Source organism: Pseudoalteromonas sp. SR45-1, assembly GCF_014163655.1.
GTDB classification, from domain to species: Bacteria; Pseudomonadota; Gammaproteobacteria; order Enterobacterales; family Alteromonadaceae; genus Pseudoalteromonas; species Pseudoalteromonas distincta.
In genome coordinates this window covers 115,344-173,014 of the sequence record NZ_JACJDR010000006.1, presented here as the reverse complement: position 1 = coordinate 173,014, position 57,671 = coordinate 115,344, and the positions used below count along the sequence as shown (strand labels likewise).

Here is a 57,671-nt window from a genome sequence, read left to right as displayed (position 1 = left end):
TCGTTTAAAAAAGGCGATAAAACTGTTGAGCGTACCCTGCAAAGTGATAAAACATACACCGCACTTGATGGCGGCACCGTTACTTTAAAAGGCCGTAGCATGATGTTTGTAAGAAACGTTGGCCATTTAATGACGAACCCTGCTATTACCGATGTGTTTAATCAACCGGTGTTTGAAGGCATTATGGATGCGATGTTTACAGCCACTGCTGCCCTGCACGACCTAAATAAAAAAACAGGTATCAAAAATTCAAGCGCGCAAAGTATTAATATAGTAAAACCCAAAATGCATGGCCCAGAAGAGGTGGCATTTACTAACACTTTATTTAGCTTAGTAGAGGAAGCGCTAAGCTTACCTAAAAACACGCTTAAAATGGGTATTATGGATGAAGAACGCCGTACTTCTGTAAATCTTAAAGCGTGTATTTATGCAGCTAAAGAGCGTGTTGTATTTATAAATACTGGATTTTTAGACCGTACTGGCGATGAAATTCATACCTCTATGCAAGCGGGCGTTGTGCTTCCAAAAGCACAGATTAAACAGCAACCATGGATACAAGCTTATGAGGATCGCAACGTCGATATTGGCCTTGCTTGTGGCTTAAGTCATAAAGCACAAATAGGTAAAGGCATGTGGCCAATGCCAGATAAAATGGTATTAATGATGGAGCAAAAACAAGCTCACCCTAAATCAGGCGCTAATACAGCATGGGTGCCCTCCCCTACAGCCGCTACCCTGCATGCAATGCATTATCACGATATAAACGTATTTACCGAGCAGCAAAGTATAGCTAAACGTACTATTGCGAGTCTTAATGACCTGCTTACACCGCCGCTAATGGCAGACCCTAAAACGCTTTCAAAAGAAGATATTCAAAGTGAGCTAGAAAATAACGCACAAGGTATTTTAGGTTACGTTGTACGTTGGATTGATCAAGGCGTAGGTTGCTCAAAAGTACCTGACATTAACCATATTGGGCTAATGGAAGACAGAGCCACACTGCGTATTTCAAGCCAGCATATGGCTAATTGGTTGCTAAATGGCGTGTGCTCACAAGCGCAAATAAAATCAACAATGGCTAAAATGGCAAAAGTGGTTGATAGACAAAACGAGCATGACACTGCGTATACACCCATGGCAACAAGCGAAGAAACCCTTAATAACAGCATTGCCTATCAAGCCGCTACGGCATTAGTTTTAGAGGGCGTAACGCAACCTAGTGGGTACACTGAACCACTACTACATAGCTACCGTATAAAATATAAAGCACAAAAATCGAATACGCTTTAACTGCTTAATCAAAGTTAAAATTAAGTACTAAACCAGCTTTAAAGCTGGTTTTTTATCGCCTAAAATTAGAATAACAGCACTTTTAAGGCATTTTAAAAATATATATTCAAATAAGCATAATACACATGAATATCTAACATTTATTTAAACGTAAAAAAGCGTGTTTTGCATACACAAAACACGCTTTTTAAAGCTTTTAACCGTTTGCGTTTAATTTTTTACAATGGCATTGTGATAAATATTTTGTACATCGTCACAATCTTCAAGCATATTTATAAACTTATCAAAGTTAGCAATAACTTCTTCGTCTTCAATTTCAATATTAACTTGAGGGATAAACGTAATTTCGTCTACTTCAAAGTTAATGCCTTCAAATGCGTCTTCAAGGGCAGTTTTAGCTTTAAAGTATTCTGTTGGCGGTGCAAATACTGATATTTTACCATCCTCGGCTTCAACATCGCTTACATCAACATCAGCCATCATTAATGCCTCTAATACGACTTCATCGTCATCGCCTGCAAAGCCAAGTACCGCATAATGATCAAACATATGCGCTACACAGCCAGGAGTACCAATTTTTGAGTCTGTTTTAGTAAATGGTAAACGTACATCTTTGATAGTACGGTTCGGATTGTCAGTTAAACAGTCAACAATAACCATGCAGTTACCAGGGCCATAGCCTTCATAACGGGCAACAGAGTAATCTTCTCCTGCGCCACCGGCTGCTTTTTCAATTGCTTTTTCGATAACGTGTGCGGGTACTTGGTCTTTTTTAGCTTTTTCGATTAGACGGCGAAGTGTTTGGTTTACTTCGGGATCGGGATCACCACTTTTTGCTGCAACGTAAATCTCTTTGCCGTACTTTGAGTTTACTTTTGTTTTTGCATTGGCTGTTTTGATCATAGAACTTTGACGAACTACAAATGCTCTGCCCATTTTGTGCCCCTAATGAATACGTTACGTTTTGCGGTATTTTACCAATTCAAAACGTATTGGGCTAGCTCCGCAATGGGCAAAACTTGATTAATAAAAACTTTTATAACTACATACTCATTTCAGAATAAATCAAATGGCATGCTATTTAACATAACTCTATTTTTTCAGAATAACTCTCAACTAATGTCACTAAGTCAGCAAAGTCATGTAAAACGTAATCGGCCTGATCGGCGTAAGCTGGCGTTACCTCTGGAGCGTATAAACATGCACGCATATTTGCATTGTGCGCAGCTTGAATGTCGTAAAGGTAATCGCCTACATAAAGTAAATTTCTGGCGTTAATGTTCCAAAGTGTAGCAATGGCATTTAAAGCGCTGGGATCTGGCTTTGCTGGGGCATCGCTTCGCGTTAAAACTGTGCTGATAGGGAGTGGATTATTTTGTAATTTCATTGCCGCTGCTTTATCAAAATTGCGAGTAACAATTGCCATCGGTATATTTTTAGACTTTAAAGCATTAATAGCTTCACTCACCCCAGGTAAAATACTGGCATGTTGTGCGTCTATTAATTCGTGTTGGTGAACTATATTCATTGCCTCTTCACGCATATACGGTGAGGGCAACTGAGCAATGTAATCAAGTAAGTCTTGCTCGCAAGGGCAACCTATTTGGGCTTTAATTAATGTAAAATCTAGTTCGGATGAAACTAATGTTCCATCTAAATCAAAAATTACTCCAAAAATAGCCTCAACCTGAGTAGTCATATCATTCCCTGAATTTAGTTATTACTAAATAAAATTTAAACATAAAATTCTCTACTGCTTATGCCCAAGCCAGTTATAGCTAAAGGGATAAATGAAACTAACTATATTTAAATTATTTATTTGCACTGCTATCAATCTATTGATAATACAGTAAATATAATTGGTAGTTGTAGCATGCGCAAAAAATGGTAAATATACAAATTGAACTACCAATTTTTACGTAAATTTACATATACCAGATCAAAAATGAACGCAGTTTAAACGTATGAAGAAAACGCGCACATTAACTGCAGTGCGCGTTGGTTGGGGAAGTTTTAACTGTTAATTTTGCTCAAAGCGGGCTTCGAGCCAAGTATCATCTTGTGCAAAGTTTAAAGTTTTAATCTTACCTTTGCCCTCAACGTTTACCATATTTACCTGAGATGGCCATAAATCACGAAGCGCGCCATTGCTCATTTTAATTCCTTCAATGTTTTCAGGAATTGGTGCTTCTTGGTAAACCCAAAAAAACTTACCATCAACTTGTGCTCCCACAAAGTTAAGTGGTAAAGGTTCACCACTTAATGTTTGTAGAGCAACATGCGATTCAACATATTTAGCAAAACGTTGCTGATCGGCTTTATTGCTAATAATATCGATTTTGCCTTCAAATAATGTTCCTACGGCATGTTCGGTATCATGTAAATAAAAGCGGTGCATTAACTCAACATTATGCGTTCGTTTATTAAAAAGCACGGTTGTAATTGACGATTTTAGTTGATGCGCCATACTCGGCGCAGCAACTAAAAGGCAAACAATAATAAGCAAAAAGCGCATTATTGCGGCTCCTCACCGTTATCTTTTTCGTCTTTCTTCTCATCAGTTTTAAGCTCAGTTTTAATATCTTGCATGATATCGCGACTTACTTTAGCTTTACTCTTTTCCTTTTTAAACACTTCAATACGTGAAGGAATAATACGACGAGGGTAGTTATTATTTTCAATATCTACATCCGCTGTTTCCCAATTAGGATCTACAGTAACTGATACAAGCGGTTTGTTTTTATCGGTAACAATTAGCTTTTGAACATTTTTATAATTACGACGCCAAATTTCAGCAGGAATATAACGCTCTTCAGTCGTGCCATCTTCATATGTTAGCTCAAGTAATATAGGCATTACCAAACCACCAAGGTTTGAAAATTCCATAACGTAGTAGTTTTTATCTTCTTCTAAAGCACGTTCAAGCGTTTTACGCTCCCACGGCTCTAAGCCTTTTAAAAACTTATTGTACGAGTTACGTTCTTTATTGGTTACAGTAAAGCGGTCGTTTTCGTCATAAAAATCGGTAACATCAGGGTTTTGCTCAACCCATGTTTTTTTATCTTCGGCGCGGTTACGCTCAACAAATAATGACGTAGGCTTGTCTGCTTCAATATCACGTAAACGGCTGTAATCAATATCAGGGTTTTTAGTGTCTAAACGTAGTTGATACACTTTATCTAAAGAGATATCAACATGGTCTGTGGTGTAAAACCAGCCACGCCAAAACCAATCTAAATCAACACCAGAGGCTTCTTCCATTGTACGGAAAAAATCAGCTGGAGTAGGGCGCTTGTATTTCCAGCGCTGAGCATACTCTTTAAATGCAAAGTCGAATAAGTCACGGCCTAAAATTACTTCACGTAAAATATTAAGGGCTGCGGCAGGTTTAGTATAAGCATTAGGGCCTAAACGTAATACGCTGTCTGACTGAGTCATAATTGGTACTTGGACTTCTGACTTCATGTAGCTCACTATATCGCGAGGCTCAACACCCCAAGGAATAGTAGGATCCCATTCACGACCAGCAACACCATCTAAAAAGCTGTTTAAGCCTTCATCCATCCACGTCCATTGGCGCTCATCTGAGTTAACAATCATTGGAAAGTAAATATGACCCACTTCATGAATAACTACGCCAAGTAAAAAGCGCTTTTCAGCTTGAGAATAAGTACGTGTACCATCATCTTGTAACTTAGTACGCGGGCCGTTAAAGGTAATCATTGGGTATTCCATACCGCCAACAGGGCCATTTACCGATTGCGCAGTTGGGTATGGGTAGTCAAAAGAATACTTAGAGTACACTTCCATTGTGTGTACTACCGCTTCAGTTGAGTACTTTTTCCATAAGTCACCACCTTCTTTAGGGAAGAACGACATTGCCATAACTAAAGGCTGAACGTCACCACCTTGTTGATAACCTTTTGCATCCCACATAAACTTACGAGACGACGCCCAAGCAAAGTCACGAACATTCTGTGCTTTAAAGTGCCACGTTTTAGTTTTGTCGGTGCCTTCTTTTTCGTTTTCTAGCGCTTCTTCTGCGTTAACAATAAACACAGGACGCTTAGATGTTTCAGCTTGCTTTAAACGTTTGCGCTGAGTACTTGTAAGTACTTTGCTCGCGTTATCAAGCTTACCTGTTGCCGATACAATGTGATCCGCAGGAACAGTAATCTCAACATCGTAATCACCAAACTCAAGCGTAAACTCACCAGAGCCTAAAAATGGCTTGTTTGTCCATGCCTCGTAATCGGTATAAGCCGCTAAGCGAGGGAACCACTGAGCAATTAAGAATATGTCGTTGCCATCTTCTTCAAAGTGCTCGTAACCAGAACGTGCACCTACAGCATCTTCTTCAACAATGTTGAAGGCAAAGTTCATGCTAAATTCTACTTCTTTACCTGGTTTTAATGGCTCGTTTAAATCAATGCGCATTAAAGTATCAACTACAGTTACGCGTAGCTCTTTACCATCGTCATCTTTTACGCCACTGATAGTATAACCCAGTTCGTTGTCGCTCATAAATTGCTGACGGCGTAAGTCACCTAAACTTAATTTAGCAGGCTTTTGAGCTGGTAGGCTTTCTAAAGTGCTTTTAAACGTTTTAGTTGTTTCGGCAATTGAATCGCTTTTAAAAATATTTTGATCTAACTGTAACCATAAATATTTAAGTGTATGCGGAGAGTTATTTTTATATTCAATGCTTTGGCTACCGGTAATACGGTGCTTTTTTTCATCTAGCTTTACATCAATATCGTAGTTTACACGTTGCTGCCAGTATCTTTCACCTGGTTCGCCAGCGGCACTACGATAAACGTTGGGTGTAGGAAGCGCTTCGTCTAATTGACGAAATTTATCAACAAAAGAACCTTTTGTTTGCTCAACCGAAGACGCCATAACCGCACTAGATATTGCCAAAGGCAATACAAAAGCACTTAGCGTAAGACCTATTTTTTTCATTGTTAGTCCTAATATAATTTTGTGAGCATACTTTGACAAATATACCAGTTAGCTTCAATAAATTAGCGACCAAGTACCGTATTTTTAGGGTGATGTTCACTTAGTTTATTAGATTGAAAAGTACAATTATTTTGTAACAAAATACGAATAAATAAAAACTGTAAAGGGGCTTTACAAAAGTGGGTTTTAATAATGGTTTTGAGCTGTTAAATACAAGTTTTAGAGCTTGAAAAAAGCACATTAATTTTACCTACTTTGCTAAAAAAGTATTGCTTTAACATTATCAGGTAAACCAATAATCCTATGTATAAGTGTCTCAAATTTCCAACAAGTAAAATGAGCTAAAAGCCCACTCTACTGAACAAAAATACAGTGAAAACAGCTGAATTATTGGCTCAAATATTGCCGAACTTCCTTAATGTTCGCTATTTTTACGATAAATGATAAATAGTGCAATTTTAGGTTGATCTTTAGTGCAGTTTATATTTAAAATCGCCAACCTTTTTATTTGAGGCAAATAAATTCGTCACATTTATCCTCAAATTAATATCGATTACTAGCAAGAAATGCGGTGGGCTTATGGATTTTTACATCCTAAAAAAACAACAAGAACTAATTGCGATTCCAGCAAGTGAGAATAACTGTAAGCAGTATCTCGATTCGGGTTATTTTTATATCGATAAAGTAGCAGCGTGCAACGAAACTAATGCATTAAAGGCGCTACACGCAAAACAAACTAAAACGTTAAAAATTCCATTATTAATGGCACTTTTAGCATTACCGGTTGTTTTTTCAGCTTGGTACAGTTTAACCTAAGGTAATACACGGCTTAGGCTTGCATCTTTAACTGCCTTGGGTATATTGGCGCTCTTACGGTTTAATTAAGAGCGCGACATGAAAGTCCTCCACACCTCAGATTGGCACCTTGGCCAACAATTCTACGAACACGACCGCCGTGTTGAGCATCAAGCCTTTTTTACATGGTTATTAGCCACTCTTGTTGAACAACAAATAGACTTACTTTTAGTTGCTGGCGATATTTATCATACCGCGACTCCAAGCGCTAGCGCCGAAAATCAGCTTTACCAATTTATTAAAGACGCCAAAAAGGCATCCCCACAATTACACGTAGTAATTATTGCGGGTAACCACGACTCTGCAAATCGTATTTTGGCAGCTCAGCCATTACTAGCGCAATTTGATACGCACGTAGTAGGGCGCTTTGATGTCGCAACACCCGATGAAACTGTTATTACCATAAATACCAATGATAAACGCGCTGTAATCGTCACTATGCCATTTTTACGTGCAAGCGATGTAAGTTTACTTAGCCAAACCGAAAGCGGCCCTAGTTATGCTCAAGGCGTTGCAAAAGCTTATGAACTTGCATTAGAGCAAGCTACTAATATAAACGAGCAAAACTCACCATTAATAATTATGGGGCATTTACACGCAAAAGGCGGGGATATCTCAAGTGATTCTGAGCGTAACTTAGTAATAGGTGGTGAGGAGTCTATTTCAGCCAATGTATTTGGTAAACAAGCCAACTATGTTGCCCTTGGGCACTTACACAAAGCGCAACAAGTCGCTAAAAGCGATATTATTCGCTACAGCGGCACACCTATACCTATGTCGTTTTCAGAACGTAACTACACGCACCAAGTAAATGTTGTTGAGTTTATTATTGATGAAAAACAACATATTAGTACAACTGTAAACCCCCTTTACATTCCGCGCTCTGCCGATGTAATTGTTTTACCAAAAGGGGAGTGTGTGCCATTAAGCGAACTATGCGAGCAAATTAAAGCGCTCGACACTGCACAAAATACAATAGCGCCTTATTTACGTGTAAAGCTTAAATCAAGCGATACCGACACCACCTTCAGAGAACAAATAGAACAAGCACTTGAAGGCAAGCATATTAAATTTTGTGGTATTGAACGTGTACGTGAGCAATCGACTCAAAATGACGACAACACCGTATTTGAAGATTTAAGCGAAGTTGAAATGCTCAACCCGCTTAACTTATTAGAACAAGCATTTGCAAACGATAAAGATATGGCAGGGCAAAGCGTACCCGATGAGCTAAAAGCACTTTTAAGTGATGTGATAAACGAGCTCACGGAGCAAGAACAACTATGAAAATAACCGCAGTTCGTATTCATAATTTAGCCTCAATAGTTGACGCTGAAATAGACTTTACTAAAGCCCCATTAAAAGATGCAGGCTTATTTGCGATAACAGGCGATACAGGCGCTGGTAAAAGTACCTTTTTAGATGCGATTTGTTTAGCGCTTTATACTAAAACAGCGAGGCTACGCGGCGATAAAGGTAACTTAATTGAATTTAACGGCGACAGCATTAAGCTAAATGATGCGCGAAACTTACTACGCAGAGGTACGTGGGAAGGCTACGCCGAGGTCGACTTTTTAGGGCAAGATAAACAGCTTTATCGTGCGCGTTATACAATTGCACGGACCCATAAAAAAGTAACTGGCAAACTTAAAGTAGCAGAGCACACATTAGTAACCCTGCCAGACGAAACCCTTATAGCTGACAAAAGCCACACAATAAAAGAAGTTGAGAGCAAAATAGGGCTTAACTTTGAGCAGTTCTCCCGTGCCGTACTTTTAGCGCAACATGAGTTTGCTGCATTTTTAAAAGCCACTGGCGATGAGCGAGCGCAACTTTTGGAGTGCTTAACAGGCACCGATAAATTTAGCCGTATTGGCGTGCGTATTTTTGAGCGCCATAAAGAGCAAGTGGCAAAGCTTGAAGCGCTTAAAGCAGGCCTTGAAAGCTATACCTTATTAACACCAGAAGAACTCGAGTTACAACAAACCAAGTTAACCGATTTAAAAGCGCAAACCGAACACACTAAAAAAGAGCTGACCAAAACCGAAAAAGCACTTAACTGGTATCAGCAAGCTACAGTGCTTGAGCAAAATTTACTGCAGGCACAGCAAACCCAGCAACAAGCAAGCTCAGCGCTTGAAAGTATCGTTGTTCAAAGCGAGCAAGCAAAACAAGCTAAACAAACGCTTGAAATAAAAGATAACCGCAGCCGTTTTACTCAATTAACCGATCAAAATACGGCGTTAGATCAGCAAATAGCATCGCTTAAAAGTGTTGATCATTTAGCGGTAATTAACGAGCGTAACACCGCGCTTGCTAAGCATACTGAGCTACTTAATAACGCCAATGAGCAAAAACAAAATGCAGCGCCCGTTATAGCAAAAGCGAGAGAGCTCGACAGCAGCATTGCTTTGCAAACTCAAGCTGTAAAAGGCGCAGAGTCGCAAATAACCAAAGAGCAAACTCAACTTGATGAGCTCAATCAGCAGCTTAAACAAAGCAATAACGAGCTTGAACTCGCTAATACCGACTCAACTAAAAGCCTGCAATGGCTTAATGAGCATGCACAGCTGCATGCTTTAGCAAAAGACTGGAGCTACTATCAGCAAAGCTTTAATACCTACTTAAATGCACAGCAGCAATTGACCGCAAACCTTACGCAAAGCCAAACTCTTAATAGCGAGCTTGCAAGTCAGAGCGAGCGTTTAAATACACAAAATAACAAAGTGCAGCAGTGCGAGGTGGCACTTAGTGGTGAGCAATCAACTTTACAGGCATTAAATACTCAGCTTAATGAGTTTAATGCAGAGCACTGCGACGCGCAGCTAAAAAGTATTGATTACTTGAAAGAGCAGCGAGAGCGCTATAAGCAATTTAACGCAGAGCTAAAACAAAGCACTCAACGCCAGCAAGTCCTTAATCAGCAGTTAAATGAAAGCCAGCAAGCCCATGCTTTACTTAATCAGCATTTAATAACTAGCGAGCAAGCGCTTAAAAGCAGCGAGTACGCACTTAACCAAGCGCGCTTAAGAGCTAGCGAAAACGTAGAGCATTTACGCACTGAGCTTCGCCCTAATGAGCCTTGTTTAGTGTGCGGCGCCACTGAGCACCCGTATGCGGTAAACCAAAATCAGCAATTAAATAACTTAATTACCGATTTTGAAAACGCTTTTAATGCCGCTAAAAAGCAATTTGACCATGCACAAAGTGAGCTGCATAAGCATCAAACTCAACATGCTGTATTAACTGCTGAACACGGACAACTTGAGCAAGTAATTCAAACGGCAAAAACCAAACAGCTCGACATTAGAAATACCATGCTAGGCGCACGTAGTGAGCTTAACGACTTAACGCCTGATCAGCTTGAAGTAACTTATAAGCAACTAACGCAGCAAAAAGCGCAATACTTTGAGCAACAAAAACGTCAACGTACACTGCAAACTAAAGTAAATGAGCTACAAGCAGCACTTAAAGCAGAGCAGCAAGTACAGCAGCAACTGAGTAATAAACACCTTGAGCTTACACACCAGCAAAACCAGTTAACGAGTAAGCATAGCGAACTAAGCGCGCAAATTAACGAGCTGGGTACAACGCTTAATAGCCAATTTGAAAACAGTGATTTTTGGCAGCAACTACAAGCCAATACGCTTGAACTTACCGAGCTGAGCGAGCAGGTTTCGCAGTATCAGCAAACTCAAACGCAACTTGAGCAAAGCCAAAAACGTCAAGACACAGCTAATGAGCAAATAAAGCAGCTCACACCGCTTGTTAGTAAAAGCGAGCAATCGTTAAAAGCACTTAATGAAGAGCTTGTTAAAGCTAAAAATTTACTAAGCACTGTGCAAAGTGAGCGCTTAGCTTTATTTAATAACGAGCAAATAAGCGCAGACGACTACCAAGCAAAACTTACAAGTGCGCAAGAGCAAATGCAATCGCAGGTTCAAGCGAGTCATAAAGCCTATGACGACGCTATAAAACAACGAGATGAGCACGCTATAACGCTTAAAAATGTGGAGCAACGCTTACTTGAAAACAGCCAAGAACTAGCAACACTTGAGGCACGTTATAACCAGTGGTTTACTGACTTTAAAGCGCAATACAGCGATGTAACGCACGAACAGGTCAAAATTTTACTAACGCTAAGTAGCGATACTATTAAAGCACATTTAAATCAGCACGAGCAGTTAACTCAAGCGTTAACAGATGCAAATGCCGCATTAAAACAGCAGCAACTTACGCTTGAAAAACACAACAGTAGCGATAAGCCAACACAAAGTGCAGAGGCTTTAAGTACGCAATTAAGCAGCTTAAATGAGCAACAAACGCAGCTGCAAAATTCATTACTAGCAACTAATACCGCTATTGAGCAACACAACCAAAACGCAAAGGCGCTTGAAGGCAAACAAGCTGAGTTAACTACGCTTAAAACACAGGTAGAGCAGTGGCACTTGCTTAATAAAGTATTGGGCGATGCAACGGGTAAAACCATGCGTAACTTAGCACAAACACAAACGTTAAAAATATTACTGCACTATGCCAACAGCCATTTAAAAACACTCAACAAACGCTACGAATTAACCGCAATAGCGCAAACGCTCGACATTGCAATTATCGACCGCGACATGGCCGACGAGCAACGCTCTGTTAATACGCTCTCGGGCGGTGAGTCATTTTTAGTATCGCTAGCGCTTGCACTTGGTTTAGCATCGCTTTCGTCTAACAAAGTACAAATCAATTCTTTGTTTATTGACGAAGGGTTTGGTACGTTAGACAGCGAAACCCTAAGCATTGCAATGGACGCTTTGGATTCTTTGCAAGCACAAGGCAGAAAAGTAGGCGTTATATCGCACGTAACACAAATGAGCGAGCGTGTAGCCACTCAAGTGCATGTAGCCAAAAAGCCAGGTGGATATTCCACAGTTGAAGTTTTATAAGCAACATTACTGAAAACAAGGAGATACAATGCCAACGTTTACAGGCGAGCAAGCAACACAATACGATAGCCGCATAACCCGTTTAGTGCCTGGTTATGAATTATTACATCAGCTCACTAATGCGCAACTACAAGCAACGCTAAGCGACAATGCGCATATTTTGGTAGTAGGGGCAGGCACAGGCAAAGAAGTACTTGCACTAGCTGCACTAAACCCTACATGGCAATTTACTGCGCAAGATACATCAGCCGATATGCTTGCTATCGCACAGCAGCAATTTGATGAACAAGGCATAACAAGCCGCGTAGATATACATAATGGCCCCGTTGATAAGTTATCGGTTAAAGCCGATGCCGTTTTATGTTTATTAGTAATGCATTTTTTAGAAGATAACGGCGATAAAAAAGAGTTATTAAAAGCAATTAAAGGAAGCCTTAAAAAAGACGCCAACCTTTATATTGCAGATTTAATGCGCCCCGAAACTTCATTTGAGCGCGAAGCTCAGCTTACAACGTGCGCGCAATTGGGTTTAACCGAAACAGGTAAAACACAAACAGGGCACGACTTAGAAAATGAGTTTTACCCGCTTGATAGAATGCGCTTTAGCGAATTGCTAAATGAGTGCAAATTTGGCATTCCGAAGCTGTATTTTAAAGCCCTAGGTTTTAGCGGATATGTAATAAAATAGTTTTAAATTTAAGTAATATAGCCACATAAACACCGAGTAAGCTTACTCGGTGTTTTATTTTATACATACATTTACAACTTCTCACAGCTGCATACAAAGCACATACATATTTTTTATGTTTTAAGATTTACTATTTCTATATCAACATAAGCAAATAGAGAATCAACATGAAAAAATCGTTAATTGCTGTTTTACTCCTCTCGGGTTGCGCATCACAAGGTGTTGACCGTAACGATCAAAATCAAATAATTAAACGCTATTACGCCTCGGTAGAATCTATGCAACGTGTCACACTCTCATCAGAAGTGGGTACAGGCATAGCCGCAGGAGCTGGTTTTGGGTTTGTAGATAGCTTAGATGGCAATACAGAAGAAATGATAGGTGGGGCAATAATCGGCGGGTTAGTTGGAGGGTTATTTACCGCATTGTTTGAAGGCGGCAACGATGCATATCAGTATAATCTATACGCTGCCAGCGAAGGTGAATTTACCGTAATTCAAAAACAAAAACTCGATCAAAACACTCAATGCGTAGTAGTAAATGCCAGTAAAAAAATTAAGCTTGAGCCAGTAGATAAACAATACTGCGAAAATAGTCCAAATGTGTACAAAAAAGCTGATGTTGCTCTATAGCAATATCAGCTTTTGTATTGTTGTAGGTCGGTTAAGCGAAGCGCCACCCGACGATCTAATATCCACATCACTCAAATCGTTGTTGTGCCAGCAATCCTAACCAATCTCACAAAGCGCTTTCATCGCGGCTTGTGCTTTGTCTGTTTGTACAAAAATATGGTCGTGATAAAACGCAGCTACCACATTAGCGCTAATGCCATGCTCAGTTAGCTTTGCAGATACCGCAGCTGTTAGCCCAACGGCCTCTAAGCTTGAATGTACGTTAAGGGTAATTAAATTATATTTACCCTCGTAAGTAATACCTGCTTTGTCAGCAGTTTCAGCTTTTAAAATAAGGGTTAGCCCTTCTTCTTCAACATAAGTAGCAAGTGGCTCTAAATGAGCATAATCGGCAAGTGAGCCTGCTAAGCAACAAAAAATATACTCGCCTTGCTTAAGCGCTGGCTGCATTGATTTTAATAATTCGTTTAACTCTAAAATTCCGGCCATGGTCGTTCCTTACAATGTGTTATTTTTTTAGCTGCGCGACTAGCTCGCTTAACCTCGCAATTTTTATATTACTTAATTGCCTGTAATCAAAATATGGGCACACAATAATGTTGTTAGTTGTGTCTATTGCAAACTCGTCGTCAAGCCAATCAAATTGTGCATGCAACTTACCTTGTTGTAATAAGCTTTTAGCGTGCGTACGCCCAGCAATTATATGTAGCTGGTTTTTATTGCTAGTAGCTTTATCTGGGCAAGTAATAGTAGTGTCAGGCGCGCTAAATAGCAGGGCGGTTTTACTGTTTTTTTGCAGTAAAAATTCATCGCGATATTGTTGCCAAGTAGGGGCTTGTTTGGCAAATGAATAATGCTCACTTGGCAGGGCAAATAGCACTTTTGCATACACGTTAAACACTTTGCGCCAACCATTACCACAGTGCTGGTTTATGGTATTTATTTGCTCATTTATAACCGGTTCTAGGCATTCAAGTGTTTCAAAAAACGGCATGGGCGGCGCTTTTGCTACGTATACCGCAACGCTAAATTGCGTATCACCTAAGCCAACTAATTGGGTGTTCAAGTTAGTTAGCCTTGTTTTGCGCTAAAATACGGTCGAGGTTATTTGCAAAGTTTTGGCGATCGGTTTGGCTAAGTGGCGGCGGCCCACCACTCATTTCTACGCCGCTTGAGCGCATGGTATCCATAAAGTCGCGCACGTTAAGTATTGAGCGGATATTCTCGGTGGTATAAAGCTCGCCACGTGGGTTGAGTGCTTGCCCGCCGTTATCAATTACTTCACTTGCTAGCGGAATATCGCCCGTAATAACTAAATCGCCTTTTTCAACACGTTTTACTATTTCGTCGTCGGCTACATCAAACCCCGACGATACTTGAACGCGGCTTATGTATTTTGACGGCGGAATACGCATTGCGTGATTAGCCACTAAAATAGTCTCGATTTTCATACGCTCTGCAGCTCTAAAAAGTATTTCTTTTATAACAACAGGACACGCGTCTGCATCTACCCAAATTTTCATGCTATGGTCATTTTTATTGCTTTAGAATTAATACGATCCTATAGCAAATTTTTTTAATCGGCTAGCAAACTTTATATCCATCTATATTTAGATAATACGTACGATTTATGTAATTAAAAAAGGAGCTTACATGAAGGCTATTAAATACGGTTTACTTATTACAGGGTTATTTTTTCTTAGTGCCTGCACCAGCCCTCCTGAGGGAATAACACCCGTTAAAAACTTTGATATACAAAAATATAAAGGCAAATGGTTTGAAATAGCGCGTCTTAATCACTCATTCGAAGAAGGGATGGAGCAAGTTACCGCGACTTATTCAATTAACGACGACGGCACAGTAAAGGTCCTTAACAAAGGGTATTTAACGGATGATAAAAAATGGGATGACGCCGAAGGCTTAGCCAAGTTTGTTGAGGGCACCGACACAGGGCATTTTAAAGTCTCGTTTTTTGGTCCATTTTATGGCGCTTACGTGATTTTTGAACTTGACCAACCCGATTATCAATATGCATTTATAACCAGTTACAACAAAGATTACTTGTGGTTTTTGTCGCGTACACCAACGGTTAACAAAGAGCTTAAAGAACATTTTTTAACTAAAGCTAAAGAGTTGGGCTTTGCTACCGATGAAATAATTTGGGTAAACCAAGAGACTATGTAAAGGGGGTTTACAGTTAGTTATATACGTTTTTAAAGTAGTAATAAAAGAGTCACCTAACCGTAAAGTAACTTAAATATATTATGGTTATATTGTGTGTACTTGCCGTGAGACAGCAAGTATTGGAAACACTGAATATCCCCTATTGTTGGCAAGCTATATAGCTTGCCATTTTTTTTGCCTAATCTATGGGAAAGTAACGGATCACGTTTTTACTAACTAAGGCTAGTTTAATGCTAAAAACAACCCACTTAGTACAACTAACACGCTATTTAAAACACCAAACCACTTCACGTAGCCTACTAAAAAATTATAAAAAACCATTATAATTAAGACACTTAGGCTCATAAATCCGCAAAATAGTAATGCACCATATCCATCTTGAGTAACTATACAAAGCACCAAGCTTAGTAAAATACTGATCCAAGCAGCTAATAGCAGCTTTTTACGTTGGGATTCTGTAGGGCGTTTTTTAAATACATCTTTAAAATGATTATACTTAGCCAGCGCAAAACAGTTAAAACTGAGCAGGCATAGGCTAAACCCAAGTAAATCAATCATGGTTTTTGCCTTTTAAGGTTATTAGATTGACTAGGGCTGATTATTTTTGAGTTGTTTTTAGCAGTACGTAATTTTTCGGTTTGTATAAAAAACAATATACTAAATAACAAAAACAGTGCATCAAAAGTAAATAAAGCCCACTGTTCGTGCATCAAATAGCTAACTAGATTACCGTTAGTTGTAAGTGCATTAATAACCGGTACGCTTAAACATGTAACAGCATTTATAGCTGCCATAACTCGCCATTGCAGTGTGTCGCGCTTTATAAGTGCTAAAAGAGCAACCGCTAGCCATGTTAAAAAGAACGCGAGTATTTCTTTATCGGCGCGCTCTGCGGTAGTCGGGCTAAGTAGTCTGTTAGCAATAAAAAATGCACACGTTGCCAGTGGAAGTCCCATAATAGTGGCTAGGTTTAACCCCTCAACTAGTTTTAAACCAAACGAAGGTTTAACGTTATTTTTAGTTCGCTCGCGAATTCGCTTAGCCCACATAATACAGCCAGAGCCAATCATTACACAGCCTGCAATACCGCCTAATACGTATAACCAACGCAGTAACCACGTAGCTAAACGCCCTGTATGCATTGAATTAAGTGATTCGTAAAGCGCTTTGCTGCTAGTTAGCTCGTCATCAGTTTTAGCGACCATTTGCCCTGTAGCACCACTAAATATTAAGCGTGGTGCTTGGTCACGTAGTGTTTTACCTGCGCTTACCAATACGGTAATTGTTGAAGCTGCCATATTTGGTTGGTTAACTTGTACGCGAGTAATATCTGCATGAGGCCACTTAGTATAAACCTGATCTAAAATGCGTTGTATTGGCACCATTGGCAATTCGCCTTGGGCTTTATCGGTCATGGTATTGCGAGGTGTTACATCGTTAAAAAAGCCACGCATGCCGTCATCATAAGACGTTTGCGCAGGGTAGGGAAACAACATAAATATAAGTGTAATTATACCCGTGTAAGTAATCATTAAATGAAAAGGAAGGGCAAGCACAGAGCTTAAGTTATGGGCATCTAACCATGTACGGCTACCTTTGTTACGCCTAAAGCTAAACATATCTTTAAAAATACGCTTATGAATAACCACCCCCGATATAATGGCAATCAGCATAAAAAAGCTAGCAAAGCACACAATCCAGCGTGCGGTTATTGCATCCATGTAATGTAAATCATAGTGCAGCCGATAAAAAAAGTTACCGCCTTTAGTATCTATAAAGGGCTCAAGCTCTTGCATGGTATTAGGGTTTAGCTGTGTGTTTTCAAACCGGCTGCGGCGCTGGCCTGGCTCTTTTGGTTTTGCATAACCATAAATTAAATAAGGAATGCGTGGCTCGGGTAATGTAATACGCCAGCTTGATGAGTGAGCTCCATGGTTAGCTAAGTAATCAAATCCGGTAATTATTTGTTGTTTTTGCGCTTCTATACGCTGTGTTTGGGCTTGCACATTATGTATGGCTGGTTGATTCCACAACGTTATTTCGTCTCTAAAAAAGCTAAGAGTCCCTGCAAAAAATATTAAATATAATAACCAACAAACGAGTAACCCTACCCAAGTGTGCAACCAAGTCATCGATCTGAAAAAGCTGTCTTTCATACCCAACCCTTCAGTAATGCAAGCAATCCAATGAACGCTCCCGTACTTAGTAAAATACTGATCCACACTGTTTTTAATGATTTAACACTAAAGGCATAAATAAATACAACGGCATAAATTAAAATGCTGATTGAAACACTAAACAGCACAGCGTCTTGTTTAGCTATTGGCAACACAAAGCTTAATAACGCAGTGCTTGCAGAGGTAAAAGCATAGCCACCAATTATGGCAATAAAAAAACGTAAAAATACCAAAACTCGATAACTGCTTACACTTTTTACTATAAGCGCAATCACGTTAACCTTATCGAATGGCGCACTGTGCAAAGGTGCCTGCATAGTTAATTAATCCCTTTATTTAAAGCTGAGGATAAAACAAAGGCGCTATTATATATGTTACAAATACAAAAGATAGTTATTCTCATTTGTGATATTTAATTTTTAAGTAAGTTATACGTACTTGGTTACTTAGTAAAATACTGATCTGATATTATTTAATGATATTGCACAGGCTCTATGTAAAGCTTAAGGTTAATAAACTGAGTAAAAATAAAGAGTGAATAACGATGAGCGATCACGAAAAACTAAACTACGTTGAGTTTCCTGCATGCGACTTACCCGCAACTAAGGTCTTTTTTAGTCGTGTATTTAATTGGCAGTTTACTGACTACGGCCCAGAATACACGGCGTTTAGTGGCCAAGGGCTTGATGGTGGCTTTTTTAATGCGCCGCTTAAATCGCTAACTCAAAACGGTGCTGCGCTATTGGTTTTTTATAGTAACGACATTCACGCTACGTATAAAAAAGTACAACTCCATGGTGGCAAAATATTAAAACCTATTTTTGAATTTCCGGGTGGTTGCCGGTTTCATTTTGCAGAGCCGAGCGGCAATGAATTTGCTGTATGGGCAGAGCAACACTAGGTTTTACAAGGCTTGTAGCGCGAATGAGCTTAAAGATCACGATTTTACTAACTAACGCTCGTTTTAATTAAAATAAACCGATTTTTTACCAACTCATTTATCCTAAATGGCCATTTAGGATAAATATTAAGCATTTAAGGCCAAATAAGCATGAATAGTCACCAATTAATAGAGCAAGTTAGTAAATGCGTGATCTGTGAACCTCATTTACCTTTAGGGGCTCGCCCTGTTATACAATTTAACCAAAACGCACGTATTTTAATTGCAGGGCAAGCACCTGGAATCAAAGTTCACGAAACAGGTGTGCCGTTTAACGATGCAAGCGGAAACCGCCTGCGAGAATGGCTTGGGCTAACACGTGATGAATTTTACGACGCTAATAATATAGCCATTTTACCTATGGGCTTTTGCTACCCGGGTAGGGGGAAGTCGGGTGATTTACCACCGAGAAAAGAATGTGCGCCTGCCTGGCGCGAGCAATTATTGGCTGCACTACCAAATATTGAGCTGACAATAGTGCTTGGTAAATACGCGCAGGCGTATCATTTACCAGAGACTAAAAAAATGCCACTTACGGAGTTAGTAAAATCGTGGCGTGAGTATTGGCCAAATTATTTAGTGCTTCCACATCCGAGTCCGCGTAATAATATATGGCTTAAAAAGAACCCATGGTTTGAACAAGATGTACTTCCAGAACTAGATAAGCACGTGGCTGCTATTTTAAATAAGTAATACTTCTAGTTATTGTAAAGGGGCGTTACAGTTAACTTAAAAATTAACACTCTAATTAAAAACAATAACAAACGAGGCTGTCTAATTTGAATGCATCTATATTAACCGAAGTAATACTTCCGCTCGCTCTTGCACTTATTATGTTTGGTATGGGTCTTGGGCTCACAACAACCGATTTTACTCGTCTATTTAAAAACCCGCTTGGCATTGTCATGGGTTTAATAGGCCAACTTGTAGCAATGCCTTTATTAGCATTAGGGCTGTGTTATTTACTAAACCTACCAACGCCTATCGCTATTGGTTTAATGATATTAGCTGCCTGCCCAGGTGGTACTATGTCAAATGTAGTAAGCCAGCTTGCTAAAGCTAATTTAGCGCTTTCGGTAAGTTTAACAGCTGCCTCTACCGCAATTAGTATAATAACCACACCGTTTATTATTGGCTTTGCTATGAGTCAGTTTGCCCCAGCAGACGATGCTACTTTTTCTATTTTAACTACTTCATTAGGGCTATTTTTTATTACCTTAGTGCCAGTTGCTATAGGCATTTGGTTGCGTCACTTTAAAAGTGATTTTGCCATTAAAGCAGAGCCGTTTTTTAGACGCTTCTCGTTGTTTTTTATGCTTATGATGATTGCCGCACTAGTAATAAAAGAGCGCGATTTATTAGTTAGCTCATTTAACAACGTATTTTGGGCGTGCATAGCGCTTAATATTGGTTCAATGGTTGTTGGTTGGCTAATTGCTAAGTGTTCAAAATTAAATTTAACTGATTCGCTGACGCTTTCAATTGAGGTTGGAATTCAAAATGCATCGTTAGCTATTTTAATCGCTATTAGCTTTTTAAATAAACCAGAATACGCAGTTACCGGTGGCGTGTATGGCCTTGCCATGTTTATAGGACCACTGCTATTAATTGGCGGGTTAAAGCTTAAAAATAAACGTACCGCTAGGGCTGTTAACTAGGACTTTTAATTAGGGCATGTTGACCAAGTTACTTTAATTTATGGCTGCGGATAACGTAGCCTTAAACTCAAGTCTAAAAATACCACCAGTTAAATGTATGCTCTGCACTCATCGCGACAACAAGTTGTAAGCTTATAAAACACTCTCAAGCTTGAATATTGCGCCAGGCGCTGAGCTTGCTCGCGCAAGGAGCGAAGCTTCTAATAACTAAGGCGCATTTTAGGATGGGATAAGAGTATAAGTAATACGGTGAAAAACAGCGCCTCAAATATGAGGCGCTACTTTAAAATGTATTAGTTCAGACAAGATCTGACACATCAACTTGCAAAAGTGAGAGTTACCCGTTTTGATAAAAGGTGTCGAATCTTTAAATCAAAACATATAAGAGGTAACTCTCATGCTACATACTAACAATCCAATTATTAAACACAAAGCGGGTTTACTTAATCTTGCAGAAGAACTTGGCAACGTATCAAGAGCCTGCAAAGTGATGGGAGTATCCCGTGATACATTTTATCGTTATCAAGAATTAATCGAAGACGGTGGACTTGATGCGTTAATTGATAAAAGTCGTAGGGCGCCAAACTTAAAAAATAGAGTTGATGAAGCAACTGAACAAGCCGTTATTAAATACGCTGTCGATTATCCAGCTCACGGCCAACACCGAACGAGTAATGAACTCAGAAAACAAGGCGTATTCGTTTCTGGTAGCGGTGTTCGTTCAATATGGCTACGTCATGACCTAGAGAACTTTAAAAAGCGTCTCAAGGCGCTAGAAAATAAAGTGGCTAACGAAGGTATTATTCTCACCGACGCTCAAGTAGCTGCGCTTGAAAAGAAAAAACATGATGACGAAGCGTGTGGTGAAATTGAAACGGCTCACCCAGGTTATCTAGGCTCTCAAGATACATTTTACATCGGTAATCTCAAAGGCGTTGGGCGTATCTACCAACAAACCTTCGTTGATACATACAGCAAAGTAGCGTTCGCTAAGCTCTACACCACGAAAACGCCAATTACTGCGGCTGACATACTCAACGACAAAGTACTGCCGTACTTCGAACAGTACGAGCTTCCTATGCTACGTATTCTAACCGATAGAGGCACTGAATATTGTGGCAAAGTCGAACATCATGATTACCAGTTATATCTGGCTATTAATGATATCGATCATACAAAAACCAAAGCTATGTCACCGCAAACAAATGGTATCTGCGAACGCTTCCATAAAACGATACTCAATGAATTCTATCAAGTTACATTCCGTAAAAAGCTATATAGCTCATTAGAGGAATTGCAAAAGGATCTGGACGAATGGATGATTTATTACAATAATGACCGAACTCATCAAGGAAAAATATGCTGTGGCAGAACGCCATTAGAAACTTTATTAGATGGAAAATTGATCTGGGCTGAGAAAAATTTAGCTCAAATCTAGACTGACAGTCACCGATTAAAAAACGGGTAACTGTCAGATCAAGTCTGAGCTAGTACATTTAAAACTTACTATTTGGTTTGCATGTTTTTAGCGCGTTCTTCTGCATCTATTAATGCTTGCGATTTAGGCGCGCGTTTTTTCTCTTCTATTTTGGGCTTTTCAGTTGAGTCAGGATCCCAGCTTGAGTCTAACGACAAGTTAGCAAATGGATTGTGACTGTCTGCTTTTTTAGGCTCACTTACTGGCTCATCAACTTGCGGTGTTGTTTGTGTTTGCTCAGGTGTTGCGCTTTGTTTTTTAGGCATCGGCTTTTCACCAGGTAATGGTGCATCTGGGTTAAATGTACGTACCTCTGGTTCTTTAAAGTCTTGCTCTGTTGTATATGTAGTCGATTGAGCGTCAGCTATTTGCTCTGGTGCGTGTAAATCTACAACCGGCTCACTCGCTGTTACTGGCTCAGGAGTACTAATAACCGGCTCTACAGTGTTGTGTTCGGCTTCTATTGGCGCAGGCTCCGTTACTTGCGCTGTATGGTGCTTACGTTGTTTTTTTACAGGCTTTGCATCTGGATCAAAGTCGCGTACTTCTGGCTCATTAAAGCTGCTGGCATTTTTAATACGCTCTAAGGTTGTTTTTGCTGCTGCTTCAAACTCGGCTGTATTAGGCTCAGGTTTTTGCTTTACTTCGTTAAACGTAGCGGTACTTGTTTGCTCTAAAGTATCAATTGAGTTAAGCGGTGTAGGCTCAATTTCGCTTGTTTGCACTTGTGTAACTACGTTGTTTTGCTCATCTGAAATTTGCGGTGGTGTATGTTCAATATCAGCATTTTGTGTAGTGTTCGTAGGCTCTAAAGGCTCTTCATTTGCCTCTACGCTGCTCTCAACTGGTTTATTATTTTGAGTTACTTCGTTGATGACGACAGGCTCAATCTCTGGCTCTTTTGTAGTTTCAGGTTTAGCTGGCGTAGCAATTTTTTCTGATTTAACTTCAGGTGGAGCCGCTATAGTCGGTTCTGCCATCACTTTACTTTGTTTTGCACGGCGCAGGCGCACGACTATCATAGCGCCAATAAGTACCACTATAACAAGTATTAAAGTGGGTAAAAGTAACGAGCTTGGGCTTTGTGCTATAGGTTGCGGCGCAATAACTGGCGCTGGTTTAGTTAACACCGGTGCTGGTTTTACAGGTACAGACTTTTCAGGCGTAGGTTGAACGTTTTGCTCTGGCGTCGCCGGTTTTACTTGCTCTATCACAGCTTCGTTTTTTTGCTCTGTAACTACTTGCTCGGGTACTGCTGTTGTTGGCTCTGCATCAATTACTATTTCGTTACTATTGGTATTTAGCTGATCGTTAATTTGTTGTTTTTGATCATCAGTTAAATTAAGGGTTTGCTCGTTGATGCTTTCTTTAACAGCTTCTTCAGTGGGTTGTATTACAGGGGCAGGTTCAACAATTTTAGGTTGCGGCTGAGTAATAATCGCCGGCTCTGGCTCTATTATCTGTGGCTTTGGTTGTGCTTGAATTTCTTTTGGCTTATTACAGTTGTTTTTGTAATCACGCGCTGCTTTACGATATTTTTGACTCGCTTTATTATTACTATTTTGCTGCATTTCTTGTTTAATTAAAATGCACATAGCTTCGTTGTATGCAGCACTTTGCGCACTATAAAATAGGGCAAAGCAAAGGGTAAATCTAATTAGTTTTGATATCATAAAGTTATGCGCGCTTAAATATTAATAGTTTGATTTTAAGCGCAAAATTGAAAATTATCCAGAGTAATACGACTAATCAATAACCATAAGGCTGCGATATTCATCGTAAGCAAATTGGTCTGTCATACCGCTTATATAATCTTGAATTAATCTACAGCGATAATAAAATTCGTACGCTGCAAAGTGATCGGGCTCTTCTTGCATCGCATCTATTGCGTGTTGGTAACTATTTAAGTGCTTTTTAGAGAGCTTTTTAACAAGTCGCGACTCAATTAATAAACGCGAATCGCCATTTAGAGCGCGCCTAAAGTCATCGCTGTTCAATTGCAGTAGCGGTTTGTAGCAATCGAGTAAGCCATTAATTATTCTATAACCTTGCAGCTCTAATTTTTCGACTTCTTTGTTTGAAAATACATGCTCAAGTGCCACTTGCTTTAGCATTTTGGTTACAGCGTGTAGATGGCTTCTATCTTCTAAAAGTGCTTGGTTAAAGTCGCCATGGTAAATAGGTTCTATATTTTCAATAAAGCGTTTTGCAGCATGTCCAACTAGCGGATGTAAAAGTGCAACGCGCAGGTATATAAAAAATTCGCTATTAAAGTTATACGGTTGTGCTTTGGCGCGCTCATGTGCGTAGTCAACTGCTTTATCTACAAAAGTTTGGTGCTCTGTATCGTCTATTGTTAGGTTTATGAGTGCTTTTTTATAATGACTTTTAAGCTGTGTACATAAGAATTCGGTGCTTATGATCCCTTTTTCAACAGCATCCTCTATATCGGCTAGGCAATACGAAATGTCGTCGGCGGCTTCCATTATATAACTTGCTGGATGGCGGCAATATGGCTCAATAGTGAGCTCTTTTTGTAGCGCTTCAACAAAGTTTTTTTCGCTGTAGTAGTAACCCACTTTCTTCATTAAGTAGTTTTTATTTTGCGGTATATCTTTTGTATCAAGCCCTGCAGGTCGAGTGTATTTTAAAATACCAGCACTTTGGCTGTAAGTTAAATTAAGCGTTTGCAACGAATGAATTATACGTATGCCTTGAGCGTTGCCTTCAAAGTTACAAATATCAAGCGCAAGGTGTTTAAAAACAACACCTATACCGGTATTGGGCTCTTTGCAGCGCTCGGGTGTTACGCTTGCTAGGTTGTTATTAAACCAGTGGTTTATTGCAGCTTCGCCAAAATGTCCAAACGGTGGGTTGCCTATATCGTGCATTAGGCAGGCCATTTCTACTAAGCTTTCTAGGGGGCGTTCTAGGTCGGTTAAGCCGTAATCTTTTTGTTGTTGGTAGCTTAAATTTGCAAAAATACGTTGCACTATAAAACGACCAACCTGTTGTACCTCAAGCGAGTGAGTTAAGCGCGAACGAACAGCTGCGTTACGCTCAAGCGGAAACACTTGGGTTTTTTGCTGCAGCCTGCGAATAGCGGCACTGTTAATAATACGGCCACGGTCGCTTTCTAGCGCCATTTGTAAGTTGGAGGTTGTGCGATACATTCGTGCTGGCGTTATTTTTTTACTAAAATCTATGGTCATCTTTATACTTATCCTTTTTACAATTGATGACTGGCATAGTTTTTAGCACATAGTCATTTGTCTTTAATATACAGGGTTTAATCTATCAGTTTGTATCATAAAGTAACAACTTGCTTTAAAATAATTTTTTGAGTAATTGTTGTGCATTTATAGGTGTTTATAATGAAACAGTGGATTTTAAAGGCAGTATCAATTTGCCTAATGTTAGGAATGAACAGCGCGTTTGCTGCAAAAGAGCAAACTGTGGTGCTTGTATCAATTGATGGCCTGCGTTGGGATTATATTGAAAAACACGGCGCACCAAATTTAAAAGCAATGGCCGAGCGCGGTGTTCGCGCACAAAAACTAATACCTGTTTATCCAACTAAAACGTTTCCTAACCATATTTCTATTATTACGGGCTTACTGCCGGTAAACCATGGCATTGTTGATAATAGCTTTTGTGATAAAGCGCGTAAAAACGACTGTTACAGCATGGGCAAAGCATTGGGCGATAGCACTTGGGTGAAGGGGATTCCGCTTTGGAATTTAGCAAAAATGCAGGGGCTTAAATCGGCTACTTATTTTTGGCCTGAGTCAGATGCATTATTTAACGGCATGACACCAGATTACTTTTATCACTATTCTAAATACAGCGATTACCAAAGCCGTGTTGATCAAATTATTCAATGGTTAAGTTTGCCAAAAGCACAGCGCCCACGTTTTATTGCGAGTTACTTTTCGCTAGTTGATAGCATGGGCCATGAGTTTGGACCAGACGCACCACAAACGCGAGATGCAGTTAAACAGCTTGATGAATTAATGGGGCAATTACAAACTCGCTTAAGTAAATTAGAGCAAGAGGTAAACTTAGTTATTGTCTCGGATCATGGTATGGCGAGTATAGATCCAGATAAAAGTATTGATGTAACCACACTGCCTCAAGATGAAAACTTTTTAGTTAAAAACACCGGTCCACGTTTACTCATATACACTCAACCCGATGCAATAAATGCGGATATAGCCGGCTATAAAGCTCGTTTACAAAAAGCAGCAAACGGTCGTTATACAGTATTAACTGACGAGCAGTTAGCAGCGTACCATTACAATAAAGGCACTCGCGTAGGCGATATTGTGGTGCAAACTACAGCGCCAGCGGTATTTACCAATGGTAAAAAACCAACCTATTTAGGGACTCACGGTTATGCATATACCGAGGATATGGCAGCATCATTTATTGCTGTAGGCCCTGCATTTAAACAAGGTATAAGCCTTAAAGAAGTGAGTAACCTTGATATCTACCCAGTACTTGCAAAAGTGATGGGGCTTAAATTGTTAAACAAAGTAGATGGCAATGGTAAAACATTAATGCCAGCAATTAAGCAAAAAGTGGTTGTGCATTAGCTTAATCTATAAGAGCGCGTAAGCGCTCTGCAGGGAAGAACATGTTAAAACTTTAAAGTGGGCTATTTAGCCCACTTTTTAATGCGCTACTTATTTAAAGTTAGCAATACTTGTTTTTGTAGCAGTAACCGTGCGAATTGCATACGCTTGGTTTGTAATACCAAATGCAATACCGTTTACACTCCAGTTAGGGTTAGAGAAGTAATCGTACTGAGTTGCACTACCGTAAACGTGCGGGTAAGCCATAATACTTGCAAACTCATTTTGTACGCCATGACCCATGCCATCTACATATACACCGCCAGATGTGTCACCTTGTTTGCGTGAATGCGCTAAACCTTGGTTATGACCAAGTTCGTGTACAAATGTAGTTGCACCACAATCAATTGCAGTGATTGAGTACATACGGCTGCTCATTGAGCTATATAGATTGCCATTAGTGCCTTGGCCAACCCATGCTAAACCACATGAAATAAGCCCATTGCCAGCACTTTGGCCAGTACCTAATACGGCAATCATGTCGGCTTTCCAATCGCTGCGTAAACCATCTACGTAGCTGCTATTTGTAACCGAATCTAACCAATCCTCAGACGGCGTTACTGCGTAGTCACCTAAGTTTTGTTTGCCAGCTAAGCGTAGTGTTATATCAACGCCATTTTGGCTATATACCTGATTACTAAAAGCAATTAGTTGATTTATTTTAGTGTCAATATTACTAGTTGCGGCAGCTGATTGGTCGGTATATAAAATACCGATATCGATTGTTTCTGCTTGTGCAACACTTGCTGCACATAATGCCGCAGCCAGTGCGGTTGTTGTGATTACTTTTTTCATTATTGTATTTCCTTACTCTTGTTGTGGTTGGAACTGTTTTTAACTTGGTTGAGATCATAAAAAGCAGACACACTAAAGCTGCCTTATAGTGCGGCTTTAATTGCTTTTTATATTTTTTGGTTAGCCATCAATTTTTGGTGCAAATATATCGATGCTTTTATCTGATTTGGGTTTTGGTGCGGTTACTTCATGCTCTATGTGGCTTTTATATAAATCGCGTTTTGCTGCAATCCATCCGTACTTACCTTTACTTTCGAATACATAGTTGCCAGAAGGTGCAGTAAATTGGCCATATACTGCATCTTTACCTACCGTTAAAACGGTATTATGCATGCGACCGTCAACACCCACTATTTTACCAAATATGCTCTTATCGCCATTTTCAGACTCAACCACATTAGTCACTTCTGCGGTGAATGTTTCGGCTGTTTGCGGAATAGCTAAATCAAAGTTTTCGCCAGTTTCTAACGCCTGTAAAGAATTTAAATCAAACTCAATATAGGCCTCGTTATGTAAGTCAGTCGGTAAAACTTTTGCATTTATAAGCACTTGCTTTGCTTTGTCTGATAGGCGATTTACGGCATCAAATTCTTCAAACGGTAAGTTGTTGTCAGGGGCAGCAATGGGTTTAACAGTAATTGGATCTTTACTCATATCAATAGGTGCAGGGGGATGCGTATTGCGCGTTTTTGGTAAATCAATAGGAACAAAATCAATAGCAACAGGCGCGATAGGTTCGCCCGTTTCATCTGCATTAAAAAATAGCCCATAAACTGCAAATGCCGATAATGGTATAGCAATTAGTAAGACGACAGATCTCTTCATTTGTTTCTCTTTTAGTGTTTTTGGTTAACTATTTGTTACGTTTTATATTATTAAATGGATTAGATCAAGATAATAAATGTAACCGAAAAGAATTATTTCTTAATTTTATAATTCATTATAAAATATAAGGATATTTATTTTTGGTGTGTTTTTTGCTCTTTTTAGTATTGGTTTTTAGTAGTGTTTACGCGGGCTTTGGCGCAGTTGTAGGTACTTGTTTGTTTAGTTAAATACAATGGTTAAAAGTGACTTTTTGACGTTAATTACAATGAAAAATAAAAAGTGAATTTATTTCACCTTTTGTAAACCAATCGCTAATTGCAATGTAATTATTGGGCACGTATGTTGTGAGCTGCATAAATGCATTACGAGGAATTTATGAAGGTGTCTGATCAGTTGCTTAACCGAATTACAGCAGGACTTGTGGCTGTAATTATTGGTTTTTCGAGTTCTATTGCATTAATTTATCAGGTAGTGATAACCCTTGGTGGTACGCCCGATTTAGTAGCTAGTTGGATTTTAATGCTCGGTTTAGTGATGGGCACAACGTCAATTGGTTTATCGTACTATTACAAAGTACCTGTTTTAATTGCGTGGTCTACCACGGGAGCTGCATTACTTATTTCAAGTGCCCAAGGGTATAACTTAAATGAGGCTATTGGCGCGTTTATGCTCAGTGCATTGCTCGTGTTTTTGTCGGGGGTTACGGGCTGGTTTGAAAAAATAATGAACCGTATTCCAAGTGAGCTTGCATGCGCCATGTTGGCCGGCGTGCTTGTTACCTTTGGTATCGATGTGTTTAATTTTATGAACGACATGCCTTTAGTAATTGGTTTAATGGTCGTTATGTACTTTATTGGTAAACGCTTTTTTGCCCGCTTTGCTATGTTAAGCGTGCTTATTATAGGTGTATTACTCGCTTGGCAAATGGGCCATATTGATACCAGCGCGCTGCACTGGAAAATGAGCGAATTTGCTTATATTGAACCCGCTTTCCACTTGCAAGCATGTATTAGTATAGGTTTACCACTTTATATAGTTACCATGACTTCGCAAAATTTACCGGGTATTGCGGTTTTAAAAGCACATAAATATAAAGCGCCTATATCTGCATCTCTTAATGTTACTGGCTTTGTAAATATGCTTAGCGCTCCTTTTGGAGCCTACTCTATTAATTTAGCCGCGATTACCGCAGCTATGTGTATGAGTGATGAGGCGGATAAAAATCATGATAAACGTTATTGGGCGAGTATAGCGGCTGGCGTATTTTATATTTTAATGGCGCTGTGCGCAGCTACATTAGTTGGCTTGGTGGCAAGTTTACCGCAGGCTCTTATTTTAGCTTTGGCGGGCATTGCGCTATTTGGCACCATTGCTAATAGTTTGCAGCAAGCCCTTAGTCGTACTGAATATACTGAGGCCGCAATAGTCACTTTTTTAGTAACTGCATCTAACTTAACATTGCTTTCAGTGGGGTCTGCTTTTTGGGGGATTATAGCCGGTGTGCTAACGCTTATTATCACCAGGAAAGACTAAAAACTGTGAATATGTAAAGCGAAATTATTGCTCATATAGATGATTAAAATAGTTTAACCAAGCTTATTAAAAAGGCTGCAATTGCAGCCTTTAGTTTTACATAACAGGGTTTATCTAATCATAAGTATGATGGCGAGTTACGCTAAACCGATTAAGTATGTGGTGCATAACATACACAACACATAAGCTTAAGATTATAGCCACAGATACCGAACTAAACCGGTACATTGCACTATAAACAAGATCTTGGCCTGGCCCGAGTGAATTTCCAAACAAAATACCAAATGTAGTCAACACACCAAAACCAATGCCAGGTATGCCTCCGCCTAAAATATGAAAGCGCGCAAAAACAAACGAAAGTATCCATAAAATAGCCATCGGAAAAAGTAAAAAATCAGAGTGACTATACAAAAATAGTTGCGATAGTAACGCTGCATTACAGCCTATAAGCGTTCCAATTGCTCGCTGCCAACCGGCCATACCTGCGGCTTTCCAGCACAACGAAAATAAAATAAGCACAGAAGCTGCCTGCGCAGATATTGAGTCTTGTAAATCAAGAACCTGAAAAACAACAAAAGAGAGCGTAGCCACGGTTGAGCATAACAATACCTCATGGCGAATACTTTCTTTTGCTTTAGCTGGCATTACTCGCCCGGGCCTTGCGGTTACATCAGGAAATAGGCCATGCATTAATGCTCCAATAATAACGGTTAAAAATATAGCCAAACCATTAGTTAAAATTAATGGATAAATACTGCTTCCTTGATCAACATAGCTGGAAAAATGCAGCTGAATAGAAAGACTGATCACGCCTAAAGCGCCAAATAAAAAGGCACTACCGCTACTCATTTTATGAAATAAAAAGCAGAAAACACCAAACACTAACAATGTCATAACGACTGGTAAGTGGGAAAATAATCCCTGCATTATCAGCACTATAAGTGCGCTAAATGCAGCAGATGCTATAAATTGATTTATAAGCCCACGACTTAACGTAGGTACCATGCCCAATATCAACATAGGATAAACGGTAAAAAATATACCATTGGGCCAGTTCATTAATTCACTAATAGTAAAGCCAAGGGTACACCCACCTGCAATGCGCAGTGCTTGGCGAAGGCCATTGGAGTCTAATTGTGGGCCTTGGCTAACAATTTGAGTCATAAAGCCTCCATTAATAAATGTAGTGTAACCAGCTAATAAACCTGATTTGTGCAGAGCCAAACCATTGCCCAATTGTTGATTCTGGTAATAATTGTACTGTTGCACGTGAGCCACTAGGCATGTTTGCTATTAAGTCTTGATGATTAATGAGCTTTAAGTGAATGCGTTGACGCTGTGCATCACGCACCCAACGATTACTGGTTTCTGTTGTACTTAGTAAACCATTAGCACTAAGTTGACCACTGCTAACGCCTGCTTCAAATGTTTCAAGTATTGCGTCGTAAACTTCACCTGGACGGCTATCAAATACTACGCGCGCTTGGGTGCCTTGCTTCATATTTGTGAGTGACTTTTCTCTAAAGTCGGCAACTAAATCTGCCTTTTTAGCAACAATAGCTAATAACGGGCTGCCTGCAACTGCGTATGCGCCGTTTAATAATTGTAAGTTAGCAACTACGCCGTCACTTAATGCGCGCACTTTTGTGTAGGATAAATTTAGCTCAGCTTGCGCTAACTGGTTAGCAGCGTGGCGCATGGCTAAGTTTTTGTTCCCTGAGTCACCTCTAGCTAAAACCGCTTCAGCTAACTGCGCTTCAAGGGCTGCAACATTTGCTTTACTCGCTTCAAAATTAGCACGAATGCTTTCAAGTTCTTGCTCCGATATAGACTTTTGCTTATAGAGCTTTTCGCCTCTGCTTTTTAATAGTTTTTGCTCATGCTGTTTAGCGTTTGCAGCACTTATTTGTGCCTCAAGCGCTTTAACATTGGTATCAAGGCGTTTATTTTGTAATTTGGCATCATCAAGGGCGAGTTGAGCTTGTTCTTTAGCTAAATTATATGGGCCTTCATCGATACTAAATAATATATCGCCTGCTTTAACTGATTGGTTATTACTAACTTGCACACTAGTGACTCGGCCACTAATTTGCGGTGATATTTGCACAACAGGGTGATAAACACGTGCTTGTGGTGTCACAGGCAAAACCATATCGGCCACTAAATAGTAAATAAATACTAAGATAAACCCTATGAGAGAAAACCTTACATAGCGTGCAAACTTTTGATCCGGTGTCATTTTTAGCCTTACTTATTAACTTGAATACATTTAAGGGCGTTTTGCTCTATTTTGATCAAACCAAATGCAATCGCATCTAGTTGCTCAACAGATAAACCGCTGTATAACTGATTTTTTATATCGGAAATAGTCTCTTGCAATGAATGTAAAATGGCATCACTTTGCTCAGTAAAATAGAGTCTTTTACTGCGCTTATCATGTTTGTCTACACGGCGAACAATTAACGATTGCTCCTCTAATTGCTTAAGCGTACGAGTCAATGAAGGCATTTCTATCCCTAAGCTATTAGCAAGCTCAAGTTGTGTTAGTCCCTCACCACGCATACTAATATGCATTAGTGCAGTCCAGCGCGATTGAGTAAGCCCTAAAGGCTCAACTGCAATGGTTACCGCTTCGCGGCATAAGCGATGAACTCGGCCCATATTACCGATAACAGTTAAATCGAGTGTTTCGTGAAAAGGTTTGTGTGTAGGCATAGCCATCCCAACATAGTTAGCAAGCTAACTATTTTATCATTACTTAGCTTGCTAAGTAAATATATGAAAGAGTGGGAAATGGTAAAATATTTGCTAAACCTCACTTGTAGAAATGGTGAGGTTTAGCAGGAGTTTAAAAGTTAAGTAAATTAGCAGGGGAGTATTGATCGGTAAGTACTTTTGTATTTGCGGGCCAATCTTGGTCGTTTTTAGTAAATTGCATAAATTGGCTAATCGCTTTTATGTCTATACCGTATTTTACTAATTTAGGGGCGAGAGCATTTACACGCGTGTTAATTTGCGCTTCGCTCGGCATTGATTTAAGTCCCGCTAAAATAATACGATTACTACGATTTTCGCGACTTACATTTATAAAGTCGCCAAATACAGCGTGGTAAGTTGCCGACTCATGCTGATAAAGTTTACTACTTGAAAACGTATTTGCAGCTATAACACCGCCTTCGGCTAATACGCTTTGTACTTCTTCAAAAAACTCTTTAGTAAGCAAATGCTCCGGAATATAGTCGCCGTTAAATGCATCCAAAATAATCCAATCGTACTTTTGTTTTTTAATTGCGGCACGTTTTATAAAAATACGGCCATCTTGCACGCTTGATGTCACTAAATCGTTTTCTATAAAGTTAAAGTAATCGCGTGCAACTTTAGTTACTGCGGGATCTATTTCAACATTATGAATTTTTGCAGTGGGGTATAGCTCATGAATAACGTTAGAAAGCGTACCGCCTCCTAATCCTATAATAAGTATATTTTTAGGATTATCGGCTACTAAAAGGCTCGCAAAAGTAAGTTTAGTGTAATTAAAAACAAGTTTGTCGGGATTGTTTTTATACATACAGCTTTGGCTTGTTTGGCTACTTTTAGTATTAAATTTAAGGCAACGTAAGTCGCTCGTTTCTTCAACAATAATATTGCGATAAAGCGAGCGCTCTTCGTGGATAACTTTACTGCACGCAAAACCCGAAAATGCAATTAACGGCAGTAGTAGATATTTAAGCATGAGCAAGCTCCTTATTATTAGCCAAGGTATTAATTACAATCGCGACTAAACCCAGTGACCCAAGCGTTAGAGCAAAGGCGCTAATAATAGTATTTACGTCAAACGCGAGTACAAAGTAAAACGAGGTAATTATAGTACCCAGTGCACTACCAAGCGTACTTACAAAGTATAAACGCCCAGCCACTTGGCCGCTTTTATCTCTATCGGTTACTAGTAAGCGCACAGAGTAGGGCGAGATCATGCCTAAAATAACGGTAGGTATAAAAAATAAAGCACTTGACGCTAAGAGTGAGCCGTAGCGGCTATCTTCAATATGGGTAAATATAAATTCCATTATTGGCTGCGAAAATAATGTAATAGGCACCACCATAATGCTGGCTATTAAAAATATTAAACCATATTTGGTAAGTGATGCATTTTTAGTGCTGAGTTTACCGCCAAGTAAATACCCAAAAGATAAACTAAGCATAAATACTGTAATTATACTGCCCCAAATATGTACGCTACTACCAAAAAAAGGGGCGAGAATTCTCCCTCCTAAAAGTTCAATCCCCATAATGCAAAAACCGCTGCAAAAAGCTAAAAAGTAAATTAACGCGTTTGTTTTTATGCTCATGTAATTATCGTTATGTAACTTAAGTAGAACACTATACTAACGTGATGACACGGCAGTCGCTAGTGCATTAATTAATCGCTCAGTGATTTTTTAAAAAGAAGTTTTGTTATAAAGTAACACATGCTACAATTTTGTTATACTATAACACTTGCTTAGTTAATCAATCACATGAAGTACTCTTTAATTTATTTAGCCTGCCTAGGAATTAGTGCGCCCAGTATTGCCCAAGATCAAAAAGAAGAAATCGAAAAAATATCTGTCACTTATAAACAAGCTTATCGCGGTGATATTCCTCAAAAGCAAATGCCACAATCTATAGTTAGTATTAATAGTGCTGAGCTTAATAAAAAAGGAATTACTCAACTACAAGATGCGCTTGATTTTTCAGCTAGTATTTCACGTAAAAACAATAGCGGTGCATTGTGGGATAGCTTTTCTATTCGTGGCCTTTCGGGTAACGAAAACATGCCATCGGGCTATTTAGTTAATGGCTTTAGCGGTGGGCGTGGTTTTAGCGGCCCGCGTGATGTATCTAACATTGATTACATTGAAGTACTAAAAGGCCCAGGTTCAGCACTTTATGGGCGATCAGAGCCAGGCGGGACTGTAAATATTGTAACTAAAAAGCCACAGTTTGATTCACAAGGTGAGCTAAAACTAAGCTTAGGCAGCGACAGTTTTAATCGCGTTGAAGGCGATTACACCAGCGGCATTAACGATACCACCGCGTTTAGAATAAATGGCGCATGGCAAGATAGTGACAGCTACCGCGATGAGGTATACACCAATAAAAAGGTGATTACGCCGTCTATTTATCATCAAATAAACGCATCGACCAGTGTAACTTATGAGTTTGAATACGTAGATTTAGCTCAGCTATTCGATCGTGGTATTGTTGTACTCGATAACGATTTTGACACCGTACCAAGCACGCGCTATTTGGGTAACCCAAACGATGGAGGCACGCAGGTTTACTCTCGAGGCCACCAAATTACGCTTAACCACGATATTAACGACGAATGGTCACTCGTTGTAGGTGCAAATTATCGAGACTCTAGCTTAACGGGTTTTTCGTCAGATGCAGAACTTGCACCGTCACGCCAATCGTTATTTGACGATGGCCGCACACTTACCCGCCAGCAGCGCTATCGCGACTACGAAGTAGAAGATTTAAGTGTAAAGTTTGAAGTTAGCGGACGTTTAGATACAGCCGGCATTACGCATCATTTATTAATAGGTATTGATGCATATAAATACGATTTGCGCACGGCGCTTTCTCGTTATCGTGGCGGTAATGGCACTTATACTATTGATATTTTTGAGCCTGATTATTCTGGTGAACGTCCTGCTGTTTCGCTACTTTATGAAAATGATGAAGAGCAAAACGCTTACGGTATTTACATTCAAGATCAAATGGATATCACTGATAAGTTTAAACTTTTACTTGGCCTTAGATTTGATAGCGTAGACCAAGATATTTTAGAAACCAACAGCGGTGTATTTTCAACCAGTTCTGAGAGCCAAATAAGCCCACGCGTTGGCGTAGTGTACGAACTAAATAATACAATAACCTTTTACAGCAGTTACTCTGAAGGCTTTTTACCACTGAGCGGTACTGATGCAAACGGCGACCCGTTTGGCTTTGAGTACAGCGACTCGTTTGAAGTTGGTGCTAAGTTTGAATACCTAGGTGTAAACGGTACTGTGGCACTTTTTGATGCTTCTAAAAGTAATATGTTAGTGGCAGATCCAGTAAACGTTGGTTTTTCGGCTCCCATTGGTAAAGCTGATAGCAAAGGGTTTGAGCTTGATTTAAATACCTATATTACCGATGCAACAGCATTTAACTTATCGTACGCCTATATAGATGCCACCACAGCAAACGACATTATTAATGCCGATTGGGGCGTGCCAATAGAAAAAGGCAGCCCACTGGTAAATGTACCAAAAAACAATCTAAACCTTACACTTAGCCATCAAACAGCATTAATGGGTAAAGAGCTTGAATTTGGTGCAAGTTACCAATATACCAGCAGCCGCCTAGGTGATGCCGCAGATTTGAGCTTTAGACTACCAAGTTACCAATTGGTCGGCCTGTTTGGTCAATTAAATTTAACAGATAAAACAGAGCTAAATGTGAGCATTAATAACATTTTTAATGAAGACTACGCTCAAAGTAGTTACAACGCTTTGTGGGTTTATCCGGGGGCGCCTACGCAATTTAAAATGTCGATAGCTTATAATTTTTAATAGCTTAGCTTATTAAGCCTTTAAACAGTTTTCATCCTGAAGCGCCTTAATTTAATAATTAAGGCGCTTTTTTATTTAAATTAAGGTTTCTTAAGTTTTCTTTAAGTTTCGCTCGCTAAGTTACAAACATACACTTTATATGAGCGATGTTTATGCAATTAGCACACCTACCTTCATCACCCGTTTATATTCAAAATAACTCACGCTTTGTTAGTGCTCGCGTTAATGATGAGCATAGAAGTGCGTTAGAAAACACAGTTAAAGAAGGGTTTTTAGTCGCTTACAACGCCACGCTTACCTCTTTTATGCCATTACTTTGCCAATACACGACAAACGAAGGGCAATGCACATTGGGTTTAAGGCAAGCAACAGCCCCTCTATTTATAGAGCAATACTTAGCACAGCCCATTGAGCATTTTTTACCTGAGAACACACAGCGTAATAAAGTATTTGAGCTTGGCAATCTATGCTCTACACATCGCAAAGCAACGCTTGGGCATTTTATTGTTGTTAATGAAGCCCTGCAAAGTGTAGGAGCAAAACATTTAGTATTTTGCGCCACTAAAAAAGTGCGTGCACTGCTGCGCTTATTAGGCGTTAACTGCACTGAAATTGCTGTGGCAAACAGTTTTGTTGTTGAGCATCCGCTAAGTTGGGGAAGTTACTACGCTAATCAGCCTACCGTATGCGTTGTGAGTTTAGAGCAAGCTCACCAACAAGTATTAAATACCCCAATGCTTTATAGTTTGACGCAGCAAAACCACTCAAATATCAATTCTTTGGTAAATGCATTGGTGAACGTATGAATTACTATAATACACATTCAGTACCGCCATTAATTATTGCCCATAATAAAGAGCAAACACTTGAAATTAACGGTGATGAGTTTAACCAGCAAATACAAAAAGTAGTAAAAATACTATATAGCTTTAACGGCAAATGTATTGCTTATAAGCTCGATAATACGCCAGCTTGGCTTGTTATTGATGCCGCTGCTGCAGTTTCTAATAAAGTGGCTGTGCCAATTGCTCACTTTTTTAGTGAACAACAAACTCAATATGTACTAGCTCAATGTGGCGCTAATGTATTTATGAGCGACACGGCAAACCCTTTACTTGGGGAGCCGGCTGCATCAATTACTTTATTTGAGTGTTACACATTATATATTTACGAAATCGTTGTAGCTAAACCCGTCAGTTATTTCCCAGAAACTCAAAAAGTAACATTTACATCAGGATCAACCGGGCAACCAAAGGGCGTGTGTTTATCTGCAAAGAGTCAAATGCAGGTAGCGCAATCTCTGTGCGATAAAATTAACATTAAAAAGCCTGTTCATTTGTGTTTATTACCACTTGCTGTATTGCTTGAAAATATAGCCGGTGTGTATGCCCCTTTAAAAAGTGGCGGTACAGTGCATTTAATGCCGTTAAATGAATTAGGCTTTGTTGGTACTGCATTAAAACAGCCCGCACAGCTTATTGCTGCGATTGATAAAGTTAAGCCAAATACGCTTATTTTAGTGCCTGAACTATTAGCATGCTTAGTTACTTTTGCAGAAGATGGTTGGCAACCGCCTAGTTCGTTACAGTTTATTGCCGTAGGTGGTGCGCGTGTCAGCGAAATGCTAATAGTTAAAGCGCGTAGCTTAAACTTACCGGTTTACCAAGGTTATGGACTTTCTGAGGCGGCATCTGTCGTTAGTTTAAATACACCCACAAACGATAACATCCACAGTGCCGGCTCTGTGTTACCTCATATTCAAACCAAAATTGAAAATGGTCAGCTTTTTATAAAAGGCGATTTGTTTTTAGGTTACTTAAATCATCAACCTCACGACAAAAACCAGTGGTATGCAACTGGCGACTTGGTCGAACAGCATCAAAATACCTTATTTATTAAAGGCCGATTAAAAAATCTAATTATTACCAGCATGGGGCGCAATATCAGTGCCGAGTGGCCTGAATCACTATTACTCAGTCAAAGCGGTATTTTACAAGCGGTTGTGTTTGGTGAGGGGCGACCTTTTCTCAGTGCCATTATTTACGCCGATACAAAGCTAAGTAACCCAGCGTTAGCTCAATACGTTAACGAAATTAATAAACAACTACCCGACTATGCTCGAATTCAAAAGTGGCATCGTTTAGCTGCCCCATTCAGTGTGCAACAAGGATTATTAACAACAAATAATCGCCCAAAACGAGATGCCATAAGTAAGCAGTACCATGCTGTATTTGATCAATTTTACCGACTTGGAGAAGTAATTAATGAGTGATTTTTTTAACACCCTTAAAGAGCAAACTAAACAAGAGCAAAACTATCTGCTCACAGCGCCTATTATTCAGCGTGTTTTTAAAGGCGAAGCATCACTTGAAGAATACGCCTCGTTTTTAGCGCAAGCGTATCACCATGTTAAGCACACCGTGCCATTAATGATGTCGGTTGGTGCGCGATTAACCGACGATCAAGAATGGCTGCGCGAAGCCGTCGCAGAATATATTGAAGAAGAGATTGGTCATCAAGAGTGGGTACTTAATGACATTGCAGCATGTGGTTTTGACAAAGAAACAGTACGGTGTAGTCAGCCGCAATTTGCTACCGAAATGATGGTGTCGTATGCGTACGACTCCATTGCACGTAAAAATCCGTTGAGCTTTTTTGGCATGGTGCATGTGCTTGAAGGCACTTCTATAGCGCTTGCTGATGGCGCGGCTTCAAACATTGCAAATGCTGTGGGCTTACCTAAAAAAGCATTTAGTTATTTAACCTCTCACGGCGCGCTTGATATAGAGCATGTAAAGTTTTTTGAAAACCTAATGAATCAAATAACAGACGAGACGGATCAACAAGCCATAATTCATGGTGCAAAGCGCTTTTATCGTTTATACGGCGATATATTTCGTGGACTCGATGACGAACCATTTTTTAAAGCAAGTGTACAAGGCAAATTGGTATGAGTAGTTCTTTGTGTGTGCTCACTGGTGCAACAGGCGGAATAGGGCAAGCGATTGCTAAAGCCCTATATGCAAAAGGGTGGAAGTTACTGCTTGTAGGGCGAAATACCCAAGCCCTTGAAAAACTGAGCCGTGCATGCCCAGACAGTGAAATATTTACGGGCGATTTAACCGACGATACAACACGTATTAACCTAGCAATAAAAGCCAAGCAACTCGGCGGCGTTAAATTACTTATTAATAACGCAGGTATAAATACAATGCAAAGCCTTGAGCACACAAGTAATGAGCAAATAGATAATATGCTCATTACTAATTTGTCGGTGCCTATTAAATTATGCCAGCTATTTTTAGGGCAGTTAGCGTATACCAAAGGCACTATTGTTAACGTGGGATCATCGTTTGGCAGTATTGGCTACCCGTTTCAAACGCTTTATTGCGCCAGTAAATTCGGTTTACGTGGCTTTACAGAAGCGCTCTCTCGTGAGCTTAACGGCTCAGGCATTAAAGTGACCTATTTAGCACCAAGAGCAACAGATACATCTATTAATAGCAGTAAAGCGCGGGCAATGAATAAAGAGCTCGGCAATAAAATGGACTCGCCAGAATTAGTTGCTCAAGAGTTATTAGCTCTTATAAGTTCAAACCAAACAAGGCGCTTTATTGGTTTCCCTGAAAAATTATTTGCACGCATAAATGGCGTATTCCCAAGCGTTGTTGATAACGCTATTGCAAAGCAACTTCCTAAAATTAAACGTTTTTTAAGTTAACAAACACACAAGGGCAAAATTATGTATAAATTTACACTCACATTTTATTTAATACTAACCTCTGTATTTGCAACTGCAGTACACGCAGATGAAGCGCAAGACTTAACCGATATTCAACAAAAGTGGGCAATTGCTAATTACGAACTTGAAGACGATGCGCAAATAGACGCGTTTACGCAACTAAGTGAGCAAAGCGCATTATTTGTTAAAAACTATCCAAGCTCAGCGCAAACACATATTTGGAATGGCATTGTGTTAGCTAGTTTTGCTGGCGCAAAAGGGGGCTTGGGCGCACTTGGTTTAGCAAAAGAAGCAAAAGCGTCACTCGAAAATGCACTCTCGATTGATGGCACTGCATTAAATGGCTCAGCTTACGCAAGCCTTGCAACGCTTTATAGCAAAGTACCTGGCTGGCCAATTGGTTTTGGTGATGACGACAAAGCTGAAAAATTATTTAAACAAGCGCTCGCTTTTAATCTCGAAGGCATTGATACTAATTACTTATACGGTGAATACTTGTATGACGAAGGCGATTATAAACAAGCTAAAGCACGACTACTTGTAGCACAAGCTGCTGGGATTCGTGATACTCGGGCAAAAGCAGATAAATATCGTCAACAAGCAATAAGTCAGCTATTGGCAAAAGTAGATAAAAAATTAAAAAGATAAACACATAATGCATTTATTACTCGTTGAGGACGATCATTTAGTGGCGCAAGGGCTTATTCGCTCTTTGCGCCAAGAGGGCTACAGCGTAGAGCACAGTGGCACAGTAAAGCACGCCTTAGAGTGCCTTTCTAGTGGTGAGATTGAGCTTGTTATTCTCGATTTAGGATTGCCTGATGGCGACGGTTCGCAAGTTTTAAAGCATATTAAAGCGCAAAAAAAAGTTATTCCTGTGGTTATTTTAACTGCTCGCGGCAGTATTGACGACAAAGTCCAAGGGCTCGATATGGGGGCAGATGATTACCTTGCAAAGCCGTTTGACCCTGCTGAGTTATTTGCTCGATTACGTGTAGCAAGCCGGCGCATTAACCAAACTCAGTCAAGCTTATTGCGCTGTGGTGATGTAGTAATGGATACCTCTGCTCATACAGTTAAACTAAGTGGGCAGTCACTTACGCTACCGCGAAGAGAATACATGCTTTTAAAAGCGCTGATGGAAAATCAGGGAAGGGTACAATCAAAACAACAACTCGAAAACAAACTTTACCAATGGGGTGAAGAAGTTGGCTCTAATGCCATAGAGGTGCATATTCATCATCTTCGTAAAAAATTCCCTAGTGATTTTATTAAAACCTTACGTGGCATTGGCTACGTGGTTGGTAAGCGTTAGAGTGTATTTGTTTTTCGAGGTTGAAAATGTCTATTCGTAAACGTCTGACCTTAATTTTACTTTCAATGATGGTGCTAACTTGCTTTTTAGCATTAGTAAAAGGCTATCAAAAAAGTATGCACCACGGCGAAAGTTTGCTTGATGATGAACTTAAAATAGTAGCTGGCGTTTTAATTGAGCAACCATTGGCACTAAGCACAGATGCAGTACAAGTAAGTAATAATAGCGCTCAGTTGTTGTATCAAATTTGGCAAAATAATAATTTACTTAGTGGCTCATCGAGTTTAACGAATAACCAAATTAGTTTTAGCGAGGGCTTTCAAACGGCCAATGTAGCAGGGCAGCGTATGCGGGTATTTGTGATGAGTAAAAACACCCGTAAAATCATCGTTGCTGAACCTATGGCAAAGCGTTTTGAATTAGCTGAAGCCGTTATTTTATCTGCAATGTTACCTATGCTATGGGCAGTCCCTCTGCTTGCTATTTTTATTAGCTTTTTTGTTAAATACGCATTAGCCCCTCTTACTCGATTATCTAAGCAGTTGGCGTCTCGCCAAGCTAACGACTTTACGCCAATTAACTGGCAAGTAACTGACGAAGAAATTAAACCTGTTATTAATCGTTTAAACGTCTTATTTAAACGCGTAGAAACAGCCTACTTACGGGAGCGATTTTTTGCCTCAGATGCAGCTCACGAATTACGTACTCCACTTAGTAGTTTAAAAATTAACGTACATAATTTGGCTAATAAACAAAGTAATCTGCAAGACCATCAAGAATTACAAGCTATGTCGCAGGGCATTAATCGCTTAAGTAATATTGTTGAACAAATGCTAATTTTAGGGCGCACCCAGCCTGAACAATGGCAGAGGCAGTTTAGCGAACAATCATTACTAACGATTACTCAGCAAGTCGTATCGGAGCAATACGACAAAATAGATGAAAAAAACCAAACCATTAGTCTTGAAGGCGATGATTTTATTATTAATGGTGATGAGTTTACATTAACCACGCTTATCGCTAACTTACTTAGCAATGCCATAAAATACGCACCCAATAATGGTCAAATTATAATTAAATTAGTATCAAGTAATAACGGCTTTAGTTGGCAAATTGATGATTCTGGTGCGGGTATGACTGAAGAGCAAAAAGAGCGAATATTCAATCGCTTTTATCGCGTAGGTGGCGATCAGCATCCATCAGGCGAGCAAGGTGCCGGTTTAGGTATGGCGATTGTTCAACACATAATTGCTATTTATGGCGCAACTATTCATTTAGCGAATAGCCCTTTAGGCGGACTAACCGTTAAGGTTACTTTTACAGGAGTAAAAAGTGACTAAACGTTTATTTAATCGGTGCCTTTGTTGTTTGCTATTTTTGTCGTTTAACGCGGCGAGTAAAGAGTACCTTATTATTTTAAAAGATCATTTGTTTTATCCCTCGCAAATTACCATTCCCGCGAATAAAAAAGTAAAACTATTGATAGAAAACCAAGACAGCACACCAGAAGAGTTTGATAGCTTTGATCTAAACAGAGAAAAAGTACTCTACCCAAATCGTAAAAGCATTATTTATATAGGACCGCTAAGTAAAGGGCATTACGAGTTTTTTGGTGAGTTTTCGCCCAATACAGCAAGGGGCGTTGTAATAGTTAGCGATGAAGGGGCGCAGCATGCTAATAACTAGTTTAGTCATGAGCCTTAATCAATTACTACCGGTGGCTATTTTATTAGTGCTACTACAAGTAGTTAAAAAACAAAGCGCTTTAAAAATAGGGTCTGCTTTATTAATTGGCGCGCTCATGTCGTTTTTGTACATGCAAAGCGCATCATGGGTGAGCCAATGGTTTAAACACCAAGGGTTAGAGTACTCACAAATAGGGCTATGTATCACTATATTTATTGCTGTATTGGTATTTGCACTAAAGCAAATATCAGCGGCATTTTATATCGCAGTTATAAGCACAATAACGCTGTATTTAAGCCACTATATTATTTACCTCACCAGTTTTTGGCAAAATAGTAATGCAGGGCAAAGCTTATTTATTGGCACTTTATTAGGTGTTGGGATTTGTTTAAGTTTTAGCGTATTGCTGTACTTTTTAATGAATGCAATTAAGTACCGCTTTGGTATGTATCTGCTTTTTACTTTGCTTGCTTTTAACAGCGCGGCTAAGTTATTAGTTGCACTGGATTTGGCAAGTCAAATAGATTTAATTACCAACACCTCAACAGTGTGGGATTTACGTAATTTGTTAAGCGAAAACTCTGAGCTAGGCCGCGTACTGCGTGCTCTGGTTGGTTACGAGGCCACTCCTGATTTAATGAGTGTACTTATATATAGTACAAGCAGCGTATTATTTTTATTACTTTGTTACGTTATTCCAGCTTCAATAACTAAGGAACGTGTATGAAAGCACTTAACCTATATTTAGCGCTTAGTTTTACCGCTCTTTGTTTGTTGGTATTCTCAATCCAAGCAAAGGCCGATGGTATTGTTGTTGATAAGGTATACCATCCCTATGTTTTGCCTTTTGAGCGTGAGTTTGAGTGGCGATTAGTGTCGCACCAAACAGATAGTGGCAACATACTAGCGCAGCGTTTGGGTGGCGGTGGTGCTATTAACGATACAATGGCACTAGAAGGTTACATAGTTGGTGAGCGAGACGATAACGGCGACTTTGGTTTAGAAGCTTATGAGCTTGAGCTACGTTGGCAATTAATTGAGCAAGGTAAATTATGGGCTGATTGGGGGGCATTATTTGAGCTTGAAAAAAAACATAATGAAGATGTGTATGAAGCAACTTCGGGTTTTGTGATCGAAAAAGAGTTTGGCAAAACAAGCTTAACTATGAATACTTTTTTGGTTTACGAGTGGGGGCAGGATATACAAAATGAATGGGAAAGCGAGTTTAGAGCGCAATATCGCTATCGATATCGTTCTGCTTTTCAGCCATCTATTGAGGTGTACGTAGGAGAAGACTTTGTTGGCATAGGGCCTGGGTTTATAGGTTTGCAGCGTTTTGATGGACAAAAGCAGTTAAAATGGGAAGCGGGTTTTATCACTGAGATAAGCCAATCAGAAAAAAATCATAGTTTTAGGCTCGCATTAGAATTTGAATTTTAATAACCAAGGAAAGCGGCTTTGGTTGTTTATCACTCTGATTATAGATAGGTACTTGACATATTTTAAAAAATCTATATAGTGGGCTGCAGCTAGAAAGAAAGCATGTAAGCTATAAATCTCCATTTCGATGTTGTATAAGTAATACTTGTAGTACCGTCCTGAAGTTTTTAAAGTACCATCTCATTTTTTGCTACACCCGCTCTTATGAGCATATTTTTTATTTTATATCAGGATATTACAATGTCTAACATCGTATCAGGTACAGTTAAGTGGTTCAACGAGTCTAAAGGTTTTGGTTTCATCGAGCAAGAAAATGGCCCAGACGTTTTCGCACATTTCTCAGCAATCAAAAGCGAAGGTTTCAAAACTTTAGCTGAAGGCCAACGTGTAGAGTTCACTCTTTCACAAGGTCAAAAAGGTCCACAAGCTGATAACATCACAGCTGTATAATTTTACTTTTTAAGTAAAATGAAAAAAAGCGCTTAAGGCGCTTTTTTTGTGTCTGAAATTTGACTCAACCTAAGCTGCACCTATTATTAATGTAAGTTCATCAGTAGGTATCGTTATCATTAAATCCTTCCTTATACTTGTTTTTATATTTATCAGTCATTACGCACAGGCTGAAGGTTTCAAGCTCACGGTCTACACTGAGCACTTTTCGCCATACAATTTTGAAAACAAAGCGGGTCAACTTGTTGGCATAAATCTCGATATTGTAAAAGATGTATGCATTGCGTCAGACATTACCTGTGAATTTAAAATACTTCCTTGGAAACGTGCTTACAGCCTAGCCCAAAAAGATAAGCATTCAGGTATTATCTCTATCGCTAAAACATCTCAAAGAACGCCTATTTTTAATTGGGTAGGGCCTTTGGCATCCAGTGAAACATTTTTTTATAAACTTAAAAAAAATACTCAGTTAAAAATGAATAGCTTAAATGAAGCAAAGCAGTTTTCACTTGCTATCGTAAGAGGGGATATTTACGAATCCATAATTAAAAAAGTAGGGTTTGAAGCAGGTAAAAACCTTTTGTCCATAGGTGATGAAAAGCAATATATGCACTTGTTTTTAAATAGTAAAATAGATTTGATTTTAGGCTCTGAATACACCATTGGTTATCAACTTTCGCCTTTTGGGTATAGTGAAGACGATGTCGTTAGGCTGCAGGAATTACCATTACCTGAGATAGCAGGTAACTACATCGCGTTTAATAAATCAGTACCCAATTACATTGTAGAGCGTTTTAATAGGGAGTTTGAAAAGCTTAAAAAGAAGGATAACTTTTCGGCTTATAAAAAACGTTATAAGCGCTAATGTTAGTACCAGTAAGGCAGCCCTTTCTTTTGCTTTATTTTTAAAAATGCAGCTTGCAGTGATTCTATTAAATGCATATCTGTTTTTTTATTCGCAGCTAAATAAGCATCAATTGTTAGCTCATCTATTTTATAAATAAACTTTAAGTGTGCTGGTTTGAGCTTTAGATAATCACTCATCTGCTGCATATATAAAGGATCGTCTACAATTAAATCTACTTTTTTAGCGAGTAGTAAAGAGTATGACTTTTGAATATCAGAGGTTAAAACAACTTCAAACCCCAGTTTTGCGAGGGTTTGTGTTGAAAAATCATTGCGCTGCATAGCAATTTTGTACACTTTGGCTTGTTCAGTAGTGTTTATAATAAGATCATCTCGCTCTGATAGGCCAATAAAGCCTAGTTCAAAACGTCCGACAGGTCCTATCCAATAAAATTTGTCTTCTCGCTCTACAGTGCGTGCAAGGCTGTATATAAAGGTATTTTTAAGCTCATCTGCAATTTTATAAGCACGTGCCCAAGGGTACATTTGAATGTTAGGTGTTAGATCAGCCTCAGCAAATATATCCCTAATAAATTGAGTACCTTCACCTGCTACCTCACCATCAATCAACACCTGGTTTGGCGGTGCTAACTCTGTAACAACAAGGATGGGTTCTTTTGCTTGAACATACACAGAGCAAATTAAAAAAAGAGAATAAAGAATATATTTCACAATAGCGGATCGTTAGTCGGTTAGCTTAAGTAATATAAGTGTGGCTGAAAATACGAAAAACACAAAAAATATTTATGTGACTTTGTTACTAAGATATTGGTTTATTTGAGTTATATATAACCATAAATAAGGTTAAATAGCTTAAAGGTGGGGGAGTGTATAAATGTGGAAGGCCTAAAACGATAAAAGGGCCTTGCGGCCCTTGGTGAAGTATCGTTCAAGTCAGATAGAGCTTTAACCCCTTAAAGCGCTATCCTCTTGTTTTGCAACACCGGTGTTCATCTCAATAAGTTTCTAAGCTAGCGAGAGGAAAAACCCAGCAATTGCTGCGCTCATAAGGTTAGCCATAGATCCTGCTAACACTGCTCTGAGCCCTAAGCGTGCGATATCCTTCCGCCGACTAGGCGCCATACCGCCTAACCCACCTAGTAAAATGGCTATCGATGATAAGTTAGCAAAGCCACATAGAGCAAAAGTAACAATTGCTTGTGTGTGCGCGCTTAACGTATCGCGATAATTTATAAAGTCTAAGTAAGCAACAAACTCGTTCACTACTATCTTTTGACCAATAAAGCTGCCGGCTATAATTGCTTCATCCCATGGCACACCTAGTAACCATGCAACAGGAGCAAATACATAACCTAATATTTCTTGAAGCGTTAATGTTGGGTAATCAAACCACCCACCAATACCACCTAATAAACCGTTTAGTAGTGCAATTAGCGCTACAAAAGCAAGTAACATTGCACCTACATTAAGTGCTAAATGCATACCGTTTGCTGCACCTGATGCAGCTGCATCAATTACATTTACAGGCTTATCTTCGTCATCTAAATCTAAATCAGCTAAGTTATCTTTAGGCGTTTCAGTTTCTGGCACAATCATCTTGGCCATTAAAAAACCACCTGGAGCAGCCATAAAGCTCGCTGCTATTAAATACTTAAGATCTACGCCAATAATAACGTAACCGGCCATTACAGAGCCTGCCACAGTGGCTAAGCCACCTACCATCACTGCAAACAATTCCGATTTAGTCATTGTTGCTATAAATGGCTTAACTATTAGCGGTGCTTCAGTTTGGCCAACAAAAATATTTGCTGTCGCTGAAAGCGATTCTGTGCGAGAGGTTTTCAATAATTTTTGTAAACCGCCGCCTAAAATCCTAATTATCCAATCCATGATGCCAAGGTGATACAACACAGCAACAAGTGCTGAGAAAAACACGATAACGGGCAAAACTTGAATCGCAAAAATAAAACCTAATGTGTCTTGTGAGGCAAGTGGGCCAAACAAAAACCCAATACCGTCGTTTGCATAACCAATAACCGACGATACGGCTGCTGACATGCTCGTTAACACATTTTTTCCTGCTTCAAAAAACAGGACAAAACCGCCAATAACAACTTGCATCGCAAATGCTATACCAACGGTTCTTAAATTAATTGCCTTGCGATTAGTTGATGCCGCAAAGGCAATGCTTAGTAGCACACACATGCCCACTAAGCTCATAAATGTTGTCATACAAATGTTTCCCGTTGTTATTCTTGTAGTAAATATTTTATCTTACTTTTTATTATATCAATCGCAACGCGGTTCATACCGCCTCGAGTCACAACTAAATCTGCGTTATGCTTAGAAGGCTCAATAAATTGATAAAACATCGGTCTAACAGTTGCTTGATACTGCTCAACAACAGATTGTAATGTTCTGCCTCGTTGCTCCATATCACGTTGCATACGACGCATTAAGCAAATATCTAAAGGCGTATCTATAAACACCTTAATATCAAATTCTTTATTAAGCGCTTTGTCACTCAATAATAAAATACCTTCAACAATGAGTATTTTAGCAGCAGGCACTCGGCGAGTTTTCTCGCTACGTGTATGCTGTGCATAATCATACGTTGGTACTTCAACTGAATTTCCACTACGAAGCTGTGTTAAATGCTCAAGCATTAACGCATGTTCAAATGCATCAGGATGGTCGTAATTCGTTTGCGTACGATGCGCCATCGGTAAATGCGACTGATCCTTGTAGTAAGCATCTTCTTCAATAATGGCGATAGCGCCTGGTTCAAGCTCATTAACCAATTCATTGTATATAGTTTGGCTAAAAAGAGATTTGCCCGACGCAGACGCGCCTGCAATAGCTATAATAGTAGTTCGTGTCACTAAAGTTCTCACCCACACAGAAGGATATATTGTTGGTAGATCACAATAGCAAAAAAGACACGATTAATCTCTTTTGCTTCGCTTAAGAATGCAAATTTATAATGTTTAGGTTTTATGAAACAGGACTTTTGTCCTGTACGGAAAAATCGATCAGCGGATAAAGTAACCACCTAGAATCAAAGTGAGGTCAAAATGGCAAGAGCAATTATCTTAATGGCAGATAGCCTAGGAATCGGTGCAGCACCAGATGCAGATAAATTCGGCGATCTTGGGGCTAATACATTCGCTCACTTACTAAAAGCATATTACGACGAAACAGGCGCTGCATTATCGCTTCCTAACCTATCAAAACTTGGGTTAGTGGATGCATGTGAAGCTGCCGGTGGAGAACCGTGTTTAATTTCAGACCGCCAAGCTTCTCAAGGGGCATGGGGTTACGCTAAAGAATTATCTAGCGGAAAAGACACGCCATCAGGTCATTGGGAAATGGCAGGAGTACCTGTGTTATTTGATTGGGGATATTTCCCAAAAACACAGCCAAGTTTCCCACAAGAATTTATAGACGAGTTTATAGCTCGTACTGGTATTCCTGGCATTTTAGGCAACTGCCATGCATCGGGAACAACCATTTTAGAACAGCTAGGTGAAGAGCACGTAAAAACAGGTAAACCAATCTGTTACACCTCAGCTGATAGCGTGTTTCAAATAGCCGCGCATGAAGAGTCATTCGGCCTAGAGAAGCTTTATCAAGTTTGCGAAATCGCACGGGCGCTACTTGATGAAATGAATATAGGACGAGTGATTGCGCGGCCATTTTTGGGTTCAAATAGCCAAGACTTTGCTCGAACGGGTAATCGTCGCGACTATTCAGTGCTTCCGCCAGCACCAACATTGCTAGATGTGTTAGCAAAAGACGGCGGCGAAGTAATTAGTATTGGTAAAATTTCAGATATTTACGCGCATCAGGGCATAACCCAAAAGCATAAAGCACCTGGGCTTATGAACTTGCTAGAAAAAACCAGCGAAGTAATGAAAAGCGCACCAGATCATAGCTTAATCTTTACTAACCTAGTTGATTTTGATGAAAAATTTGGTCATCGCCGTAACCCAGTAGGTTATGCAAAAGCATTAAAAGAATTTGATGACTATTTACCAACTATACTAAAGCAGTTAAACGCAGATGACATATTAATGATCACTGCAGATCACGGTTGTGACCCAACCTTTCCAGGTTCTGAGCACACTCGCGAATACGTACCGGTTATTGCATATAAACCAGGTATGAGTAACACACCACTAGGTGAACGCAACAGCTTTGCAGATATCGGTCAAACACTGGCACAGTGGTTTAACTTATCTGCGCTTGATTACGGCGACAGCTTTTTAAATGAGCTAACAACGCCAAATAAAAAGGAAAACAATTAATGAGTACTCCGCATATCAGTGCAAACGTTGGTGATTTCGCCGAAACAGTATTAATGCCAGGCGATCCGCTACGTGCGCAATATATTGCTGAAAACTTTTTAGATGATGCAGTACAAGTTACAGGTGTTCGTAACATGTACGGTTTCACTGGTACTTACAAAGGTAAGCCAGTAAGCATCATGGGTTCAGGCATGGGCATTCCATCAATGTCTATTTATGCACGTGAGCTAATTGTAAGCTTTGGCGTTAAAAATATTATACGTATTGGTACGTGTGGTGGTATTGGCACAGATATCAAAATCCGTGACGTAATTTTTGCACAAGGTGCAAGCACAGATTCAAATGTAAACCGAGCACGTGTTCGTGGCTACGATTTTGCTGCTATTGCTAACTTTGACCTACTTTTAAACGGTGTAAACGCCGCTAAAGAGCTAGGAATAGAGGCAAAAGTAGGTAACGTATTTACAACCGACACTTTCTACCAAGCAGACGACTCGTTCTATAAAGACTTAGACAAGTTAGGCATGCTAGCAGTAGATATGGAAACAGCCGGTTTATATGGCGTTGCAGCTGAATACGGCGCAAATGCAATGGCATTATTTACAGTAAGTGACCACGTAATCACCGGTGAAGCAACACCTGCTGATGAGCGTCAAAGCACGTTTAACGAAATGGTTAAAATTGCATTAGAGTCAATAGCTTAAATAATACATAACAGTTCCTTGGTAACGTATTCACTAAGTTTTGGAGACACGCCCAAAGTGAAGTGAGACTAACCTCCAAAGCCGCATTTTATGCGGCTTTTTTTATGCCTGAAGAAAATGGGTAGCATTTAATTCAACCATCCTAAAAACTACGTTTTTAAACGCCTGCAAGCAGCGCGTCTACAGGTAAATTAAACTGCTGAGTGTAAGTTTCTCAGGTAGGCACTAAGCTTGCTCGCGCGAGAAGCACTTAAGCTAACTACTCTAAAAGCGCAGCATCTCTAAACCTATTTGTGTATAACAGCCCTAAAAAACAATATGCACGCAGAGAAGAAAAGGAGGAGCAAATGAGAAGAGCAAAACCAATGCTGACTCGGCATTATAAAAGTACAAGCGTTGCTTTAAAAGCTTGTAACCTGCGCGAATAGCTGTGTTTATACCAAGTTTAGAGTATGACTTGTTGCTCATGTTAGAAGCACAGTTTCTGATTGTTTTTATTATTTTAACTTCTAAGCTCTTCTCTAAAAGCGCAGCGTCTCTAAACCTCTTTGTGAATTAATCACTTTTGATCTTAGCTCTACGCTAGAGCTGAGTTTGTAGAGCGCAGTTAAGCTTCTAATTACACAACAAACTTTACCTTTAAAAACAAAAAAAGGGCCAAGGCCCTTTTTTATGGTGTTGCGCCTAATCATACAGGCCAAATTCTGAGTGCTTAAACAACTTCACCAGCCACTATCGTATTAAAGCTGTCGTTGTCATGCAGGCTTGCAAATGCGCTCTCATGTAATAATTCATTACGTAAGTTTGGAGAGTATTCAAGTGCCATTTTAATATCGGCTAAGGCATCAGCATGCTTATGTGTTAGTGCATAAGCACATGCTCGTTGCCAATAGGCATAACCATAGTCACTATCTATATCAATAGCTTGATTACACAGCTCAATGGCTTGTGCTGTTTCATTAATTTCTAGTAGTGCATCGGCTTTATAAGCAATGGCTTCAACATCTTCAGGTTTGCGATTGAGTATTTCATCAAAAATTTCAATTTTATTTGCAAAATCACTTTCTAGGTTTGCGCGCATCCACAACGAATGAACTTCGTTAGTCACCGATATGCGCTCTTGGTTGCTGAGTATTTCTTCTGAGCGAACGCGTAGTTTTTCTTCAAGAATTTTTAATCGGTCTTCATACTCGTCTGTAATTACACTCACACGCGTATTTACAATATCTTCTACTTTGTTTTTAACATCGCGCAACGAGTTCCAACCCACTAAAACTAAAATCGACGCCGTAGCGGTAATTATAAAAAACACATTATTAATGGTATCTGTAGTGTACGTTAATGCGCGATCGGCAGTATCAAGCTGCGCATGAGTAACCTGCTTAGTTACATCTTCACGAAGCTTTTGCTGATCTTGCCTAACTGCTTTTAGCTCATCTAATATGTAGCGCTCCATTAGCGGCTTATACATAGGCTCTTTGAGTTGTTGAAGAGCTTGTTGCTCTTGTTGTGCTGTAGGTGAAGCTGGTTGCTTTTCAGCAGAGTTCACTATGCCTGAAAACAAATTTAAACAAACAAAAAGTACAGATAGGTAATAACGCATTGGTACGCCTAATTAAATTAATTACTGTAATAACTTTAACATGCAGGGCTTAATGGCACTAGGGCGTGTTGTTCTTTGTGGATTAAAATTGACCTAATTTAGATAGGAGCAATAGTTGTAAAATTTATTTAGCCTAGTGAGCTTAGCAATAATAGGGTAAAGCGTGAGCATATTACCCATGCTCAGGTAATTTGAGTAAAAATAGGCAAAAAAAAACCAGCTCAAGGTGAGCTGGCAAAAACTGCTTAAAACAACAATATGTCGTAGGGATTCACAGGAGAACAACTTCATACTAACTGAATCTTTATGAACAAATACTTAATTCAATTCAACTAGTTAAAAATATAAGAATACTCAAAGTATTCGGTTTATAAAGTAAAGGTGCATTGGGCTTAAGTAATGCACCTTTATCATTATAACTATCTAACTACAATTTCATGGTGAAGGGGGGTATTCCAATGTGCGCTTTAGTAAACTAAAGCCACTTTCAAACCCTTCATATACTATTACGCCGAAATTTTTCAATTCGATCACAGGTCTAGTAAAAAGATTAAGGTTAATTCACCGATTTTGAATTTTTATTTTGCGTAATGCTTTATATGCGCGCCATCTGACTTTTTTACTATTATTTTAAACGCCACTTTAAGCCTATTGTTAAATACATCGTTAACGTAAGGGCAATCAAAAATATAAATTGGAGCAATCGTTTTAAATAGTATGTTGAGGCTGGCGTAGCATAATTTATACGCCTATATTAAGGATACGTAAGCACTTAGGTAGGCACGCTGAGTAAAAAGTAAGCCTATTAAATAAAAATAACCGTTACTTTTTAAAAAGTTATAAACACATAAGCAATAATACTGATTGATTAAGTATTTTACTTTTCTATTTTAAGGATTTCACAATGAGCAAGCCAACAGCGGGTAAATGCCCTGTTATGCACGGTAGTAATTCAGTTGTTTCTAAAGTAAACACCGATTGGTGGCCAAACACACTCAACTTAGACATTCTTCATCAACACGATACTAAATCAAATCCATACGGCACTAATTTTAACTACGCAGAAGAATTTAAATCTCTAGATTTAGACGAAGTAAAAGCCGACTTAAAAACCTTTATGACCGACAGCCAAGATTGGTGGCCTGCCGATTGGGGCCATTACGGTGGTTTAATGATTCGTATGGCATGGCACTCAGCGGGTACGTACCGTTTATCTGATGGTCGTGGTGGCGCAAGTACCGGTAACCAACGTTTCTCGCCTTTAAATTCATGGCCAGATAACGCAAGCTTAGATAAAGCACGCAGACTTTTATGGCCACTTAAGAAAAAATACGGTAACAAACTCTCATGGGCCGATTTATTTATTCTTGCTGGTAATATGGCATACGAATCAATGGGTCTTAAAATTTATGGTTTTGCGGGCGGCCGTGAAGACATTTGGCATCCAGAAAAAGATATTTACTGGGGTGCAGAAAAAGAATGGTTAGCACCAAGTGATGAACGCTACGACAATGTAGAAAAACCAGACACCATGGAAAACCCATTAGCCGCAGTACAAATGGGCCTAATTTACGTTAACCCTGAAGGTGTTAATGGTATACCAGATCCACAAAAAACGGCAGATCACGTACGTGAAACATTTGCTCGCATGGCAATGGACGATGAAGAAACCGCAGCGCTAACAGTGGGCGGCCATACAGTAGGTAAAACTCACGGTAATGGTAAAGCAGAGCACTTAGGTCCAGAGCCAGAAGCAGCAGACGTACACGAGCAAGGTTTAGGTTGGAACAGCACCAAAGAAGGCGGCTTTGGTCGTCATACTGTAACTTCAGGCCTTGAAGGCGCATGGACCACACACCCAACTACATGGGATAACGGATACTGCCACTTACTTTTAAATTACGAATGGGAACTCACTAAAAGCCCAGCTGGCGCTCATCAGTGGGAACCTGTAAATATTAAAGAAGAAGACAAACCAGTAGACGTAGAAGATCCATCAATTCGTTTAAACCCAATGATGACCGATGCCGATATGGCCATGAAAGTGGACCCTGCGTACCGTAAAATAATTGAGCGTTTTTATAACGACTTTGAATACTTCTCTGATGTATTTGCACGCGCATGGTTTAAGCTAACTCACCGCGATTTAGGTCCTAAAGCATGTTACTTAGGTAAAGATGTACCAAGCGAAGACCTAATTTGGCAAGATCCTATTCCAGCAGTTGATTACACATTATCAGACGATGAAATCACAAGCTTAAAAGCACAGCTACTTGATTGCGGTGTAAGTGCAAGTGATTTAATAAATACAGCGTGGGATAGTGCACGTACGTATCGTGGTTCTGATAAACGCGGTGGCGCAAATGGCGCACGTATTCGTTTAGCACCACAAAAAGATTGGCAAGGTAATGAGCCAGAGCGCTTAGCAAGTGTGCTTAGTGCCCTTGAAAAAGTACAGGCGGGTTTATCTAAGCCAGTAAGCATGGCTGATTTAATCGTTTTAGGTGGTACAGCGGCTGTAGAGCAAGCTGCAAAACAAGCCGGTGTTAATGTAACAGTACCATTTGCACCAGGACGAGGGGACGCAACAGACGAAATGACTGATGCAGAATCGTTCGATCCGCTTGAGCCTGTTCATGATGGATTTAGAAACTACCTTAAAAATGACTTTAGCGTATCCTCAGAAGAGCTATTGTTAGAGCGCAGCCAATTAATGGGCTTAACAGCACCAGAAATGACTGCACTTATGGGCGGCATGCGTGTACTAGGCACAAACTACGCAGGCACTAAACATGGCGTATTTACCGATAATGTAGGCACGCTATCTACCGACTTTTTTGTAAACCTAACCGACATGGCTAACAACTGGAAGCCACTAGAGCCAGGTATATATAATATTGTTGAGCGCAAAACAGGCACTATTAAATGGACTGCCACACGCGTAGATTTAGTGTTTGGTTCAAACTCTATTTTACGTGCCCTAAGTGAGTTTTATGCACAAGACGATAATAAAGAACGTTTTGTACATGACTTTGTAAATGCATGGGTAAAAGTAATGAACGCAGACAGGTTCGATCTTAAATAATCTGTACGTTAAATAAAAACGGGGGAGTATTGAATACTCCCCCGTTTTTTATGCGTTTTAATTTCACGGCTAGATAAGCCCGCTTTTTTTAAAGCAATAAAACTTATAAAAGTGCAAAAAGCTTTTGTAGTTGTGGCATATATTCGCTCACAAGTTCAAGGTTGTTTTCGCTTACTAAAGATTCTGTAGACTCCTCAGCTGCGCTTGACGATTTACCAAACGAACCCATTAATGAGCTAGCGCCTTTATCTTTAGCACTTTTCATACTTTGAAAACCGCCCATTACTTTATTAGCAGTTTCTTGGTTATCAGCCGAAAGGCCCGACTTAAGATTTTCGATATAAGCCATTGATACTTCAGAACCTACAGTTACTAGCTGCTCTGGCGTAAAACCGTAACGGTTTGTAACACTCGCAAAGCTTTTGTATAGGTCTTGTTCTTTAATCATGCTTAATGCACTGTTAGCTAAAGAGCTTTGTTCGTCAACACTTTGATCTGCAGAACCACCTAGCATACTTGCTAAATCTAAGTCTTTTAACGACTCTTGGCTGCTTGCCCAGCTAGTCACAGCTGGCAGTGCTTTCATATAGCTTTGAAGTTGACCTTCGTTAATATCCTCTGCAAGGCTTGAGAAACTCATCGCTAATAAGCTAAGTGATACAAGTATTTTTTTCATTGAGCATTTCCTAGTATTAAAGTAATGCCAATTAGAAGCTAATAAGCAACACTTGCCAACACAAAATAAAATATTGGCTGATTTATAGTACAATTTATGAGAATTTATTTAAGTTCTAAGAATTTAGTTGATTCACCACAAGCTAATGTACTGATGATATAATGTATTTTTGACAAATAGAGCTGAACACAATGTTAACAATTTCAAATACTGTCACTATCGATGAATGGGAACTAGAGCTCACAGCTATTCGTTCGCAAGGTGCCGGTGGTCAAAATGTTAATAAAGTAGCAAGTGCAATTCATTTACGTTTTGACATTAACCGCTCTAAATTACCTGACTTCTACAAAGAACGCTTACTTGCATTAAATGATACAAGAATTACCAAAGACGGCGTCTTAATCATTAAAGCGCAAAGCCACCGTACCCAAGAGCTAAACAGAGAAGATGCCCTTAAGCGTTTAAAGGATTTAATCCTTAGTGCTACGGTAGTTAATAAAGCGCGTCGAGCCACCAAGCCCAGCCGTAATTCACAGCGAAAGCGCATGGACAAAAAAACCAAGCATGGGCAAAACAAAGCGCTACGCGGCAGCATAAAGTTTTAGCTTTAAATGATATTAATAAAGTAGATAAGGGGCTTGATATTTACATGCATGCACTATTTTTACACCGTATTGCTTGTATAAAAATATAAGTGAGGGTTAGCCTCACTTATAATAACTATTAATATTTACTTAGCCATCTCTAAATCAGATTCTGCATCTGCCAACATTGCAAACTCTTCATCAGCGCTTTTAGCAACTAAGTGTTTTGAGCTGTAGCCAAAGTAATATACGGCGCCCACAATAAACAGCATTATAGTGTATAAAAATGCACGAGGGTCGAACGCATACACACCGGTTAATGCTATAAGCGAAAGCACTAAAGCGATACTTGAAGTTACTACGCCCCCTGGGGTTTTATACGGGCGAGGTAAATCAGGTTGTTTAACGCGTAGCAAAATATGGCTCAGCGCCATTAATGCATACGATACAGTTGCACCTACTACAGCCATTGCAAGTATTAAATCACCCTCGCCACTAAGTGATACTAAAAAACCAAATACGGCAGGTACAATCAACGCACGTGCTGGCACTTTGCGATTAGTTGTAATCGACAACGAACGCGATAAATATCCGGCTCTAGATAAAGCAAACACTAAGCGACTATAACCATAAATAATAGAGAAAAACGAAGCAACTAAACCCGCAAGCCCTAATATATTTACTACAGTTGCTAAGCCCTCACTACCCGATGCATTTAATGCATCAACCAAAGGTACAGCACTTGCGCCCATTGCAGCAGCACCGCCAGCGCCAGGCACTAAAACAACAACTAAAAAAGCAGTAAATAACAAAAAGATCATTGCACCAATAATGCCTTTTGGCACATCTTTAGCGGGATCTTTTGCCTCTTCTGCAGCAAGCGGTACACCTTCCACCGCTAAAAATAACCACATGGCAAACGGTAATGCAGCCCAAACCCCGTACCAACCTAAAGGTAAAAACTCACTGGCTCCCACTGCATCGGTTACGGGGACGTCAAATAAGCGTGATGCATCAAAATTTGTA

Annotated in this window: 55 protein-coding genes (2 of these 55 cut by a window edge); 30 read left to right on the top strand and 25 right to left on the bottom strand. The window is 39.6% G+C overall.

Annotated elements, in window-relative coordinates; genetic code table 11:
* Window positions 1-1,290 carry the 3' portion of a malate synthase G gene (locus H5089_RS08325; protein ID WP_182711970.1) on the top strand. It extends 900 nt beyond the left edge of the window, so the window shows 1,290 of its 2,190 coding nt (coding positions 901-2,190); the start codon falls outside the window, past its left edge; the stop codon is at window positions 1,288-1,290.
* 210 nt (window positions 1,291-1,500) lie between these two features.
* Here the strand turns inward: H5089_RS08325 and H5089_RS08320 are convergent, their stop codons facing one another.
* From H5089_RS08320 to H5089_RS08305, 4 genes are all read right to left on the bottom strand, one after another.
* Window positions 1,501-2,226 carry a YebC/PmpR family DNA-binding transcriptional regulator gene (locus H5089_RS08320; protein ID WP_002959197.1) on the bottom strand — a complete coding sequence of 242 codons (726 nt, stop codon included), beginning with the start codon at window positions 2,224-2,226 and terminating at the stop codon, window positions 1,501-1,503.
* A 145-nt stretch (window positions 2,227-2,371) separates the two neighbouring features.
* Window positions 2,372-2,989: an HAD family hydrolase gene (locus H5089_RS08315; RefSeq protein ID WP_182711969.1), complete on the bottom strand. Its 618-nt coding sequence runs from the start codon at window positions 2,987-2,989 to the stop codon at window positions 2,372-2,374.
* Between the two features lie 321 nt (window positions 2,990-3,310).
* Window positions 3,311-3,805, bottom strand: a complete 495-nt coding sequence (locus tag H5089_RS08310; RefSeq protein ID WP_154902845.1) for a DUF6702 family protein — start codon at window positions 3,803-3,805, stop codon at window positions 3,311-3,313.
* The gene (locus H5089_RS08305; protein ID WP_182711968.1) at window positions 3,805-6,252 is read right to left on the bottom strand and encodes a M1 family metallopeptidase; all 2,448 of its coding nucleotides are present in this window, start codon (window positions 6,250-6,252) and stop codon (window positions 3,805-3,807) included. Before H5089_RS08305 ends, H5089_RS08310 begins: the two co-directional genes overlap by 1 nt.
* A 579-nt stretch (window positions 6,253-6,831) precedes the next feature.
* Between H5089_RS08305 and H5089_RS08300 the strand changes: the two genes are divergently transcribed.
* From H5089_RS08300 to H5089_RS08280, 5 genes are all read left to right on the top strand, one after another.
* Window positions 6,832-7,068 carry a hypothetical protein gene (locus H5089_RS08300; protein ID WP_002959190.1) on the top strand — a complete coding sequence of 79 codons (237 nt, stop codon included), beginning with the start codon at window positions 6,832-6,834 and terminating at the stop codon, window positions 7,066-7,068.
* 78 nt (window positions 7,069-7,146) lie between these two features.
* Window positions 7,147-8,394, top strand: a complete 1,248-nt coding sequence (locus H5089_RS08295; protein WP_182711967.1) for an exonuclease SbcCD subunit D C-terminal domain-containing protein — start codon at window positions 7,147-7,149, stop codon at window positions 8,392-8,394.
* Window positions 8,391-12,041, top strand: coding sequence for an AAA family ATPase (locus tag H5089_RS08290; RefSeq protein WP_182711966.1), 3,651 nt, complete (start codon window positions 8,391-8,393; stop codon window positions 12,039-12,041). The genes H5089_RS08295 and H5089_RS08290 overlap by 4 nt, the downstream gene beginning before the upstream one ends.
* 28 nt (window positions 12,042-12,069) lie before the next feature.
* Window positions 12,070-12,729: a class I SAM-dependent methyltransferase gene (locus tag H5089_RS08285; RefSeq protein ID WP_182711965.1), complete on the top strand. Its 660-nt coding sequence runs from the start codon at window positions 12,070-12,072 to the stop codon at window positions 12,727-12,729.
* 167 nt (window positions 12,730-12,896) lie between these two features.
* A complete protein-coding gene (locus H5089_RS08280) occupies window positions 12,897-13,361 on the top strand; it encodes a hypothetical protein (RefSeq protein ID WP_182711964.1) in 465 nt (154 codons plus the stop codon).
* A gap of 96 nt (window positions 13,362-13,457) precedes the next feature.
* On the opposite strand, the gene H5089_RS08275 is transcribed toward H5089_RS08280, so the two are convergent.
* The 3 genes from H5089_RS08275 to H5089_RS08265 are packed head-to-tail and all read right to left on the bottom strand — an operon-like array spanning window position 13,458 to window position 14,884.
* Complete coding sequence (locus H5089_RS08275; RefSeq protein ID WP_182692389.1) at window positions 13,458-13,850, bottom strand: ACT domain-containing protein; 393 nt, start codon at window positions 13,848-13,850, stop codon at window positions 13,458-13,460.
* Between the two features lie 19 nt (window positions 13,851-13,869).
* Window positions 13,870-14,427 carry a DUF6942 family protein gene (locus H5089_RS08270; RefSeq protein WP_182711963.1) on the bottom strand — a complete coding sequence of 186 codons (558 nt, stop codon included), beginning with the start codon at window positions 14,425-14,427 and terminating at the stop codon, window positions 13,870-13,872.
* A gap of 1 nt (window position 14,428) precedes the next feature.
* Window positions 14,429-14,884 carry a YaiI/YqxD family protein gene (locus tag H5089_RS08265; protein ID WP_002959175.1) on the bottom strand — a complete coding sequence of 152 codons (456 nt, stop codon included), beginning with the start codon at window positions 14,882-14,884 and terminating at the stop codon, window positions 14,429-14,431.
* A 130-nt stretch (window positions 14,885-15,014) separates the two neighbouring features.
* Here H5089_RS08265 and H5089_RS08260 point away from each other — a divergent pair, with 130 nt between their 5' ends.
* Window positions 15,015-15,545, top strand: coding sequence for a lipocalin family protein (locus H5089_RS08260; protein WP_182711962.1), 531 nt, complete (start codon window positions 15,015-15,017; stop codon window positions 15,543-15,545).
* A gap of 222 nt (window positions 15,546-15,767) precedes the next feature.
* On the opposite strand, the gene H5089_RS08255 is transcribed toward H5089_RS08260, so the two are convergent.
* From H5089_RS08255 to H5089_RS08245, 3 genes are read right to left on the bottom strand one after another with little or no spacing between them, the layout of a single operon-like run.
* Window positions 15,768-16,103 carry a DUF3325 domain-containing protein gene (locus H5089_RS08255; protein ID WP_182711961.1) on the bottom strand — a complete coding sequence of 112 codons (336 nt, stop codon included), beginning with the start codon at window positions 16,101-16,103 and terminating at the stop codon, window positions 15,768-15,770.
* Entirely contained in the window at window positions 16,100-17,701 is a 1,602-nt protein-coding gene (locus H5089_RS08250) for a PepSY domain-containing protein (RefSeq protein ID WP_182711960.1), read from the bottom strand. Before H5089_RS08250 ends, H5089_RS08255 begins: the two co-directional genes overlap by 4 nt.
* Window positions 17,698-18,039 carry a hypothetical protein gene (locus H5089_RS08245; RefSeq protein WP_002959167.1) on the bottom strand — a complete coding sequence of 114 codons (342 nt, stop codon included), beginning with the start codon at window positions 18,037-18,039 and terminating at the stop codon, window positions 17,698-17,700. The genes H5089_RS08250 and H5089_RS08245 overlap by 4 nt, the downstream gene beginning before the upstream one ends.
* Window positions 18,040-18,266: 227 nt before the next feature.
* On the opposite strand from H5089_RS08245, the gene H5089_RS08240 reads away from it, so the two are divergent.
* From H5089_RS08240 to H5089_RS08225, 4 genes are all read left to right on the top strand, one after another.
* A complete protein-coding gene (locus H5089_RS08240) occupies window positions 18,267-18,623 on the top strand; it encodes a VOC family protein (protein ID WP_182711959.1) in 357 nt (118 codons plus the stop codon).
* 150 nt (window positions 18,624-18,773) lie between these two features.
* A complete protein-coding gene (locus H5089_RS08235) occupies window positions 18,774-19,355 on the top strand; it encodes a uracil-DNA glycosylase family protein (RefSeq protein WP_182711958.1) in 582 nt (193 codons plus the stop codon).
* A gap of 86 nt (window positions 19,356-19,441) precedes the next feature.
* Window positions 19,442-20,320 carry a bile acid:sodium symporter family protein gene (locus H5089_RS08230; RefSeq protein WP_024595857.1) on the top strand — a complete coding sequence of 293 codons (879 nt, stop codon included), beginning with the start codon at window positions 19,442-19,444 and terminating at the stop codon, window positions 20,318-20,320.
* A gap of 397 nt (window positions 20,321-20,717) precedes the next feature.
* A complete protein-coding gene (locus tag H5089_RS08225) occupies window positions 20,718-21,758 on the top strand; it encodes an IS481 family transposase (protein WP_182711957.1) in 1,041 nt (346 codons plus the stop codon).
* 68 nt (window positions 21,759-21,826) lie between these two features.
* Here H5089_RS08225 and H5089_RS08220 read toward each other — a convergent pair whose 3' ends face one another.
* Both H5089_RS08220 and dgt read right to left on the bottom strand, forming a co-directional pair.
* Window positions 21,827-23,470: a cell surface protein gene (locus H5089_RS08220; protein ID WP_182711956.1), complete on the bottom strand. Its 1,644-nt coding sequence runs from the start codon at window positions 23,468-23,470 to the stop codon at window positions 21,827-21,829.
* 72 nt (window positions 23,471-23,542) lie between these two features.
* Window positions 23,543-25,009, bottom strand: coding sequence for a dGTPase (gene dgt / locus H5089_RS08215; protein WP_002959159.1), 1,467 nt, complete (start codon window positions 25,007-25,009; stop codon window positions 23,543-23,545).
* A gap of 162 nt (window positions 25,010-25,171) precedes the next feature.
* Between dgt and H5089_RS08210 the strand changes: the two genes are divergently transcribed.
* The gene (locus H5089_RS08210; RefSeq protein WP_039488828.1) at window positions 25,172-26,392 is read left to right on the top strand and encodes an alkaline phosphatase family protein; all 1,221 of its coding nucleotides are present in this window, start codon (window positions 25,172-25,174) and stop codon (window positions 26,390-26,392) included.
* Between the two features lie 90 nt (window positions 26,393-26,482).
* Here H5089_RS08210 and H5089_RS08205 read toward each other — a convergent pair whose 3' ends face one another.
* Together H5089_RS08205 and H5089_RS08200 are read right to left on the bottom strand one after the other, a co-directional pair.
* Window positions 26,483-27,226: a zinc-dependent metalloprotease family protein gene (locus H5089_RS08205; RefSeq protein WP_002959157.1), complete on the bottom strand. Its 744-nt coding sequence runs from the start codon at window positions 27,224-27,226 to the stop codon at window positions 26,483-26,485.
* Between the two features lie 120 nt (window positions 27,227-27,346).
* Window positions 27,347-28,051, bottom strand: coding sequence for a hypothetical protein (locus H5089_RS08200; RefSeq protein WP_182711955.1), 705 nt, complete (start codon window positions 28,049-28,051; stop codon window positions 27,347-27,349).
* 378 nt (window positions 28,052-28,429) lie between these two features.
* Between H5089_RS08200 and H5089_RS08195 the strand changes: the two genes are divergently transcribed.
* Entirely contained in the window at window positions 28,430-29,587 is a 1,158-nt protein-coding gene (locus H5089_RS08195) for a benzoate/H(+) symporter BenE family transporter (protein WP_182711954.1), read from the top strand.
* Window positions 29,588-29,701: 114 nt separating this feature from the next.
* On the opposite strand, the gene H5089_RS08190 is transcribed toward H5089_RS08195, so the two are convergent.
* The 5 genes from H5089_RS08190 to H5089_RS08170 form a co-directional block, all read right to left on the bottom strand.
* Entirely contained in the window at window positions 29,702-30,751 is a 1,050-nt protein-coding gene (locus tag H5089_RS08190; protein WP_024595851.1) for a DUF2955 domain-containing protein, read from the bottom strand.
* 10 nt (window positions 30,752-30,761) lie between these two features.
* Window positions 30,762-31,826 (bottom strand): HlyD family secretion protein, encoded by a 1,065-nt coding sequence (locus H5089_RS08185; protein WP_165723799.1) that lies wholly within the window; start codon window positions 31,824-31,826, stop codon window positions 30,762-30,764.
* 8 nt (window positions 31,827-31,834) lie between these two features.
* Entirely contained in the window at window positions 31,835-32,302 is a 468-nt protein-coding gene (locus tag H5089_RS08180; RefSeq protein WP_024595849.1) for a MarR family transcriptional regulator, read from the bottom strand.
* A 133-nt stretch (window positions 32,303-32,435) separates the two neighbouring features.
* Window positions 32,436-33,320, bottom strand: coding sequence for a spermidine synthase (locus H5089_RS08175; RefSeq protein WP_182711953.1), 885 nt, complete (start codon window positions 33,318-33,320; stop codon window positions 32,436-32,438).
* Window positions 33,313-33,936, bottom strand: a complete 624-nt coding sequence (locus H5089_RS08170) for a fused MFS/spermidine synthase (protein WP_182711952.1) — start codon at window positions 33,934-33,936, stop codon at window positions 33,313-33,315. Before H5089_RS08170 ends, H5089_RS08175 begins: the two co-directional genes overlap by 8 nt.
* Window positions 33,937-34,104: 168 nt before the next feature.
* Here H5089_RS08170 and H5089_RS08165 point away from each other — a divergent pair, with 168 nt between their 5' ends.
* The 13 genes from H5089_RS08165 to H5089_RS08105 all read left to right on the top strand — a co-directional run bounded on the left by H5089_RS08165 (window position 34,105) and on the right by H5089_RS08105 (window position 45,684).
* Window positions 34,105-36,186 carry a TonB-dependent siderophore receptor gene (locus H5089_RS08165; RefSeq protein ID WP_182711951.1) on the top strand — a complete coding sequence of 694 codons (2,082 nt, stop codon included), beginning with the start codon at window positions 34,105-34,107 and terminating at the stop codon, window positions 36,184-36,186.
* 152 nt (window positions 36,187-36,338) lie between these two features.
* Window positions 36,339-36,992 carry a thermostable hemolysin gene (locus H5089_RS08160; protein ID WP_182711950.1) on the top strand — a complete coding sequence of 218 codons (654 nt, stop codon included), beginning with the start codon at window positions 36,339-36,341 and terminating at the stop codon, window positions 36,990-36,992.
* On the top strand, window positions 36,989-38,458 hold the full coding sequence (locus H5089_RS08155; protein ID WP_182711949.1) for an AMP-binding protein: 1,470 nt from the start codon (window positions 36,989-36,991) through the stop codon (window positions 38,456-38,458). The genes H5089_RS08160 and H5089_RS08155 overlap by 4 nt, the downstream gene beginning before the upstream one ends.
* Complete coding sequence (locus H5089_RS08150) at window positions 38,451-39,140, top strand: TenA family transcriptional regulator (protein WP_182711948.1); 690 nt, start codon at window positions 38,451-38,453, stop codon at window positions 39,138-39,140. Before H5089_RS08155 ends, H5089_RS08150 begins: the two co-directional genes overlap by 8 nt.
* Window positions 39,137-39,907, top strand: coding sequence for an SDR family oxidoreductase (locus tag H5089_RS08145; RefSeq protein ID WP_002959137.1), 771 nt, complete (start codon window positions 39,137-39,139; stop codon window positions 39,905-39,907). The genes H5089_RS08150 and H5089_RS08145 overlap by 4 nt, the downstream gene beginning before the upstream one ends.
* Before the next feature lie 21 nt (window positions 39,908-39,928).
* Window positions 39,929-40,576, top strand: a complete 648-nt coding sequence (locus H5089_RS08140) for a hypothetical protein (protein ID WP_002959134.1) — start codon at window positions 39,929-39,931, stop codon at window positions 40,574-40,576.
* A 7-nt stretch (window positions 40,577-40,583) separates the two neighbouring features.
* Complete coding sequence (locus H5089_RS08135) at window positions 40,584-41,243, top strand: response regulator transcription factor (protein ID WP_024595841.1); 660 nt, start codon at window positions 40,584-40,586, stop codon at window positions 41,241-41,243.
* A 26-nt stretch (window positions 41,244-41,269) separates the two neighbouring features.
* On the top strand, window positions 41,270-42,583 hold the full coding sequence (locus tag H5089_RS08130) for an ATP-binding protein (protein ID WP_182711947.1): 1,314 nt from the start codon (window positions 41,270-41,272) through the stop codon (window positions 42,581-42,583).
* Window positions 42,576-42,929 carry a cupredoxin domain-containing protein gene (locus H5089_RS08125; RefSeq protein WP_182711946.1) on the top strand — a complete coding sequence of 118 codons (354 nt, stop codon included), beginning with the start codon at window positions 42,576-42,578 and terminating at the stop codon, window positions 42,927-42,929. Before H5089_RS08130 ends, H5089_RS08125 begins: the two co-directional genes overlap by 8 nt.
* Window positions 42,916-43,656 carry an iron transporter gene (locus tag H5089_RS08120; protein ID WP_182711945.1) on the top strand — a complete coding sequence of 247 codons (741 nt, stop codon included), beginning with the start codon at window positions 42,916-42,918 and terminating at the stop codon, window positions 43,654-43,656. Before H5089_RS08125 ends, H5089_RS08120 begins: the two co-directional genes overlap by 14 nt.
* A complete protein-coding gene (locus H5089_RS08115; RefSeq protein WP_182711944.1) occupies window positions 43,653-44,369 on the top strand; it encodes a hypothetical protein in 717 nt (238 codons plus the stop codon). Before H5089_RS08120 ends, H5089_RS08115 begins: the two co-directional genes overlap by 4 nt.
* Window positions 44,370-44,609: 240 nt before the next feature.
* Complete coding sequence (locus H5089_RS08110) at window positions 44,610-44,819, top strand: cold-shock protein (RefSeq protein WP_002959120.1); 210 nt, start codon at window positions 44,610-44,612, stop codon at window positions 44,817-44,819.
* A gap of 82 nt (window positions 44,820-44,901) precedes the next feature.
* Entirely contained in the window at window positions 44,902-45,684 is a 783-nt protein-coding gene (locus H5089_RS08105) for a transporter substrate-binding domain-containing protein (protein ID WP_310735803.1), read from the top strand.
* A 2-nt stretch (window positions 45,685-45,686) separates the two neighbouring features.
* Here the strand turns inward: H5089_RS08105 and H5089_RS08100 are convergent, their stop codons facing one another.
* The 3 genes from H5089_RS08100 to udk form a co-directional block, all read right to left on the bottom strand.
* Window positions 45,687-46,397 carry an ABC transporter substrate-binding protein gene (locus tag H5089_RS08100; protein WP_080945063.1) on the bottom strand — a complete coding sequence of 237 codons (711 nt, stop codon included), beginning with the start codon at window positions 46,395-46,397 and terminating at the stop codon, window positions 45,687-45,689.
* A 294-nt stretch (window positions 46,398-46,691) separates the two neighbouring features.
* Window positions 46,692-47,918, bottom strand: a complete 1,227-nt coding sequence (locus H5089_RS08095; RefSeq protein WP_039488805.1) for a NupC/NupG family nucleoside CNT transporter — start codon at window positions 47,916-47,918, stop codon at window positions 46,692-46,694.
* A gap of 17 nt (window positions 47,919-47,935) precedes the next feature.
* On the bottom strand, window positions 47,936-48,568 hold the full coding sequence (gene udk / locus H5089_RS08090) for a uridine kinase (protein WP_024596281.1): 633 nt from the start codon (window positions 48,566-48,568) through the stop codon (window positions 47,936-47,938).
* 192 nt (window positions 48,569-48,760) lie between these two features.
* On the opposite strand from udk, the gene H5089_RS08085 reads away from it, so the two are divergent.
* Both H5089_RS08085 and deoD read left to right on the top strand, forming a co-directional pair.
* Window positions 48,761-49,993, top strand: a complete 1,233-nt coding sequence (locus H5089_RS08085; RefSeq protein WP_024596282.1) for a phosphopentomutase — start codon at window positions 48,761-48,763, stop codon at window positions 49,991-49,993.
* Window positions 49,993-50,697 (top strand): purine-nucleoside phosphorylase, encoded by a 705-nt coding sequence (deoD, locus tag H5089_RS08080; protein WP_024596283.1) that lies wholly within the window; start codon window positions 49,993-49,995, stop codon window positions 50,695-50,697. The genes H5089_RS08085 and deoD overlap by 1 nt, the downstream gene beginning before the upstream one ends.
* A gap of 712 nt (window positions 50,698-51,409) precedes the next feature.
* Here deoD and H5089_RS08075 read toward each other — a convergent pair.
* Entirely contained in the window at window positions 51,410-52,300 is an 891-nt protein-coding gene (locus H5089_RS08075; RefSeq protein ID WP_024596284.1) for a TPR end-of-group domain-containing protein, read from the bottom strand.
* A gap of 904 nt (window positions 52,301-53,204) precedes the next feature.
* Here H5089_RS08075 and katG point away from each other — a divergent pair.
* Window positions 53,205-55,385 (top strand): catalase/peroxidase HPI, encoded by a 2,181-nt coding sequence (katG, locus tag H5089_RS08070; protein ID WP_182711943.1) that lies wholly within the window; start codon window positions 53,205-53,207, stop codon window positions 55,383-55,385.
* Between the two features lie 103 nt (window positions 55,386-55,488).
* Here the strand turns inward: katG and H5089_RS08065 are convergent, their stop codons facing one another.
* A complete protein-coding gene (locus tag H5089_RS08065; RefSeq protein ID WP_182711942.1) occupies window positions 55,489-56,061 on the bottom strand; it encodes a short-chain dehydrogenase in 573 nt (190 codons plus the stop codon).
* 191 nt (window positions 56,062-56,252) lie between these two features.
* On the opposite strand from H5089_RS08065, the gene arfB reads away from it, so the two are divergent.
* Entirely contained in the window at window positions 56,253-56,666 is a 414-nt protein-coding gene (arfB, locus tag H5089_RS08060; protein ID WP_002959105.1) for an alternative ribosome rescue aminoacyl-tRNA hydrolase ArfB, read from the top strand.
* Between the two features lie 125 nt (window positions 56,667-56,791).
* Here the strand turns inward: arfB and eat are convergent, their stop codons facing one another.
* On the bottom strand, window positions 56,792-57,671 hold the 3' portion of the coding sequence (gene eat / locus H5089_RS08055; RefSeq protein WP_138490161.1) for an ethanolamine permease. It continues 524 nt past the right edge of the window; the window shows 880 of its 1,404 coding nt (coding positions 525-1,404); the start codon falls outside the window, past its right edge; it ends in the stop codon at window positions 56,792-56,794.

Coding starts and splice junctions, on each gene's coding strand:
- H5089_RS08320 (WP_002959197.1), bottom strand. CDS start 2,226: ATGGGCAGAGCATTTGTAGTTCGTCAAAGTTCTATGATCAAAACAGCC.
- H5089_RS08315 (WP_182711969.1), bottom strand. CDS start 2,989: ATGACTACTCAGGTTGAGGCTATTTTTGGAGTAATTTTTGATTTAGAT.
- H5089_RS08310 (WP_154902845.1), bottom strand. CDS start 3,805: ATGCGCTTTTTGCTTATTATTGTTTGCCTTTTAGTTGCTGCGCCGAGT.
- H5089_RS08305 (WP_182711968.1), bottom strand. CDS start 6,252: ATGAAAAAAATAGGTCTTACGCTAAGTGCTTTTGTATTGCCTTTGGCA.
- H5089_RS08300 (WP_002959190.1), top strand. CDS start 6,832: ATGGATTTTTACATCCTAAAAAAACAACAAGAACTAATTGCGATTCCA.
- H5089_RS08295 (WP_182711967.1), top strand. CDS start 7,147: ATGAAAGTCCTCCACACCTCAGATTGGCACCTTGGCCAACAATTCTAC.
- H5089_RS08290 (WP_182711966.1), top strand. CDS start 8,391: ATGAAAATAACCGCAGTTCGTATTCATAATTTAGCCTCAATAGTTGAC.
- H5089_RS08285 (WP_182711965.1), top strand. CDS start 12,070: ATGCCAACGTTTACAGGCGAGCAAGCAACACAATACGATAGCCGCATA.
- H5089_RS08280 (WP_182711964.1), top strand. CDS start 12,897: ATGAAAAAATCGTTAATTGCTGTTTTACTCCTCTCGGGTTGCGCATCA.
- H5089_RS08275 (WP_182692389.1), bottom strand. CDS start 13,850: ATGGCCGGAATTTTAGAGTTAAACGAATTATTAAAATCAATGCAGCCA.
- H5089_RS08265 (WP_002959175.1), bottom strand. CDS start 14,884: ATGAAAATTTGGGTAGATGCAGACGCGTGTCCTGTTGTTATAAAAGAA.
- H5089_RS08260 (WP_182711962.1), top strand. CDS start 15,015: ATGAAGGCTATTAAATACGGTTTACTTATTACAGGGTTATTTTTTCTT.
- H5089_RS08255 (WP_182711961.1), bottom strand. CDS start 16,103: ATGATTGATTTACTTGGGTTTAGCCTATGCCTGCTCAGTTTTAACTGT.
- H5089_RS08250 (WP_182711960.1), bottom strand. CDS start 17,701: ATGAAAGACAGCTTTTTCAGATCGATGACTTGGTTGCACACTTGGGTA.
- H5089_RS08245 (WP_002959167.1), bottom strand. CDS start 18,039: ATGCAGGCACCTTTGCACAGTGCGCCATTCGATAAGGTTAACGTGATT.
- H5089_RS08240 (WP_182711959.1), top strand. CDS start 18,267: ATGAGCGATCACGAAAAACTAAACTACGTTGAGTTTCCTGCATGCGAC.
- H5089_RS08235 (WP_182711958.1), top strand. CDS start 18,774: ATGAATAGTCACCAATTAATAGAGCAAGTTAGTAAATGCGTGATCTGT.
- H5089_RS08225 (WP_182711957.1), top strand. CDS start 20,718: ATGCTACATACTAACAATCCAATTATTAAACACAAAGCGGGTTTACTT.
- H5089_RS08220 (WP_182711956.1), bottom strand. CDS start 23,470: ATGATATCAAAACTAATTAGATTTACCCTTTGCTTTGCCCTATTTTAT.
- dgt (WP_002959159.1), bottom strand. CDS start 25,009: ATGACCATAGATTTTAGTAAAAAAATAACGCCAGCACGAATGTATCGC.
- H5089_RS08210 (WP_039488828.1), top strand. CDS start 25,172: ATGAAACAGTGGATTTTAAAGGCAGTATCAATTTGCCTAATGTTAGGA.
- H5089_RS08205 (WP_002959157.1), bottom strand. CDS start 27,226: ATGAAAAAAGTAATCACAACAACCGCACTGGCTGCGGCATTATGTGCA.
- H5089_RS08200 (WP_182711955.1), bottom strand. CDS start 28,051: ATGAAGAGATCTGTCGTCTTACTAATTGCTATACCATTATCGGCATTT.
- H5089_RS08195 (WP_182711954.1), top strand. CDS start 28,430: ATGAAGGTGTCTGATCAGTTGCTTAACCGAATTACAGCAGGACTTGTG.
- H5089_RS08190 (WP_024595851.1), bottom strand. CDS start 30,751: ATGACTCAAATTGTTAGCCAAGGCCCACAATTAGACTCCAATGGCCTT.
- H5089_RS08185 (WP_165723799.1), bottom strand. CDS start 31,826: ATGACACCGGATCAAAAGTTTGCACGCTATGTAAGGTTTTCTCTCATA.
- H5089_RS08180 (WP_024595849.1), bottom strand. CDS start 32,302: ATGCCTACACACAAACCTTTTCACGAAACACTCGATTTAACTGTTATC.
- H5089_RS08175 (WP_182711953.1), bottom strand. CDS start 33,320: ATGCTTAAATATCTACTACTGCCGTTAATTGCATTTTCGGGTTTTGCG.
- H5089_RS08170 (WP_182711952.1), bottom strand. CDS start 33,936: ATGAGCATAAAAACAAACGCGTTAATTTACTTTTTAGCTTTTTGCAGC.
- H5089_RS08165 (WP_182711951.1), top strand. CDS start 34,105: ATGAAGTACTCTTTAATTTATTTAGCCTGCCTAGGAATTAGTGCGCCC.
- H5089_RS08160 (WP_182711950.1), top strand. CDS start 36,339: ATGCAATTAGCACACCTACCTTCATCACCCGTTTATATTCAAAATAAC.
- H5089_RS08155 (WP_182711949.1), top strand. CDS start 36,989: ATGAATTACTATAATACACATTCAGTACCGCCATTAATTATTGCCCAT.
- H5089_RS08150 (WP_182711948.1), top strand. CDS start 38,451: ATGAGTGATTTTTTTAACACCCTTAAAGAGCAAACTAAACAAGAGCAA.
- H5089_RS08145 (WP_002959137.1), top strand. CDS start 39,137: ATGAGTAGTTCTTTGTGTGTGCTCACTGGTGCAACAGGCGGAATAGGG.
- H5089_RS08140 (WP_002959134.1), top strand. CDS start 39,929: ATGTATAAATTTACACTCACATTTTATTTAATACTAACCTCTGTATTT.
- H5089_RS08135 (WP_024595841.1), top strand. CDS start 40,584: ATGCATTTATTACTCGTTGAGGACGATCATTTAGTGGCGCAAGGGCTT.
- H5089_RS08130 (WP_182711947.1), top strand. CDS start 41,270: ATGTCTATTCGTAAACGTCTGACCTTAATTTTACTTTCAATGATGGTG.
- H5089_RS08120 (WP_182711945.1), top strand. CDS start 42,916: ATGCTAATAACTAGTTTAGTCATGAGCCTTAATCAATTACTACCGGTG.
- H5089_RS08115 (WP_182711944.1), top strand. CDS start 43,653: ATGAAAGCACTTAACCTATATTTAGCGCTTAGTTTTACCGCTCTTTGT.
- H5089_RS08110 (WP_002959120.1), top strand. CDS start 44,610: ATGTCTAACATCGTATCAGGTACAGTTAAGTGGTTCAACGAGTCTAAA.
- H5089_RS08095 (WP_039488805.1), bottom strand. CDS start 47,918: ATGACAACATTTATGAGCTTAGTGGGCATGTGTGTGCTACTAAGCATT.
- H5089_RS08085 (WP_024596282.1), top strand. CDS start 48,761: ATGGCAAGAGCAATTATCTTAATGGCAGATAGCCTAGGAATCGGTGCA.
- deoD (WP_024596283.1), top strand. CDS start 49,993: ATGAGTACTCCGCATATCAGTGCAAACGTTGGTGATTTCGCCGAAACA.
- H5089_RS08075 (WP_024596284.1), bottom strand. CDS start 52,300: ATGCGTTATTACCTATCTGTACTTTTTGTTTGTTTAAATTTGTTTTCA.
- katG (WP_182711943.1), top strand. CDS start 53,205: ATGAGCAAGCCAACAGCGGGTAAATGCCCTGTTATGCACGGTAGTAAT.
- H5089_RS08065 (WP_182711942.1), bottom strand. CDS start 56,061: ATGAAAAAAATACTTGTATCACTTAGCTTATTAGCGATGAGTTTCTCA.
- arfB (WP_002959105.1), top strand. CDS start 56,253: ATGTTAACAATTTCAAATACTGTCACTATCGATGAATGGGAACTAGAG.